Source organism: Anaerococcus senegalensis JC48, from assembly GCF_000321005.1.
In the GTDB taxonomy this organism is placed as follows: domain Bacteria; phylum Bacillota; class Clostridia; order Tissierellales; family Peptoniphilaceae; genus Anaerococcus; species Anaerococcus senegalensis.
In genome coordinates, this window is record NZ_HE578907.1 from 678,146 (window position 1) to 735,816 (window position 57,671).

The following is a 57,671-nucleotide window of genomic DNA, read 5'->3' on the forward strand; positions in this document are numbered from 1 at the left end:
CTTCTTTTTTTTCTACAGTTGCTTCATTTTCTTCAAAAAGACCTTGGTTATTTGCTTCTAGCGGTTTTTCTTCTTCGCTACTGGCAAAGGAAGGCTCGTTAAATAAGAATGAAATAGACAAGGCGGCAATTAATGTCGCCTTAATAATTCTTTTATTATTCATTTATTCCCCATATCCTCTACTAAATATTTTTTTAACATGTTAAATATTAATTCATATGAATATACAAAATATAAAAATGTGATAGCGATTTTCAGTATCACAAAAGCATAGTAACACTTTTATATCAGCTTGTCAATATAATCATTAAATATTTTAACACTTTTTCAAGATTTATCGCACTCGCTAGATTAAGCTTATATAGCCATTTATTTTGTGGTTAGCAAATAATTTAAGCATATATGAATACAAAACTTTAGCTTCAATAGAAATACTCTCAAAAATTTCATCTTTCATTAATACCATAGGTAACCTAATGAAGTAATACATCTCAGATTGCCTATTATAAAAATAATCAAAATTCATCCTTACCTCCTTTCTTTGAAATAAAAAAAGACGACAGAATTATTACTTTCTATCGTCTGAGATTCACATATTAAATTTTCATCATTAGATAACCTTAAAAACTCTTTTTCATCCACTAATATTGTCTTTAATATATATTTTCCCTTTTATAATTTCAGGTATATGTTTTGATGTAATCTCATATTCTATTGATTCTGGAAGGTTTTTAAACATTAAAATAGAAGGAAATGCCATTGAAGAGTTGTGTTTTAAATACTTTATATCGAAAATCAAAATATCAGAATCTGAGTTTTCAAATTGCTTATATGAAAATATGTCATCTAATAAATCTCGATAATCATATTTGTTATCTTCATATTCATCCTTAATGCTTTTTGTTAAAATTGGACTAAGTCTATTAACATGTCTAAAATTTAAATTATCCACTTTTGAATCTTCATATCTATTAACAGTATCACTCTCTTGAATTGAAAATATGAAATCAAAAAGTTTCATTTCAAGTAAGTCTTCTATAATATTCATGCCTGGATCAGGTAAATCTTTATGTTTAAGAATGTATCCTTTTGGTATAATCAATTTAATATCAATATCTTCATCAAATGTATTACCTAAATTTGAAATCATTAATTTAATAACTTTAACATTATCTATATATCCAAAATACTCGTTATATTCATTATATTCTTTTATACTAATATAAAGTTTTTTTAACAACGAATAGCGTTTTTTCTCCTCATCAGTTCCATAATACGAAGGTCCACTACTCCCAAATGGAAGCTGTAGCTGAGAACTATAACTCTTTAAGTTTCCCAAATTCCAAAAATTTTCTTCAATGTTAATTTGATTTTTATTAGCAAAATCATTAATAGCTTTTATCCATTCGTCACTAATTTCTACATAATTATTTATCCCACTAAGTTTACTAATTTGTCCATATGATTTGTTAATATTAGTTAATTCGTTAAAATTATATTTTTCTGAACTTATATCTTTACTACGTTCTGGCAAAATAAAATTATTTAAAGTTTCAATACTCTCTATTATTTTATCTTTTTGATTGTTAATAGATTTTGACTCTAACAACTTATTCATACTTATTGAACAATATTCTTCTGAAAATGTATTTAAATCTCTTATTTTTAATATAGGATTTAATATTTCACTTTTCGAGTTTCCTGAATCCGAAATTAATGATAAAAAATATAATGATAAATGATTGGTAAATTGTCGCTGAAAATCAAATTTATCATCAACTATTGCGTATATTCCTTTATCCTTATATTTTCCTCTAAATTCTAACACTTTTTGATATTGTTCTTGATTGAATTCGGAAGGATTAATAGGAGCATTCAAAAAATACATAAATACTTGCTTATTAGCTAAAAGCATCTCTTCTATTTCCTCTTCTGTACCAGATCCATACTTATCAGTTGGTGTACCAAATCTTGTCCAAAAAACTGCAACTGCAGCATCACAATTTCTAACAAATTGTTTATTTAATAATTCTTGTGGTTTATCACCTGATTCAGGATAACTATTTGTAGACCAGTGTTTAGTAACTACTTCGATATTATTTAAATCACCAAAAGTTCTATTAAAGCTTTCAACACTTTCTTTTATTATTTCTAAAAAATCTGTAACATCGCCTGGACAAGATATTAATAAATCATATATGGTTACCCCTTTTCTTGGCATCTAACTACCTCCTTATGTTGATGTACTCTTTACAATAATTATTATATAATAATTACTCTAAGCAGCACACCAACTATTTATTTTTTGAGTTTTAAAATTTGGTAGAAGTTTTGAACTCCTTATATTTACATAACTATTTGCCTCTATCACTATTATGACACGAAACCCACAAGCAAGTTCAAGCACCTCCATGTCTTTATTCAAATGAGGACGAATGTATTCGCAAACTTTATCATATACTCCTTTATTTTTTTCATGCAAGGAGCATATAGCTTAGCAAATTTATCCCAAAATTTTTTATTGCTTTTATCAATCATTTCAACGCTCCTTTAAATATAAAAATGATCATATCAATCTTTATATTGAGCTTGTTCTCTCACTGATACCTTGTAAGAAAGGAATAATAGCTGTTCCTATACCGAGCATGAATGTCTTAAATGCTGAGAGTCATAGGCAGTCATTCCTTTCTATTCAATCATTTTGAAGTGTCTCAAGGCATCCGTGATGGCTTCTTCTTTTTCAGGTGTACACTGTGGAATATTTTGTTTCTCCTTTTTAGACTTATTGTAATGTTCTCGTAATTCTATTCCACATTTCCTTTTTATCTGTGCAATATATAATGTTGAAACTTTTAATTGAAATTTATTCCAAACATATTCTTTGATTTGAGTATATGTTGCTTTGCTCTCCGCACTTGTCAAATCCATCTCATCCAGCTCAATTTCAACACTTATGTGCTTATCGACATCGAGTTTGGACAAAAGTGCTACCGTCTCCACATGCATAGTTTCTGGAAACATATCGCATCCTTTTATTTTTTCTAATTTATAAACTTTGTTTTGAAATCTATTTATATCTCTTGCTAGTGTTTGTGGGTTACAGGATATGTAGACTATTTTTTTTATTTTTGTTTTTGCTATGGTTTTTATTATTTCTTTATCAAGGCCAGCCCTAGGTGGATCTACTACTATGGCGTCTATTTTTTCTTTTTTTATAAATTTATGGTCTATATAGTTAGCATTTTTTGCTATAAATTTATAATCTGTTAATCCGTTTGAGTCTGCATTTTCTTTTGCATCTTTTATGGCGTTTTTGTTTATTTCTATTCCTACTACATGGTCATCATTTATAGCTATGGAACTTGTCGCAGAGCCACAAAATAAGTCTAGAACTTTTTGATTTTGACCTAAAAATTCTTTGGAAGTTTTATATAATTTTTCTGTCATATAGTCATTTACTTGGTAAAAATCGTTCATAGATATTTTGAATTTTTTTCCCAACAGATTATATATGATATAGTCTTTGCCTGAAATATTTATTATTTCTTTTTTATTTATTAAGTTAATGTTATAAGTTGAATCTTTATATTGATTTTTTATGTATGAGATAATTTTTTCGTCTTTTATTTTTATATTTAAAAGTATTTCTTTTTTATTAGCCCTAATTGTTATTTCCTCTAGGCTATCTGGATATTTTTTTGAAATTTCTTTTGTTATATTTTCAATTTGTCCTAAATTTTCTCTAATTAATTTTTTTGCCAAAAGACAATCTTTTATTTCTACAAGGTCATTAGAATATTTTTTATTATAGGCAAGTTTTCCATCTTTTGTAATTTGTAGTCTTATTTTATTTCTATAGTAAAATTCTTTACTTTGAAGAACTTCTATATCCTCTAATTGTATTTTTGCAAATTTAAGTAGAGCATTTTTTATTAGGTTTTCTTTTAATTTTATTTGACTTTGATAATTTATATCCATAATAGAACAACCACCACATTCATAATAATATGGACATGGTGGTTGTTTATAATGACAGCTTTGTTTTTTTGTTTTTATTTTTTTTGCTTCAATGAAATTTTTCTTTTTATTTATTATTTCTATATCGCAAATTTCACCAAATATTGCTTTTTCTATAAAGTATACTTTAGAATCAGCTTTTCCAACTCCTCTGCCATCTTGTAGGATATCAACTATTTTGATATCTTTTATTTGCATTATAGTACCTTTGCTTCTCCCTTGTAGATTATTCCTCCAAGTGGATCAATTGTAATTATATCTCCATCTGATAATAAATTAGTTACATTTTTAACACCTAAAATTGCAGGAATTCCAAAGTGAATTGATACAACAGCAGTATGACTTGTTAGTCCACCATTTTCAGATATTACTCCTGAAGATCTTTCCATAAATTCATTGATGTCTTTGTCAGTATATTTTGCAACTATTATATCTCCATCTTCAAATTTTTCTTCAAGTTCTTCTTTTGTAGATCCTACTACAACTTTTGCAGAAACTGATTTATTACCTACTCCAGTACCATTTGCAATAATATCACCTATTACATGAACTTTTATTAAGTTTGATGTTCCAGATACTCCAAGTGGTATTCCTGCTGTTAATACTGTTAAATCACCTTCTTGAACATAATTTTCTTTTAGGGCACCAACTATTGCTCTTTCAATTAATTCATCAGTTTCGTGTGCTTTTTCAACTATTATTGGATATACACCCCATGAAACTGAAAGTCTTCTTGCAACTTTTTCATCAATTGTACAAGCTATAATATTTGTTTTTGGTTTAAATTTAGAAACTGCTTTTGCTGTATTTCCTGATGCTGTACAGGTAATAATTGCTTTTGCATTTAATTGACTAGCTATTGTACATGTTGATTTTGAAATAGCATTTGTTGTTGTAATTTTTCTATCAATTTCTGTTTGATATATATTTTCTTCAAAGTCATCAGAAAGTTCTGTTGTTATACAGATATCTCTCATTGTTTTTACAGCTTCTACTGGATATTTTCCTGCTGCGGTTTCTCCTGATAGCATTACACAATCTGTTCCATCTATAATAGCATTTGCTACGTCAGTTGTTTCTGCTCTTGTTGGTCTTGGGTTTCTTTGCATTGAATCAAGCATTTGTGTAGCTGTAATTACTGGTTTTGCAGCTTTGTTACATTTTCTAATAACTTCTTTTTGAACTAATGGAATAAGCTCAGTTCTAATTTCTACACCAAGGTCTCCTCTAGCAACCATGATTCCATCACTTGCTTCAATAATTTCATCAATATTATCAACACCTTCTTGTGATTCAATTTTTGATAAAATTAAAATATCTTCTCCACCGTGATCTTCTAGAACTTTTCTTATATCATATATATCTTCTTTTTTTCTTATAAATGATGCTGCTATCATATCAATACCATTTTCGATACCAAATTTTATATCATCAACATCTTTTGGAGTAATTGCTGGAAGATTTGTTACTCTTCCCGGAAGATTTACACCTTTATTATTTGAAATTACACCATTATTTTGGACTCTACAAACAATATCTGTTCCATCTTTTATTTCCATAACCTCTAATTGAATTAATCCATCATCTATAGAAATAATTGAACCTTTTTCAACATCATTTGGAAGTCCTTCATATGATACTGATACAATATCTTTATTACCTATAACATCTCTGGTTGTTATTGTAAAAATATCATCTGGTTTTAAGAAATATTCTTTTTCTTCAAATCTACCAATTCTAATCTCTGGTCCTTTTGTATCAAGCATTAATCCCAAAGGTACATTTAATTTTCTTCTTAATCTTTTAATAGTTTTTATTTTTTCAAGGTGTTCTTCATGAGACCCATGAGAGAAATTCAATCTTGCTACATTCATTCCATTTCTTACCAATTGTTCCAAAACTTCAGGTGATTCTGATGCTGGTCCAATTGTACATACAATTTTTGTTTTCTTTAAAATATCTGGTTTCATAACTTATCCTCCTCTAAAACTTTATTTTGACAATTTATTAGCTAGTTCATAAAGATCTTCATTAAAGTCGCCTTTTATTGATACTGCCTCATCTAAGCTTACTTGAGTGATTTTACCATCTGTATAACCTAATGCTATATTAGTTTTCTCTTCGTTTAATAATTCTGCAGCTTTAGCTCCCATAATAGATCCTAATAATCTATCAGTTGATGATGGTGATCCGCCTCTTTGAACGTGACCTAAAACTGTAACTTTTGTCTCAACGCCACTTCTTTCTTCTACTTCTTTTGCTACAGTATATGGATTACCAACTCCTTCTGCAAGCACTATAAGGTGATGTAATTTACCTCTTTTTCTTCCATGATTAACTTTTTCAACTATTTCATCAATTGAAAATTTATGTTCAGGTACAATAATTGATTCAGCTCCACCTGCAAGACCAGAAAATAAAGCTAAATCTCCGCAGTTACGTCCCATTACTTCAATTACAACTGCCCTACCATGAGATGAAGATGTATCTCTAAGTTTTCCTATTGCATCAGTTACTGTTTCTATCGCAGTAAAAAATCCTATTGTAAAATCAGTATATCCCATATCATTATCAATAGTACCAGGAATTCCAATAGTATTTATTCCCAAATCACTAAGAGCTTTAGCTCCCTTATATGATCCATCTCCACCAATAACAATAAGGCCTTCAATACCATAATCTCTAAGAATTTGAGCACCTCTTTTTTGACCTTCTAAATTTTTAAATTCAGTTGATCTTGCAGTACCAAGAATTGTTCCTCCCTTATGTATAATGTCTGCTACAGATGATACATTCATTTCATAAATATCACCTTTCATCAAACCATCATAACCATTTCTAATTCCTTTAACTCTCATTCCATTATTTAGAGCTGTTCTTACTGCTGCTCTTATAGCTGAATTCATTCCTGGTGCATCCCCACCACTAGTAAGTATACCTATTGTTTTCATAGTATCTCCTTTAAATTAACTTAACATTATCCTTTCCAATCTTCAACTTTAGATAATCTATTATATCTGAATTCGAATCAATCCACAAGCTTTTATCAAGTTTAACTGTCTTTTTTTTGTCAGTAAAATAAATTATCACTGGCGTTTTACCGTGATTATCTAATAAATCTTTTCGTATCTTATTATACCTTATATAATCCATTTTTATATATAAATTTTTAAAAGAGTTCTCATCAATTTCCTTTATTTTTGATACAATCAATTTCAATTCATCATCACCAGATTGAAGATTGCCCTCTACTATAACAAGTGTATCATTTTCAATAATCTGTCTAAAATCTTTATATACATTTGGAAAAATAATCATTTCAATTGATCCAAACATATCTTCTAATGTAGAAAATGCCATTAGAGTATCTTTTTTAGTCATAGTTTCAGATTTATTTGTTATAATTCCTGCCATTCTAACTTTTTTATTATCATAGTTATCAAGATCAATTGCTCTTAGTTCACTTAGTATTTCTGTTGTAAAATTAGTGTATCTTTTTACATTATCTCCTAATGAATTTAAAGGGTGATCAGAAATATAAAAACCTAAGACTTCTTTTTCAAGTTTTAATTTTTGCTTGTTTTTATATTCATTAATTGGAGGAAATTTTATATCATCAATCTTATCGTTTTTTTCTTGATTAAAATCTAGTAAATTCATTTGACCCTTTAAATTAACTTTTTCATTATCATGGATTGATTGTAGAGCCGATTCATGAACTGCAATTAGCTCTGATCTTTTATATCCTAAAGAATCAAAAGCTCCTGCTTTTATCAAAGATTCCAATGCTTTTTTATTTAAAGCTGTAGGATCATTTGATTCAATTTTTTCTAAAAAGTCTTTAAATGTTTTAAATTTTTCTTTTTTTCTTAGCTTTACAATTAAATCTATAAGTTTTTCACCAACATTTTTTATAGCAGACATTCCAAAAATTATTTTATTTTTCTCTGCAATAAATCTTCTTTCAGATTTATTTATATCTGGTGGAACAATCTCAATTCCCAACCTTTTTGCTTCCGAAATATAAAGATAAACTTTGGAACTATCACCCATAATTGATGTCAATAAATTTGCCATATATTCTTCCGTAAAATAACATTTTAAATATGCAGTTTGAATTGCAACTAATGAATAAGCTGCTGAGTGGGATTTATTAAAAGCGTATTTTGCAAATGAAATCATTTCATCATAAATCTTATTTGCATTTTTTTCAGATATGCCGTTATTTACACAACCTTTAATTTCAAATTTTCCATTTTTATCTTTTTTACCATGAACAAAAACTTCTCTATTTTCCTCCATTACAGACATTTTCTTTTTACTCATAGCACGTCTTAAATTATCAGCCTCTCCAAGTGAAAATCCTGCTAATTGTTGGACTATTTGCATAACTTGCTCCTGATAGACTATTATTCCATAAGTTACTTCAAGAATAGGTTTTAAAGAAGCATCTATATAAGATATATTTTGAGGATTCATCTTATTTTTTATATAATTTGGAATTTGATCCATAGGACCTGGCCTAAATAATGAATTCGCAGCAACTAAATCATCAAACCTTGTAGGTTTTAAATTCTTCAAAAAATTTCTCATTCCTGCAGATTCAAATTGAAATATCCCTATAGTTTCTGCTTTTGTAAATTGATCAATAACTTTTGGATCATTTTCATCAATTTGATCTAAATTTAGGTCTATATTTTTATATTTTTTTACATCCTTTATTGTATCTTGAATTACAGTAAGATTTCTTAGACCCAAAAAATCCATTTTCAATAGGCCCAATTCTTCAATTTCTGTCATGTTAAATTGGGTTACTATTTGATCATTTGATAAAGCAAGAGGAACTATATCTGTTAAAATTTCCTTGCTAATTACAACTCCTGCAGCATGAATTGATGTGTGTCTAGGAAGATTTTCTATATTTCTTGCAGTATCAATCATTCTTTTTGTTTCTACATCATTTTGATATTCATAGGCTAATTTTTCTGTATTTTCTAATGCTTTATCAATTGTCATTCCAATTGCTTGTGGAATTAATTTTGCAATTTTATCTACTTTATTAAAAGAAATGTCCATAACCCTGCCAACATCTCTTATGGCATTTCTTGCCTTCATCCTTCCAAATGTTACAATTTGTGAAACATGGTCTTTTCCATAAAGATCATACACATAGTCTACAACCCTATCCCTATTCTCATAGCAAAAATCTATATCTATATCGGGCATAGACACTCTTTCTGGATTTAAAAATCTTTCGAAAAGTAAATTATATTTTATTGGATCAATTTGTGTAATATCAAGAGCGTAAGAAATTATAGATCCTGCAGCAGAACCTCTACCTGGACCAACCGCAATTTTATTTTCTTTAGCATATCTTACAAAATCCCACACAATTAAGAAATAATCAACGTAGCCCATATTATCGATTACAGATATTTCTTTTTTGGCTCTTTTTTGAATTTTTTCATCAATTTTTTCGTATTTTTTTAAAAGTCCCTCATTTACCAAATATTTTAAATAATCTAAATTTGTCATGTCATTAGGGACTTTTGTAAAATATGGTAGATGGGGATTGTGAAATTCTAAGTTTACATTACACATTTTTGAAATTTTCTGACTATTTTCATAGGCTCTTGGAAAATCTTTGAAAATTTCTTCCATCATATTCTGATCTTTTAAGTAAAATTCATCACAAGGCATTTTCATCCTTTTTTCATCTTCCAAAAGAGAGCCTGTTTGAATACAAGATAAAACATCTTGATAAAATGCGTCTTTTTTTTCTACGTAATGAACATCATTAGTGCAGACCATTTCTATATCCAAGTCTTCATGGATTTTAAGTAAAGTTTCATTTACTATTTTCTGCTCTCTTAATCCATGATTTTGAATTTCTAAATAAAAATTTTCTTTTCCAAATAAATCTAGATATTTTTTAGCAGTAGTGTATGCCTTTTTTATATCATTTTCTAAAATTCTTTGATTTATCTCACCATTCAAACAAGCAGAAAGAGCTATTATGTCATCCTTATATTTCTCAATAACTTCAAAGTCAATTCTTGGTTTATAATAAAAGCCTTCTGTATAAGCTTTTGAAACAATTTTTATAAGATTTCTATAACCATTATTATTTTTGGCTAATAGTATTAAATGATAATATCTTTTATTTTGGGGATTTTTAATATTGTGGTCATTTTCACTTATATAAACTTCACAGCCAATGATTGGTTTTATCCCATTATCTATACACTTTTTATAAAATTCTATAACCCCATACATATTTCCATGGTCTGTGATGGCACAAGAATTCATTCCTAATTCTTTTAACTTTTCTATTAATTTATCAATTTTTGTAAAGCCCTCTAAAAGAGAATATTCAGTATGGAGATGAAGGTGGGTAAAATTATTTGTCATTCATCCTCACTTTCTGCAAGTTTTATAAGTTTTTGTAATCTATAATTTACTTTAGCTTTAGAAAGAGCCGGCGTCATCATTTTTCCTAATTCTTCTAAGGATATATATGGATAATTTAATCTTAATTTTGATATTTCCTGTAAATCTTCTGATAAGTTTTCTAAAATATTTTTATCTTTCAATTTATTAATTGCATCAATTTGTCTAAAAGCTGCCTTTACCGTCCTATCAATATTTGCCTTATCAAAATTTGTTTGTCTATTTATATCATTCCTAATTGATTTCATAGCTCTAACATTTTCAAGATCAAAAAGAGACTTATTTGCTCCAATAATCGCCAAAAAATCAGAAATTTTATCAGAATCTTTTATATAAACGCAATACGCTTCATTTCTTATATTTAATTTAGGATCAATTGAAAAATCTTCCATTATTTTTCCAATCAAAAGCGCTTCTTCTTTTTGTTGAACATTTATTTCAAGGTTATAACCTCTATAAGGATCATTTATTGAACCTTTTAGTAAAAATGCTAGTTTTAAAATTATCTTTTTTTGATCACGATTTTTTAAATTGTCATAAAATTTATCAGTTTCATATAAATTATATCGATTAGCAAGTTTTAATATTTTATCTGAAACAAGACTATCTTCAACCAAAACTACAAATGATCTATCTTTTGAAAATTTTCTTTTATTTTGTATCTCCATTGCTGGAGAATATTTATATTTTTCTTTAATTATTTTATAAATATACCTAGCTTCTATATTTTCACTTGCTTTAAATAAAATTTGATAAGAATTTTTTACAATTCTAATAGAGCCTTGAAAATACAAATATGATAATAATTCCATATCAATTTCTTTGTAATCAGGCTCTTTTTTTAATATTTCTTTTTTACATCTTTTTGAAAAAGACATCAAATCACTCTCTATTCAATCATTTTTTCTTTTAATTTTTTTAAAGTTTTATTGTCTATTCCTACTTTTTCTAAGTAGAATTCTATATTTTTGTATTTACTTATAATATAATCCATAGCTTCTTTTATATTGTATGGACTTGTAATTCTAAAAATTGATTCTGCCTCCTCTGCCTTAAACATATCTATATAGCCTAAGTTTGCAGAAGAGACTTCATAATCAGCCATAATAATTTCTCTTGGTGAATTTGCTATTAAAAGTAAAATCATAGAAATTATTCCGGTCCTATCTTTTCCTTCTTGGCAGTGATACAAAACACTTCCATCAGCAAATGCCAGTATTTCAAGAATTTCTTTGATAGCTGAGAAATTGTCTATCAAGGATATATATGAATTTCCAATAGAAATTTTTCTTTCAATAATTTTTTGTATATCTTCTTGTTTCATAGGCAAAGGCATAAGGGAAATTTGCTTATAGGTAAAATTATTTTTTATAATTTCAATTTTCTCACCATTGTTTTTTGTCTCTTCTTCTCTTCTTAAATCAATTATTGTAGATACATTTAAATCTTTTAGTAAAGCCATATCATTTTCTGTAAGACTATCAAGATTTGCACTTCTTATAAAAGAATCCCATGAAGTAATCTTTCCATCATAAGTTGGGTATCCTCCCAAACTCCTGGCATTTTTTATATTCTCAAAGGGTAAGATTTTTAAATACTTTATTTTTTCCATTTTTCCCTATCCCTATGTTTTTTTACCACAATATAATTGCTACCTTTCAAAAGCTCATATATTTTTTCGCACATATAAACCGATCTATGCTGGCCACCAGTACAACCAAATCCTATAGAAATAGAATTTTTGCCTTCTTTTACAAAATAAGGTATTAATTTAGTCAAATTTTCATAAACTGTGTTTTTAAAATCTTGTGCAATTTCAAATCCATCAAGATAGGCTTGAAGTTTTTTATCACTTCCGTTTAAGTGTTTTAATTCCTTTATATAAAAAGGATTTGGTAAAAATCTCAAATCAAATACAACATCAACATCTAGGCTTAGACCGTTTTTGTAACCGAAAGAAAATAGGTTTATAATGAAATTTTCCTTTTTTTCAGAAACATCTAAAATTACCTTTCTTAGGTCTTTATTATTATAGTTACTAGTATCAATTATTAAATCAGCTAATTTTTCGACGCTCTTTAACTCCTTTTTCTCTTTTTTAAGCCCATCTTCTACATCACCGAAGGATCCTAAAGGATGAGGACGCCTAAGCTCATTATATCTTTTCATTATTATTTCATCTTGGCTTGTAAGATAAATTATTTTAGTATCCTCATTTATCTTTTTAAGATTTTCAAGATTTTTAACTAAATTTTTATCAACTTCCATAGACCTAAAATCAACTACACAAGCAAGCTTATCAATAGGTTTATCTTGAGACATATTTAATTTAATAAAAGATTCAATCAAGCTTGATGGGACATTATCCATAGCATAATAATCAAGGTCTTCAAAAATTCTAAGAGCAGTTGTTTTTCCAGAACCACTAAGCCCTGTTATAATTTTAACCTTCATTATATTTCACCTATAACTTTTACTTCTCTTTCTAGCTTAAAACCTGTTTTTTCAAATACAATACTAGCAACTTCTTCTATAAAATCAATCATCTCTTTATAAGTTGCATCCCCATTATTAATTAAAAATCCACAGTGTTTTTCACTAACTTGACAATCTCCTTTTGCATATCCCTTAAGTCCACAATCATCTATTAATTTAGATGCGAAAGATCCTACAGGCCTTTTAAATGTAGATCCAGCAGATTTTTTTTCTAAAGGTTGTTTTGACACTCTTCTATTTGTAAAATCATTATATTTTTCATAAATTTCTTCTTGATCTCCATTTTTAAGTTCAAATGTTGCTTCAGAAACTATTAAATCATCATCAAAAACTTTTGAATGCCTATATGAAAAATCCATTTGAGAGTTTGATAATTCAATAATATCACCGTCTTTTGAAATCAATTTAACACTTTTTATAATATCTTTCATCTCAACGCCATAAGCACCTGCATTCATTGCAACAGCACCACCAACAGTTCCTGGAATTCCTGAAACTTCTTCCATTCCTGTCAAAGAATATTTAAATGAAAATTTACTAGCTTCAGATAAAAGAGCACCAGCACTAACTTTTAAGAGATTGCCCTCTACAGAAATTCTATCATAATTTTTAGAAATTATTATAACACATCCTCTAATTCCTTTATCAGTTACTAAAATATTAGTCCCATTTCCAATGATTGTAGTTTCTATATTATTTTTTCTATTAAATTTAACCAAATTCATTAATTGGTATTCTTCTTTTACTTCAACTAGCACATCAGCACATCCCCCAATGCCAAAATTTGTGTAGTTTTTTAGTTTTTCATCAAATTTAATAATTCCAAAATCTTTAGTTTCATACAATGATTTATAATCCATAAACACTCCTTCTAACTAACTAAAATCTATTTTTATTATACTCTTGTTTGATTTTTTGTCCGTTTTTCTATATAATAGCAAGTAGCGATTATATTTGTAAATTTTTAATAAATTTGGTATAATAACTAAGATAAAATTAAGACTTGGAGGTGTAAAGTATGGCTAGAGAATGTGATATCTGTGGAAAAGGTACAAAATTTGGTAACAAAGTAACTTTCTCACACAGAAGACTAAACAGAAACTTTAAACCAAACGTTCATAAATTAAGAGCTAAAATTAATGGAAGCGTAAAAACAATCAACGTTTGTACAAAATGTATAAAAAGCGGTAAAGTAGAAAAAGCTTAATAGAAATTTTATAGTGCTATAAGCACTATTTTTTCATTAAAAAAAGAAAGTAGTTAAATGCTACTTTCTTTTTTTTAATTCATTTTTATTCATTGATTATATCATAATATTTATTTACTTGTTCTACTATAGAATTTTTCTTATGGGAGAAAATATCAGATCCACTAACAACGACATCCACTCCTGCATCTATAACTTTTTTTAAATTATGATCTTTAATTCCACCATCAACTTCAATTAAACAAGATAGATTATTTTCATCTATATATGACCTAAGCTTTTGAATTTTTCCAATAGAATCTTCCATGAAACTTTGACCACCAAACCCAGGTTCTACACTCATTACCAGACATAAATCAATTTTTTCTAAATATAGAATTATATTATTAATATCTGTTTTTGGCTTGAAACTTAGACCTACTTTAAGTCCGCAAGATTTTATTTTTTCTATAGTTTTATCTAAATTTGAGCATGCTTCATAATGAATAGTTACAAGATCAGCTCCACTTTTTTTAAATTCATCAATATATCTAATTGGCTCATCAATCATAAGGTGAGTGTCGAATATAAAGTCATTATCTTTTCTAATCGCCTTAATTATTGGAAATCCAAAAGAAATATTTGGAACAAATTTCCCATCCATAATATCAAGATGCAAATATTTGATATTAGTTTTTTTCAATTGATCTAAATCATTTTGTAAATTAGCAAAGTTTGCTGATAAAACTGATGGTGATAATTCTACCATGTTTGTCTCCTTTTTTTATTTCTTCAAATAAAGTTATATAATTTTCGTATCTTGTTTTTTCTATCATATTTTTAGAAAGATCTTCTTTAACTTTACATTTTGGCTCATTAATATGGTTACAGTCCTTAAATTTACACGAATTATTATCAAATTCTCTAAAACAATATTTTAACTCTTTTTCATCATCAATAAAGTCTATATCAAAACTATCAAAACCTGGTGTGTCAAAAATATTAGTATTTTTTTCTAAATTAAAAATTTCAATGTGTCTTGTTGTATTTTTACCTCTTTTAGATTTTTCTGAAATAGATCCAATTTCAATTTCATTTTCAACTAGATTTGATAAAAATGTAGACTTCCCTACACCTGAAGATCCAGAAACTGCGGAAGTTTTTCCTCTTAATATTTCTAAAATTTCCTTTTTTGGGAAATCATTATAATTGTCAATAAAAATCAATTTATAACCAATTTTTTCATACATTCTCAAAAAATCTAATTCTTTTTTATCAGCCAAATCTTTTTTAGATACAATAATAATAACATCTATATTTATGTATTCACACATAGATAGATACTTATCTATATTAAAAAGATTTAGACTAGGATTTTTTATAGTAATAAAATATAAAATTTGGTCTATATTTGCTATATTTGGTCTTTTAATTTGATTTTTTCTCTCTAAAATTTTTGTAATATAACCTTTAGAATCTTCCGTTACATCAAACTCTACATTATCACCAACTAGGGGTTTAATATTTTTATTTCTAAAAACTCCCCTAGCTTTACACATAAATGTTTTTTCTTCAGTTAAAACATAATATATTTCTTTTTGAGATTTTATAATTTTTCCAATCATTGATTTACTTCATATACTCCTTGTGATTTATCATCTATAAGTATATTCACCTTAGTTCCAACAACAGATTTGAAATCTAAATTTAAATTACCACTAGAATCTAATTCATTTTTTGTATGATTTTGATTATATAATAAATCTGAATTTTTATTATTATCCCCAACTTTATATACCTTAACATTGAATGAGTCTTTATCTGTAGGAACATTTATAGTAAATTTAACATTGACTTCTTGAGATTTTTTTTCAGGTTCAGAATCATCTTCATCACTATTATCTGAATCCGGATTTGTTCCACTTGATACAACAAAATTAATTGTAGAATTTTCTGCTACTTGTGTATTAGCAGGGATTGATTGACTCATAACAACATCTTTTTCATATTTGTCAGAATATTTATATGTTATATTGCCAACAGTAAGCTTATTTTCAACTGCAATATTTATTGCATCTTCTTCATAATTTCCTACAAAATTTGGAACTTTTACATTTTCTATATCAGGCTCTTCTTTACCTAAACTCACAGTAACATCTACTTCACTTCCAGCTTGAACTTTTTCATTTTTTCTAGGTTCTTGATCAATTATAGTGTCTTTTTTTACACTTTGACTAAAATCAGTACTTGTTTTACCAAGCTCTAAATCCATTTCTTTTAATTTTTCCTCTGCTTGATCTAAAGTCATTCCAGAAAGATCTGGAACTTTTACTTCCCTACCTTCGCTTATTACTAGATTTATAGTAGAATTCTTTTTAACTTTTGTTTTAGGACCTGGATCTTGTTCCATTACTTTTCCAGGTTCATAATTATTGCTTTGAGCATAACGAGATATATTTGCCTTAAGATTTTTATCTTCCAAAATTTCTACAGCCTCATCTTCACTCAAATTTAAAACTGTAGGAACTTGAACCATATTTGAATTACTAGATTTTACATAGTAAATTCCACTAGCAATAATAGCTAATAAAAGTAAAATAAATGGCCAAATTTTTCTTTTTTTCTTATTTTTATTTTCTTTATTTTCAGAATCTTCTGTCGGTGTTACATAAACAGCTTCATTTTCTTTCTTTTTTTCTTGTACCTTTTCTTTTTTCTTTTTATCTTCAACTGCAGGAATAAAAGTTGTTTCATTAATATCTTCTGGTTTTTCGATTTTTGCTGTATCAGACTTACTTACAAATCCTATATCATAAGAATTATCTTCCAAAGCTCTTATTAATTCATTAGCATTTTTAAATCTTTTTTGAGGATCTTTTTCAAGAAGCTTCATTATTATATCATTTAACCTTGGTGATAAATTTTCATTTAATTTTATAGGACTTTCAGGTTCATCTTGAATATGCATGACAGCAATTCCTACAGAATTATCAGCATCAAATGGCACTTTTCCTGTAGCCATTTCATACATTACAACTCCAAGAGAATACAGATCTGACTTTTCATCAACAAATTTCCCTTTAGCCTGTTCTGGAGAAATATAGTGCACTGTACCTAAAATTGATGATGTGTATGTTATAGTTGCATTTGTTGAAACTCTTGCTATACCAAAATCTGTTACTTTAAGTAAACCATACCTATCCATCAAAATATTTTGTGGTTTTATATCTCTATGAACTATATTTGATGAATGGGCTTGATTAAGAGCCTGAGAAATCTGAATTGAATAGTCAATAATATCATGATTTGATATAATCTTTTTTCTATCAATTAAATCTTTTAAAGTTTCCCCATTTACATACTCCATTACAATATAATGAATTTTTTTTCCTTCTATTAAATCTTCACCAATATCATATACACTCACAATGTTTACATGTGTAAGTCTTGCAGCAGACAATGCCTCATTTGAAAATTTTTTTACAAATTCATCATCTTCTGCATATTGGTCTTTTAAAATTTTAATTGCAACATCTCTTTGTAGAAGTCTATCAGTAGCCTTGTAAACTTTAGCCATACCTCCCACGCCAATAAGATCTTGCAATTGATATCTATTACCTAAAATAATATTGTCCATATTTACCTCAAATCAAAATTGTAGTTACAGTGATATTATCATGACCACCATTTTTTATAGCTAAATCAACTAGGCTAGAAGATATTTTATCAGCCGTTGAATTATTAGCTATAATTGATTCAATTTCAACATCACTAACTTCATTTGTTAACCCATCAGTTACCATAAGTAAAATATCGCTGTCATTCATATCAAGTGATCTTGATTCAGGTTTTATTTTATCAGAAACACCTACAGCTCTTGTTATAGTTGATTTATTTGCAAAATTTTCTGCCTCATCTTCTGTTATTGAACCAGAATCAATCAAATCATTAACCAAAGAATGATCTCTAGTTATTCTTTGTAGCTTTTTATCAGAATATATATAAGCTCTAGAATCACCTATATGAGTAATGTGGTATGATTTTTTTTCATAATCAATACAAACACAAACAGCAGTAGTACCCATATTAGAGTATTGTTCATATGATTTTGCTAAAGAATAAATCTTATTATTGGCACTTCTTAAAGCTTCTTCTTGTAAGTCAATAATTGAAGAAAACTCCTTAATGTCTACATTTTTTATAAAATCTATATAATATTTTGTAGCAAGTTTTGATGCAATCTCGCCACCATTATATCCACCCATACCATCAGCAACAATAAAAAAACAATAATTCTCTAATTCTAAATTACCATAATAATCCTGATTTTCACTTCTTACCTTGCCTATATTTGAAATAGTACTAAATTTCATTTCTACCTCGCATAGTTATTTCTCAACTGACCACATGACGCATCAATGTCAGATCCCATAGATCTTCTTATTGTAGCATTTAGGCCTTTTTGTGTAAGTTTTTGTTGAAATTGACCCATTACATTAGATTTAGTTTTAGAATGATCAAATTCTTCAATTGGATTTAAAGGTATTAAATTAATATGAATATTTTTACCTTTAAAAAGTTTTTCTAATTGATCTATATCTTCGTCTAAATTATTAACCCCATCAATTACAACATATTCATAAGATACTCTTCTTTTGGTCTTTTCTAAATAATAATCACAAGCTTTTATTATATTTTTTATTTTATACCTTTTTGCACTTGGCATATATGTCATTCTTTTTTCATCAAAAGCATAATGTAATGATACTGCAAGATTAATATCATATCCTAAATCTGCAAGATCATAAATTTTATTAACAAGTCCAACAGTAGAAACAGTTATGGAACGATGTGATAAGTTTCTGCCTTTTTCATCTGTTATAATTTCAATAAATCTTTCAATATTTGAAAAATTATCCAGAGGTTCTCCAATTCCCATAACTACTATATTATTTATATCAGAATTTTCTCTTTCCAAAAGATATATTTCTTCAATAATCTCTGATGCTGATAAAGATCTTTCTAGACCATTTTTTGTTGATGCACAGAATTTACAACCCATTCTACAACCTACTTGTGAGGAAATACAAATAGTCTTTCTGTCTTTATATTCCATAAAAACCGCTTCTATAATATTTTTATCATCTAGTTCAAATAAATATTTTTTTGTTTTGTCTACATTAGAATTAAATTCTTTTAATATTTTGATTTTTGGAAAATAAAAGAAATCGTTTAATTCTTCACGCATTTTCTTTGATAAATCTGTCATTTTAGAAAAATCATTAATTTTATTTATATGAATTTGTCTAAAGACTTGTTTTGCTCTAAACTTTTTAAAACCTAAATCCAAAAAAATTTCTTCTAATTGTTCAATTGTTTTATCGTTTATTGTTTGTTTCATAATCATATCTTTTCAAATTTTGTAAGGAAAAATCCGTCTGTCTCATCTTCGAAAGCATTATATTCTAAATAATCTTTCCCATCAATTTTTAAATTTTTAAGCCTTTTTTTCTTGCTTAGATAAATAAAATTATCTTTATTTTCAATATGTCCAATTGTACATGTTGAAAACACTAGTATTCCACCTTTTTTAAGATATAAAAAAGCTTTATCTAATATGTTTTTTTGCAGTTTAGAAAGATTAATAACATCGTCCATACTTCTATTATATCTTATCTCAGGTTTTCTATCTATAACACCTAGTCCTGAACATGGTAAATCACATAGAATATAATCAAATTTTTCTTTAAAATCATCCTTTACAATACTAGCATCAAAATTTGTAATTTCTATATTTTCAAGTCCAAGTCTTTTTATATTTTCATTAATCTTTGAAAGTTTATTAAATGAAATATCATTTGCTATAATTTTAGAAGAATTATCACAAAGTTCTGCTAATAAGGAAGTTTTTGTTCCAGGAGCTGCACATAAATCAAGAATATTAGAATTTTTATTTGGATTTAAAACTTCACAAACTTTAATAGATGCCTCTGATTGTATAGTAAATAAACCATTTTTAAATTCTTCTGTTTTTGCTAAAGAACTTGGATTATCAACTATCAAACTTAATGAAGAAATTTTAGAATTTTCTATTTGAAAATTTTTATCTTCTAATAAACTTTTTAATTTATTTTTTTCTATTTTATTCTTATTTATTCTTATAGATAACTTTCTTTCTTTATTCAAAGAATATAAAAAATCTTGTGTATAATTTTTTCCATAAGATTCATTTAAATATTTGATAATCCATAAAGGAATAGAATATTTTATCGACTGGTATTCTTCTTTATTTTTTATATTTATTTTTGATAAGTTTTCTTCATCTCTGATATAGGATCTTAATATAGCATTTACAAATGATTTAGACTTAAATGAAACTTTTTTTGTCAAATTTACTAGTTCATTTACTATAGCATAATTTTTTCTATCTAAGAAATGAATATTATAGATTCCAATTTCTAAAATTAATAGAACTTTTTTATCTAATTTTTTTAATTTTATTTTAGATAATTTTCCAATAATATATTCAAGATACAATTTATTTTCTAAAATACCATAGATGTTTTTTGTAATATACGATACATCATTAACTTCTTTTGCAAACTCATTTATAATATCTGTGGATTTTTCTTTTTTATAGCAGATCCTATAAAGTCCGTCTAATATTAATTTGAAATCTTCCATATTAATCTAAATAAATATCCTCTTCAAAATCATTACCTAATAAAAAAGACTTTGTGTCCATGGCTTTTTTCCCTGGAAATTGAATTGTATCAATTCTTATCCCGCCATTCTTACAGCCTATTATTATTTTATCATTTTTATTTGCCTTATAGACAAATGATGCTTTTGGATTTTCAATATCAACAGGACTTGCCTTTAAAATTTTTACATTTTCTCCATTATAGGAAAAATAAGCCTTGGGAAATTCTACAAAGGCTCTAATTTTATTAATTATTTCTTCTTTACTTTGTGAAAAATCGATTCTTCCCATTTCTTTTGTAATTTTTTGTGTAAATGTTGCCTTTTGATTATCTTGTTTTATACTTTTTCCAATAAGATCATTGTAATTTAATAAAGAATACAAAATTGCCCTACTTCCAAGTTTTGATAATTTTTCACTTAATGAAGTAAAATCATCATCTTCTTTTATATCCAATTCTTTTTGATACAAAATATTACCAGAATCCATTCCTTTTTCTATTAACATAGCTGATGCATGAGTTTTTTTATCACCATTTAATAGTGTAAATTGAACAGGACTTGGTCCCCTATATTTTGGCAATGAAGATGGGTGTAGATTAATAATTTTATTTTCAAATTCATCTAATAATTTCTCTTTTATAAGCTGTCCAAAAGCTACTACAACAATAAAATCTACATTTTTATCCTTTAAAACATTAATAAATTCATCAGTATTTACACTATCTGGGGTAATAACTTCCAAATTATTATCCAAAGCATATTGTTTAATTACTGTTGGTTTAAATTTATTCCTATTTCTTTTTTTATCTTTTCCACTTACTACTAAACTTACATTTATATTTTCATTTTCATTAAGAATATCCAAAGTTTCTAATGAAAACTTTGGACTTCCCATAAAACATATATTTAATTTTTTAGTCAAATTTAACTTCCTCTTCATAATTATCTATAAATAAAACTCCGTTTAGATGATCTATCTCATGACAAAGAGCTACAGCTTTTAATCCTTCAGCTTCAATTTCTTTTTCATCTCCATTTTCATCTAAATATTTTACAATTACATGGGCAGGTCTTTTTACATTTGCATTAAAATTGGGAACTGAAAGACACCCTTCAACTCCAATTTGCTCTCCATCTTTTTCTATGATTTCTGGATTTACAAGTTTAATTAATCCTTGTTCATCTCTAATATCTACAACTATAACTCTTTTTAAAAGTCCAACTTGTGGAGCTGCAAGTCCAACTCCATCAGCCTTATACATAGTTTCTGCCATATCTTCTAATAAAACTTTAATTCTATCATTTACTTCTTTTACTTCTTTTGAAGTTTTTCTTAAAATTGGATCTCCAACTTGTCTTATATTTCTAATAGCCATTTTCTCTCCTTTAATTTTTTTCTTCAAAATCTATAGAATAAATTTTTGATATCCCACCATCTCCAATTGTCACTCCATGAATTTTTTCTGCAAGTTGCATGGTAGTTTGTCTGTGAGTTATCATTATAAATTGAGTGTTATTTGATAGGGATTTTAGATAATCTATATATCTTTTTATATTAGATTCATCCATTGCTGCATCAATTTCATCTAATAGTGAAAATGGTGCAGGATTTGTTTCAAATATTGCAAACAAAAGTGCTACTGCTGTAAGTGATTTTTCCCCGCCGGATAAAAGTGAAATATTTTTTGTACTTTTCCCTGGAGGGCAAGCTGAAATATCAATTCCAGCATCAAGTAAATCATTTGAATCCAGGCTTAATTTTGCATTTCCACCCATAAATAATTCTTTAAATATCCTTTGAAACTTTTCATCTATTATATTGAAATTTTTGATAAATTCATCTTTCATTTCATCTTCAAGTTTTTTTATCATTTTTTCAATATCTTTTTTTGACTCTTCCAAATCTACTTTTTGCCTATCTAAAAACTCAAATTCATCATTTACTTTTTTGTAATTTTCTTTCGAATTTTCATCAAAAAATCCTACATTTCCAAGTTTTTTTTGAAGATAAAATAAATCTTCCTTTTTTACACTAAAATCTTTATCATTATATTTATTTTCTTTTAATTTTTCTAATGGTTTTGAAATAAATGGTCTTATTTCATCTTCCAAATTTTTCAAATCCTTACTTATAGCCTCAAGTTTATAATTAAACTTAACTATTTTCATAGAATATTCATTTAAGTCATTTTCTATTTTTTTAGATAGGGATAAAAGTTCATGATTTGACTTCTTTTTATCCTCAATTTCTTTACTAACTTCTAATTTATTCTCTTTTAATTTTTGTAAATTATCCTTAGATGATTTTATTTTATTTTTACTAAGATTAATTTCCTCTTCTAAATCTTCTAAAGTTTTTTCTAAACTTGACTTTAATTTTTGATTTATTTTAATATTTTCTTCTAAATTAACAAGACTATTTTGATCTTCATTAATTTTGTTTTCTAAAATATTTAAATCCCTTTTATTTATTTCAATACTATTTTTATTTTTAAATATTTCATTAGACAAATCATTTATTAAATTATTTTTTATATTAATTTCTTCATTTAAATTATTGACTTTGTTTCTAACAACTTCTAAATCTGATTTTATTTTTTCAATATCTTTAAAATCTTCGTCTTCTAAGGATTCATTTAATGATTCTTTTAATTCTAAATATCTCTTACTTAAAGTTTCTATCTGATATTTTTTTCTTTCCACAAGTATATTAATACTTGATAATTTCTCATTCAATTCAAAAGATATTTGTTTATTTTTATTTAATAAATTATTATTTTTTTCAATTTCTGAGTCTATATTATTAAAAGAATCCAATAGATCATTTCTTTCATTTCTAAGGCTTACTATTCTTTTTTTAATTTCATTTATTTTTTTATTTCTGTTTAGAATATTAATATTTGATTTTCTCGATTTATTTACACCCGCAACCATTGAACCCCAAGTATTTATAAGGTCAAGTTGTAGAGAAATAATCCTATAACCCTTTATTTTATTTGAAAGACTGATTGCATCATCAATATTTTTTACTACAACTGTATTAGATAAAAAATGATTTACAATATTTTCAAGCTTATCATCATAGCTTACAAGGTCATAGGCCATTGCTATAACTTCTTTTTCATTAACTCTAGCTTTTTTATTTTGTTTAATTGAATCAAGAGGCAGGAAAGTTATTCTACCAATTTTATTATTATTGACAAAATTTATAATTTCTCTTGTATCTTTTTTTGACCAAGTTACAATATTTTGAAGCCCTGATCCAATAAGATTTTCAATTACTTCTTCATATCCCGATTTTACAGTTATAAGATTTGCAAGTGTATTTATATAATATTTTTCAATTTCTGTATTTTTTGTTTTTTTCAAGAAGTCTGATACTGCATAAAAATATCCATCATTTCTTTCTAATATAGACTTTTGAATCTTATATTTAGATATTTCCTCTTTACATGAAAGATTATTTTGATTAATTGATTTTTCTAGAATATTTTTTTGAGAATTTTTATCTGAAATTTTCTCTTTTACTTGATTAATTTCTTTCTTATTCTCTATAATTTTTTCAGAAATTACTTTTTTTTCTTCTTCATGATTTAATAAATCATTTTTTAATGCAGAAATTTCTTTCTCAAATTCAAGAATTTTCTTTTTGATTTCCTTATTATTCTGATCTCTTTGCTCTTTTAATATTAACCTTGTTTTTTGGTCAATATCATAATCATAGATTAATTTATTTAAGTTCTTTTCAGATTTCTCTAAATTTATAAGATCACTTTTGATTTTCGTTAAAGTGTCATGACTTTCATTTTTTTTATCTGAAAGCTCCTTATTTTTATTTTCTAAATTTTCAATAAGAATTTTTGTTTGTTTTAGTTTATTTTTTTGATCTTCAAGTGATAATTTATATTTTTTTATTTTTTCATCATAAGATTTAAAATCATTTATATTTCTTTCCAAATCTTTTTGGTTGTAGGATAATTTTTGGCCATCTAATTGAATTTTATTGGTGAATTTATCTATGTTTTTTTCATTATTTATAATTTCTTGACAAGTATTATCATATTTTTTTTCAAGTTCTCTTATTGATTCAGCAATAGGAAGTAATGATTCATTAACCTTATCAAATTCTCTTGTTTTTTCATCTTGTAAATTTTGTATATTTTTTATTTTATTTGTTAATTCTATATTATTTTCTTCCAAAGATTTAGATCTACTTATATAAAAATAAAATGATTTTTTATCTAGCAATTCTTCAATTTCATGATATTTGTCAAAGTTTTTAGCTTCTATTTCTAATTTATTTTTATCTTTATCTTTATATTCCCATTCTCTTTGGATTATTTCCAAGTCATCATCGACTTTTGAAAGTTTTTTTAACGACTCTTCTCTTCTATATTTATGAGTTGCAATTCCACTTGCCTCTTCAAAAATATTTCTTCTTTCTTGGTTAGAAGAATTCAATATTTCATCAATTCTACCTTGACCAATTACAGAATAGCCTTCCTTACCAATTCCTGTATCCAAAAATAATTCTTTTACATCTTTAAGCCTTACTCTTTTTCCATTTAATCTATATTCATTATCACCATTTCTAAAAATTCTTCTAGAAATTTTTACCAAGTCATAGTCACTTGATAAAGCTCTATCTTTATTATCAAAAGATAAATTAACTTCTGCCATATTCATAGGTTTTTTTTCATCAGAACCTTGGAAGATAACATCATTCATCTTTTTTCCTCTCAAGGATTTTACTGATTGTTCTCCCAAAACCCATTTTATTGCATCCGCTATATTAGATTTTCCAGACCCATTCGGACCAACTACAGCAGTTATTTGATTATCAAATTTTATTTTTGTTTTTTCAGCAAAGGACTTAAATCCCTTAAGTTCTACACTTTCTAATCTAATATAAATCACCACCGTAAGCTTTTTCTACAAATTTTTTTATAAATTCATCAATATCATAAGGAATTTTTTTATCTTTATATTCAATAAATTCTTCATTATTATTTTCAAAATTTATTTTTAAGCCATAATTTTTATAAAAATAATCTTTATTTGATTTTTTATTCCCAGCAATTATAGAAATTTCTCTATTTGGTACATGGATTTTAATATTTTCTTTAAAGTTAAATTTTTTAATCAATTCTTCCAAATAAATTTTGTGTATATTTGACTCCACTAATTGTCTTATTGATGGATGAAAAGGTCCTGCTACAACATCTTTTTTATCATTTATATTTTCTGTTGGCTGAAGACCTATTCTTATAACTGGTATATTTTTGTAAGAATAAATCATGTAAAGTTTACTAGAAATATCAATAGCCTCATCTAAAGTCAATGGCTTATATAAATTTTCTTTATATAATCTTTCAAGTTTTGTGTCTTTTATAACCAAAGTCGGGTAAATTCTTACCATATCTGGATTCATGTTTATTGATTCTAGTCCTGTTTTTATAGATGAATCATAAGAATCCTTGTAAAGACCAGGCATGATTTGATGTCCTAATTTAAATCCGTAATCTTTTATTAATTTACTTGCCTTTATTGAATCCTCTTTGCTATGACCTCTTTCATTCGCTTTTAAAATTTTATTATCAAGAGATTGAATACCAAGTTCTATTACATCTACCTCATATTTTTTTAAAATATCAAGAATAGAATTATTTATATAATCAGGCCTTGTAGATAATCTGATTCTATCAATAATTCCCTTCTTTTTATAAGTTAAAGCAATTTCAAGATAAGAAATCATTATATTTGTTTCAAGACCTGTAAATGACCCACCAAAAAATGCAATTTCTTTAGGATTATCATTATTTGGAAAATAAGATAAATATTGGTCGATTTGCTTTATTGTATTTTCTTTATTTATACTATCTTTATAATTTGTTATTTTTACTTGATTGCAAAAAGCGCAATCATGTGGACAACCTAAAAATGGTATAAAGATTGGTATTATATATTCTTTTTTACTCATGATTTAACTTCTTATAAGCCTTCATTGCTGCCATTTGTTCGGCTTCTTTTTTATTTTTTCCTTTTCCTGTACTCAATTTTTTGTTTTTAGCATAAACATCCATATAAAATGTCTTGTTATGTTCTGGACCTTCTTCTTTTGCAAGTTTATATTTCAAAATTGTTCTATTTGTCCTATTAAATAATTCTTGTAACTTTGTTTTGTAATCTATAAAAAGTAGGTCATTATCTAAAAGTTCTTTTACAGTTTCATAATAATTTTCCATCAAAAACTTTTTTAAAAAATCATAACCTGCATCAAGATAAATCGCAGCACAAAAAGCCTCAAATGTATCGGCCTTTACTGATTTTTTTTCTCTTCCATTATGACTTATTTCACCTTTTCCAAATAGTAAATAAGATGAAAGATTAAATTTCTCACTAGCCTTTGAAAATGATGATGTACAAACAATTCTTGACCTAATTTTCGTAAGTTTTCCTTCTGGATATGACTTATGATTTTTATATAATTCTTCACTAACCACCAAGTCCAAAATACTATCTCCTAGAAATTCTAGCCTTTCATTTGATGATCTTTTTTTATCTTTACTTTCATTTATATATGAAGAATGAGTAAGGGCTACATCAATCAAATTTTTATTTTTAAAGTTGTAGCCAATACTTTCTTCAAGTTTTTTTAAATCTTCTTGTCTTTCTTTACTTATAGTCATTAATTTTTGCTCTCTATCAAGGATACTACATCTGAAAATTTTTCGATTTCATCTAACTCATCATCAGAAAATTCTATATCGTATTTATCTTCAATAGCCATAATAAAATCTAACATATCAATTGAATCTATATCATAATCTGAAATCGCCTTATCAAAATCTATCTTCTCTACATTAATATCTAAATTTTCCTTAACTAATTCTATTAATTCTTCTCTTATCATTTTAATTCTCCTTTTATTTTTTCTATTGTATCTGTACTTATATAATCTATTAAACCAAGAATTGCTGAGGCAAATGCTTTTTCATTTGAATTACCATGAGCCTTATAAACATATTGGTTTACTCCCAAAAGTGGTGCTCCACCAATACTATCAGAATTATACTTTGATAAATTTTCTTTTAGGCTATCTTTAATTAATGCTCCACCAATTTTTGTTTTAAATGATTTATAAATAGCATCTTTTATTTCTTTACTAAATAGACTTATTACACCTTCTGCCGTTTTTATAGCAATATTACCATCAAATCCATCAGCTATAATTATATTAGTTTTCCCTGTAAATAAATCTCTAGCTTCAATATTTCCAACAAAATTAAGATTAGATTCATTTAATAATTTATAAGTTTCTTTACTTAATTTATTTCCCTTATGCTCTTCGACTCCTACATTTAGTAAAGATACTGAAGGATTTTCAATATTCAATACATTTTTTGCAAAAACATGTCCCATAATAGCAAATTCTTTTAAAAATTCTGCCTTACAATCCATATTTGCACCAGTATCTAATAAAAGAGTTGTATTTTCAAAAGTTGGAAGACTTGTGGCAATACAAGCTCTTTTTATTCCTTCTATTCTTCCAGAAATAAAAAGTCCACTAGCAAGAATTGCTCCAGTAGAACCAGAAGAAACTAGTCCATCATAACCGTCTTCATTTAATTTATTAAATCCTTTAACAAGACTTGATTCTTTTTTCTTTCTAATTGCCCTTACTGGATCTTCATTATTTTCTATTTTTTCATTTGCATCAATTATTTCGTAGGATTTTATTCTACCATCAATTATTTTTTCTATTTTTTCTTTTTCACCAGAAAAGCATGGTATAAATTCTTTAGATTTTAAAGCTTCAATTGCACCTTCTATAGGAATTTTTATACCATCATCAGCTCCAAAAGTATCTATAATTATTTTCATAATTTCCCCTTATTTTAGATAATAAAAAAAGATAGTGTTACCACTATCTTAATTTAACTCAAGAACTTCTTTGCCTTTATGATAACCACAGCTTGGACAAACTCTATGTGGTAACATTGGTTCATGACAATTTGGACACTCTACATAAGATGATTTATTTAATCTGTAAGCTGAAGCTCTTCTTTTATTTTTTCTTGTTTTTGATGTTCTTCTCTTAGGTACTGCCATTCTAACACCTCCTAGTTATGAGTTTTAGCAATCTTAAACATTATATAAGTAAATGTTAAAATTGTCAAGTTAAACTAGTTTTTTAGTGTCTCTTGCAATCATCAATTCTTCGTTAGTTGCTATAACAAATACCTTAACTTTAGAATCATCTGTAGATACTAAATGACATCCACCACGAACATTATTTTTTTCTGGATCAATTTTAATTCCAAATTGTTCGAAGCCACTCATTATATCTTCTCTCATTGTTATAGAGTTTTCTCCAATTCCACCTGTAAATACTATAGCTTCTACATTTCCAACTTCTGCCATGTATCCAGCTATATATCTTTTTGCTCTGTTAGCAAACATTTTAAGTGCAATATCTGCTCTCTCATTTCCGTCTTTTGCAGCATCTTCTAGATCTCTAAAATCTGATGAAACTCCTGAAACTCCCAATACTCCAGACTCTTTATTTAAAATATTATCCATTTTTTTAGTATCATAACCGTATTCATTCATCAAAAATGTAACAACTGTTGGATCTAAATCACCACTTCTTGTACCCATTACAAGTCCTTCAAGTGGAGTAAGTCCCATTGTTGTATCAAATGATTTTCCATTTTTAACAGCACAGATTGATGATCCATTTCCTAAATGGCAAGAAATCATATTTAAATCTTTTTGATCTTTTTCTAAAACTTCTGCAGTTTTTTGTGTTATAAAATCATGGCTTGTTCCGTGGAAACCATATTTTCTTACAGCTTGGTCTTCATAATATTTATAATCAATTCCATAAAGGAAATTTTCTTCTGGCATTGATTGGTGGAAGGCTGTATCAAATACTGCAACATTTTTTACATTTGGAAGTAATTTTTCACAAGCTTCAAGTCCCATCATATTTGCTGGATTGTGTAATGGTGCAAATTTTGAATATTCTTTCACAGCTTCTCTTACCTTATCATCGATTACAACTGATTTTGTAATTTTTTCTCCACCATGAACAAATCTGTGACCTACTGCGTCTATTTCTGATAAATCTGCTATAACACCATTTTCTTTATCAGTTATTGCATCAAAAACATGTTTTACAGCTTCAGTATGGTCTTTCATATCTTCTTCAATTATATATTCGTCGTCGCCTTTTTCTTGTTTAAGCCTTGATCCATCAATTCCTATTCTTTCTACAAGACCTTTTACTAAAACTTCTTCATTATCCATATCAAATAATTGATATTTCAAAGATGAAGATCCACAGTTGATAACTAATATTTTCATTTATTCCTCCATTAAAATACTTTTTTCGATTTAATTTTTATATATTTCGGATTTTCTATATCATTAATATAATTTAGTGATTTGTCCTTATCATAAGAATATTTTACTAAATTAGTATAATCATTTTCTGATATTATTTGCCCATTTATTGTAAGTTTACTATTATTTTTTGAAATAATATCACCTTTTATTATAAGTAAACCATCCAAAATCAAATCATTTTCCAAAATTAAATCATTTCCAATTATTACTATACCACTAATTCTCATCGGTGCTTTACTTTTGTCGGAATAATTTTCATCTTCATTTATTAAATTATTTTCATTTTTTTCTTGAATTTTTTCATCGGATATTTCCTCTGATTTATATTTTTTATTAATTATTTTCAAATCTTTGTCAATTTTCCAAAAAATTTTTTCCTTGTCTTTTTTTGTCTCCTTATTTTCATATTCTTTAAACTTTTTGCTTTTAAAATTTAAACTTTTATAAAATTCGTCAAACTTTTCAGATAAAATAATTTTTTCATCTTTTTTAAGCCAATATTTTTCTTTCAAATATAATAAAACTTTTAATTTAGCATTTGAATCACCTATTTCATTTATACTTTCTATAGAAAAATACGTATCAGATATTTTTTTACACCTATACTCTTCTATTTGTTCAAAATATTTAATTTTATAATAGTGCCATAAGTTATCATTAATTTTATTAACTTCTTCTAAATTTTTTATTAATTCTTTTTCGTCATCTATTATAAGTTCATATATAGATTCTTCTTTGTAGATAGCCTTTTTCCTATTGTATATATCATCATTAGAGTCTTGATTATTTTGTGACTGGTTATAAATAAAATTTAAAGTAATTGACAATAATAACAAGATAAAAAGAACATATATCGATAAAAATCCTCTCTTTTTCATCATAATCTCCTAATATATGTTCTATAATAAGACTTCTTATTTTTTTCGTAGAATTCTATTGCTATAGTGAATGAATCTTCTTTTTTATCATAAGATATTCTAGATGATTTACAAAATCCTATAGGAATTTTTCTTTCTGAATCACTTTCTGAATTTATATTATTTATATATACATAAAGTACGTCTTTATCTTGAGCAAACCTGTATGTTGATATATGATCATCACTTGTTATTTGAAGTTTAAAATTATTTTCATCTTTGATATCAATCACATCATCTGAATTTCTTATAATATTTTCAATGTATAAAAGACAATTAGTAGAGTTTTTGTAGGATAATTCTTCTTCATATGTTTTCTTACTTATATTTAAATTAGTTTTTACAATATTGTTTATTAAAAGTATTAAAATAGAAGAAATTGCCAAAACACATATTAATTCTATGAGTGTAAAACCTTTTTTTCTCATTTTTTGACCACCACTTCTAATTTATATTTTGAATTTTCTACTTCTATGTATTTTAATTTATCATTGTAACTTTTTACATTTGTATAAAAAGTTATCCCATCTATTTCATCCTCATACTCTCCAATTTTTCTAGTTTTAGATTTTTCTAATACTTCTTGTAAGATAAATAAAGTTTTAGAATCATCTTTAATTTTCTTGGAATTTTCATATACACTAAAAATAGAAGGTAATAAATAAAGACTAATTATTCCAATTAAAGCTAAGCTTACTATAATTTCAATTAGAGTAAATCCTTTTTTCTTTTTCACTTCTAATCCTCCCAGCAATAGGTGAAACAACAATTTTATAAGTATTATATTTCGAATTAACAACGATTGTCTTTGCTTTACCAACACTTCCTGTTGGTTTAAATGTCATACTATATTTTTTTAAAGAAGTAAGATATTTTAAATTAACTTCTTTTACTGAAGTATTATCACTCCACTTAATGATTTTATAATTATCACCTTTTAATTGCATTTCAAAATCATTTCCAGTTGCTAAAGATTTTTCTCTACAATAATTAAAATCTGATATAATATTTTCAACTTCTTTTCTCTCCTCAAATTTTGATATTATTCCTGTTTTTATCATAATTACACTTGATATCATTGATATTATAGCAAGTGCAATTAATAATTCAATTAAAGTGAAAGCTCTTTTTTTCATCTCTTCCTCACAAAAGTGCTATCATATAGGCTAAAAATATATAAGGGCAAAAAGGCATTATTATTTTTGTGCTCTTATTTTTTATAGCAAGGTAGATAGCAGGTATTGCCCCTATCCAAACCGATCCTAATAATAGGTATATTATTTTTTCATTTTCTAAAAATAAAAATAAAGATATATAGAAGAAATAATCCCCGTCTCCTATGTTTTTCTTTGATAATAAATATATTAAAAGAAATATAAGGCTAAATATCAAAAATATTTTTATAAGTCCTAAATAATTTTTAATATAAAAAACCCTATAAATAAATCCCAAAATTCCTAAAATATAAAGATAGGTCATATGTATTTCTAATGTTTTAAAATCTATAATAGAAATTATTAGTCCAATTAGTAGGGATAAAAATATAAAAATCCCCTGAATCCAAATATATTCTTTAAATGCAAATATAAATAAAAGACCCCCTACTATTTCACTAATTAGATATGAAATCGGGATCTTTTTGTGGCAAAACCTACATTTTCCTCTTAAAAATAAATAAGAAATTATAGGGATTAAGTCTCTTTTTAATATTTTTTTATCACAATATGTACAATGACTTGGTGGAAAGGCAATATTTTCTCCCTTTATTGACCTTTGACAGACCAGATGGGCAAATGATCCAAAAATACTTCCTATAAAAAAATAAAATAAATTTATCATTCTTTAGGACCTGGACTAATGCTTATTGATGAATCTTTCGGATTTATTGTGACCGTATATTGATTAACCTTTATATCTTTTAATCCTTTAGGAACTTTTGGCCATTTATCTATATAATTTTTGTAATCTTCTTCTTTATCTGGCCATTGTATAGTAGCATCACTAGAACTTGATTCATTTAATTTTAAACTAGCTGCTGTTTTTAGCATTGAAATATTTGCATTATGGGCTGTAATTGCTGCTTTTTCTTTTGAAACTTTGTATTTTGGAATAGCAATTGCAGCAAGTAAAGCTATAATTGCAATTACAATAATTAATTCAATTAGAGTGAAACCCTTTCTTCTTTTTTTTTGCATAGAATGCTCCTTAAATGTTAATATTATTTACTGAATCAAACATAGGAATTGCTACTGAAAAAACGACAAATCCGACAATCAAAGCCATAAACAAAATCAAAAATGGCTCTGCCATACTGGATACTCTTTTTAATCTATAAATGTATTCATTAGCATAATAATCAGATGCTTTTTTTAGAGATCTTGTCATATCTCCACTATCTTCCCCTACTTTAATCATAGCTATAAATAATTTAGTGAAAACTTTTTCATTATTCAAAGAATCTGATAAACAATTCCCCAATTGAAGGCTATGTATAACTTTATTTAATATACTTTTTAAATATAAATTATTGAAAGAATTCTTGATTATTTCTATACTTTCAATTATATCTACATCACCTTTTTTTAAAATAAATAAAAGTGAAGTTATTTGATATTCAACATTTAAAATCCTAAATTTTTTTAAAAAAATACTATTAAAAATAGCTTTATCTATAATAAATTTATATTTTTTCTTTTTTCTTAGGATAGTTATAGATAATATTAGAATAAAAACTAAAATTAGAATATTCAATCCATTTTCATTTATAAATGAAGAAATTAGTAAAAGAATTTTTGTAGGTTTTGGAAGTTTGGCTCCATTATCTTTAAAAACTTCTATAAAGGTTGGTAAAACTTTCGTAAGAATTATTACTACAACAACTATCGTAACAATTAATAAAATTATGGGATAAATAAGTGCTTCCATAATCTTATTTTTATTTTTACTTTCTTCATTTAAATATGTTGATAACTCATCAAGTATTTCAGACATCTTACCACTGGCATCTCCACTTTTTATAAAAGCAGTAATAATCGGACCAAAGGACTTCTCCTCTTTTGAAAAAGCTTCATAAGCTCCATTGCCATTTTTTAAATCTAAAGATATATTGACCAAAGCTTTGTTCAATTTTTTATCAAGCCTTTGGTCAATAATTATCATTATGCTGTCATATATTGATACTGATGAATTAATAAGTAGACTCAATTGTTTTAAAAATAAAGATAAAATATTTGAATTAATTCTTTTAATTCCTATATCTTTATATAAAATAGCCTTTAACTTATTAAGTTCTTTCATATTAAATTAAACTTCAAGTAATTCTTTATTTTTACTATCAGCAATTTTTTCTATATTATCTATATATTTTTTTGTAATTTTTTGAATATCTTCTTCAATTGAAAATAAATCATCTTCTGTTAAATCAGCTGATTTTTCTGATTTTTTAGCAGTATCTAATGCATCTCTTCTGATATTTCTAATTTGAATTTTACTATCTTCAGAATATTCATTAACTTGTTTTGTTAGATCTTTTCTTCTTTCCTCAGTCAAAGCTGGAAATGGAAGTCTAATTACTTCCCCATCATTTTGTGGATTAATACCGATATCAGATTTATTAATAGCCTTTTCAATTTCTTTAATATTTGACTTATCCCAAGGTTTGATAACTAAAAGTCTTGGTTCTGGTGTAGAAATTGTTGCAGCTTGATTAATCGGTGTTTGTGATCCATAATATGAGAATGTCAATCCATCCAATATAGAATCATTAGCTCTTCCTGCTCTAATTTTAGAAATTCTAATCTCAAAAGACTCACAAGCCTTTTTCATTTCATCTTCTGTATCTTTTATAATCTTATCGTACATCAAAACTCTCCTTTACAATTGTTCCTATATCTTTACCTTCAACTATCTTTACCAAATTTTCTGGATTATCTATACCAAAAGCTAAAATTGGCATTTCATTATCCATGCACAAACTTGTAGCTGTAGAATCCATTATTGTTAGTCTTTTTTGTAAAATTTCACTATAGGTTAATTTTTCATATTTGATTGCATCCTCAAATTTATTAGGATCTTTATCATAAATTCCATCTGTACCTTTTTTACCTAATAAAATCATGTCTGCACCAATTTCTAAGGCTCTAAGAGATGCTGTTGTGTCAGTTGAAAAATATGGTAATCCTGTTCCTGCAGAAAAAATAACAATTCTTCCCTTTTCAAGATGTCTTACAGCTCTTCTCCTAATATAAGGCTCTGCAACTTCTTGCATATTAATTGCAGTCATAAGTCTTGTTTCAATTTCCATTTTTTCTAAGGTATCTTGAAGTCTCAAACCATTCATTACAGTTCCTAGCATACCAATAGTATCACTAGTTGCTCTTTCAATATGTTTTCCACTTCTTCCTCTCCAGAAATTTCCACCACCAACAACTATGGCAATTTCCAATCCTTTATCTTTGGCTCTTTTTATATTTTCACAGATAAGATCAATAGTTTCATCATCAAAACCAAATCCCTTATCCTTAGCAAGTGCTTCACCACTTAATTTTAAAACTACTCTTTTAATATCTCGCAAAACTTTTCCTCCTATTAGTAAAATTATATACTATTTTTAAATATTGATAAAGTTCTAGCCAATTAAAATTTGTTAAATAGTTTACTATAAATATAGATACCCATAATAAAAAATTTCTATCTATCTCAAAAATGGAAAATTTTATATTTTTCTTATTTTATAAAATTTTTATTAAATGATGAAAATTTATCTAATAATAAACTTATTAAAGCAAAAATTATTGCAAATCCTACAAGAATATAAATATTATTTAAAAATATTTCTTTTGAAAAACTATTTGCTATCATATTATTGTTTGCTACATAATAGAAACTTGGAAAAATTCTAGCTAATAAAAGGGCATTTTTACTTAAGATTTCTTGAGGTACAAAAACTCCTGTTAAAAATGATGAGCCTAGAGTAAATATATTCATTACAGCCATCATAATATTGCTATTATTTATTAATTTAGATATAAAAATCGCAAGACTAACTGTAGATAAGGCAAAAATCAATGAATTTATCATCATATATATTATTCTGTTAGATAAATTTTCTTTTCCATTTAAAACAAAAAATGCAATCATATAAAGAATCCAAGAAAAAATAGTAAAGCAAATATTACCAAAAAGTATTTGCAAATTTCTTTTTGTTGTACTTAAAGGAGAAATCAAATTTCTTTGACTGATATTTTTATTTTTATAAGTCAGGCTAACCAATGAAACTACCAAAATTATCTGACTTAAAAATACATAAGATAAAAAGTTAAAGAAAAATAAAGTTCTTTCTGGCAAGACTGGTCCTTTATCTTTTTTTAAGGAAATTTTTACTTTCTTTTGAAAATCTTTTTTTGTATTTTTTATTGCATCTTTTGTAGTAAAACCTGCTTTTTCATAAGTTGAAATTTGATCTAAGTATAAATTTATTGATTCTTTTACATATTGATAATATTTTGCACTTTGACTCTTTTTCATCTCAACTTTTCTTTCTTTATCAAAATTTTTCGGAATTTTTATATAAGCTGTCACCATTCCATAAAATAAATTATCATCAACATTTTTTCCTTTAAGGTCAATAATTTTATTTTCTTCTTCCATATAGGTAATAAAAGATTTTGATAAATCGCTTTGGCATAAATCTTCTATATAAATTTTTGCCTTTTCTCTTTTATAAACATTTGTATTGTCATTGCTAGAATTTGAAAATATAAGTAAGGACATAAAAATTATTGTATATAAGGCTATCGCCTTTAAATGACCTCTAATTATTTTAAAATAATTTTTAAATACTATCATATTGCCTACCCCTTGTTAATAGATAAGAAATCAATCCAAAAAGCAAAGTTAAAAATAATAAATATCCTATATCTGTCCAATACCTATCCAAATTATCATAATAGTAAAGACTATAGATTCCATCATTTATTAAAGATGCTGGGTTCAGTTTGTTTATTATAGGATAATTTTCTTGCACCATTATTTTCACATCAGAATTCATCATTCCAGCCAGATATGAAAAAAGCATGCTAACAGCTATTCCTATGCCATTTTTAACTTCTATGCTTGATTTATTTGATAAGCCAATCAAACACCCAAACAAGACTCCAAATAAACTAGCAAGTCCAATAAGAAAAATTAATGGAATAAGCTCATTAGAAAAATCTATTTTATAAATTTTATTAAAAAATAAGATTGTGAATAAAACTATAGAAAAATTTATTATAAAGCCTGCTAAAATTGAAGCTAAAAGGCTTATTGATTTTTTTATAGGAGCTATTGCATTCCTTTTTGCAAGGCTTGATAGGTTTGCTTCATACCTATAAATGATCAAAAGTCCAAAATTAAATCCATACAATGCCTGCATAGCTATAAGTGTATAGAAAAATGTATAAATGATATTAATATTTTTCTTTGAAATATTTTTTATATGATCTACATTTCCGGTCAAAACATCAAGGTTAAAAGCAGGATTTTTCCTTAAAATTTTCTCAACCATCAAAACTTTTCTAAGATAAGCATTAATAATACTTTCAACAATTGATTCATATAGACCTGATTTTTTAAACTCAACTTTATCATAATCTTTTATGTAAGCAATTATTTTTTCATCATCCATATTTTTTTCATCATGTAGTTTAAATATTTTTTCTTTCTCTAATTTATTTAAGAAATCATCGAAATATTTATCATCTCTTAAACCATCTTTTACACTAACATTTATAGGCTCAAATTTCATAGAATTTTCGATATTTCCAAGACCTATATAAAAGAAAAATCCTAGTATAAGAGGAAATATTAAAGACCAAAAAATAAGAGTCTTATCCCTAATTAAAATTTTAAAAGTATTTTTAAAACTATGTAAGAACATACTAATCCCTCAATTCTTTTCCAGTTAATTCTAGAAATACATCATTTAAACTAGGTCTACTTGAACTTAAATGGTCATATTTTGTATTGCATGAATTTAATATATCAACAAGATTTAAAATATTTGAATCTTTAGAAAAACTTAATTTACAATTTCTTCCCTTTATTGAAAAATCTATCAAAGAATCCATAGCTTTTATTTTTTCAATCAAGTCATCTGATAAATCATCAGATTCAAAAGAAATTTTTTCCTTTAAATTTATAGTATCCTTTAAGCTTTCTGCATCGCCTTTTGCTATTATTTTTCCATTATCTAAAATAACTATGTAATCACAAAAACTTTCAACCTCTTCCATATAATGAGAAGTATAGATAATGCTAGCACCTTCCTTATTTAATTTTTTTATTCCTTCCAAAATATTGTTTCTAGATTGAGGGTCAACTGCAACTGTAGGCTCATCAAAAATAATTAAGTCGGGCTTGTGAGCTATTCCACAAGCAATATTTAACCTTCTTAGAAGTCCACCAGATAATTGCTTAGGTTTAAATTTAACAAAATCACCAAGACCAACAAGATCTATTGTATTTTTCACGAGAATTTTTCTTTTATTTTTATCTTTTACGTATAGACCGCAAAAATAATCTATATTTTCATAAACATTAAGCTCATCATAAACACCAACATCTTGAAAAACTACACCAATCTTTTCCTTGATTTTAAAAGAATCAGGAGTCATTTCTTCTCCAAAAATTTTAATAGATCCCCCATTATTGTTAAGTAAAGAAAGAATACAAGAAATAGTAGTAGATTTTCCAGAGCCATTAGGACCTAAAAGTCCTAAAATCTCTCCTTCATATAAATCCAAATTCAAATTATCAACTGCAATAAAATCTTTGTATTTTTTAATCAAAGACCTAACTTCAATAACTTTATAAACCATAATCTTCTCCTTTTAAAAATTCTATCATAGGATAAGTAATAAACTCGTTATAAAAAAGTAAAAATTTTGTAAAAATGAGCACAAAAAAAGACGTTGTTTCCAACGTCTAAAATTTTTGGTGCGGGATAAAGGATAAATAGCTTATTTACATACTCACAAAGCTTTTTTACAACTACATGCAACTACATTTTATTTTATAAAACACCATGTACGTTGGTAACCTGTTGGTAACCAAATAATTATTTTTAAATAATATGTTGTTGGTGTTTTTTATATATATTTTTAGAATTTATATAAATTGGTTTATTTTAAATGTTTACGTTTATTATATTGACAACGTAAATATAAAGTGGTAATATATAATTAACAAAAGGAAATAAAAAAGATAGCCGATGCGGGAACATCAACTATCTAACAATTATAAAGTAGTTTGCGACCCACTTTATAGGAGTATTAAAAGATTAAATCTTTTAAAATACCCTTATTTAATATCTTACTACTTTATATAAAAAAAACAATTATAAAGGAGTAGGAAATGAGAATTTACGATAATTACAATAATTACACATACGCAAATGGAAAAACAGAAAATGAATTAATAAAAAATTGGAACGAGAATGCAAATGAAAACTTTAGTTGGATTTTAGACGACTTAGGAAATTTAAATGAAAAAGAAGATGAAAATATAAAATATTTTTTTGAAGAATGCACAGAAAAACAAGAAAGTTTGATAGGAATAGAATTTATAATAAACCAAATAAACAAAATAGAAATAAACAATATTAAAATTTATAAATAAAGGAGTAAAACAATGACATTTGAAGAATTAAAAAACAAATTTGCAGGCAAAGAAGTTACAGAAGAAGAATTTGAAGAAATAGAAGAAAATGAATTTGTAAGGGAAGTTGAAAACAACGGTAACAGTGGACAACATTACAATTTAACATGGTATACAGTTTATGGCGAAGATGATGAATTTGATATATATGGTTAAAATATAAAAATAAAAATCTTATGAATAAAGAAAAAATAGAAAAATTAATAAAAATGGGAGCTAAAAGGTGGACGATGTTAGATATGGATAGATTGTATCTAAATAATGCAGGTATAAAATTATCCAATATCTATTGCAAATATCGACATACAGGCTCGATAGAAGAAGCCTTTGTAAATGGAGTATCAGTATCCAATAACAAAGCAAGAAAAATGAAAAATAAAGTAGGTGATGCTTATATAGATTTGAAAACAGATGAGTTGATTATGGAAACAAAATACGAAGAAGATGAAGATTTAAAAAGAATTGTAGAAGAAAATTTAAAAACAATATAAAAATGAGGGGATATTAAATACCCCCTCTTGTATCAGAAACTGAAACACTAATAAAAACATATTTCAATCCGCAAGGCTTTTCACCTTGATGAGCTTTTTGCTTGATTAAATTATAGCACAAATAAAAATATATTAAAAGGAGAAAATAATGAAAAAAATAATTAATGGAAAAAGGTACGATACAGAAACAGCAGAATTTATAGGAAAATGGGAAAATCTCGACAATTCAGCCGATTTACAATACGAGTGTGAAGAAATTTACAGAAAGAAAACAGGAGAGTTTTTTATGTATGGAGAAGGTGGACCAGCTTCAAGTTATGCAATCCAAACAGGTACAACTAGTTGGTCTGGCAGCTGTAAAATAACTCCTATAACGGAAGATGAAGCGAAAAAATGGATTGAAGAAAATTTAGATGGCGATGTATATGAAAGCTTGTTTGAAATAGAAGAAGAAGGTAATATTGCATTTAGTTTATTGATTCCTGAAAACTTACATAATAAATTAAAAAATGAAAGCGAGAAAACAGGAAAAACTATGAAAGATATAATAGTAGAGGCTTTGGAAAACGAATTGAAATAATCATAATCATGCAATAAAGGGACTGTTAATTCAGTCCTTTTTTATATGACTTAGTTCAAACCTAGTAAATAAGCCAATCCTTTATAATTTAACGTATAATCCGATTAAATGATTAAGTATACCAATAGTATCACTTGCAAAATAACTTTAAGTTTTTATAAGCATAAAAAAAGACACCCCAGGAGCATAGATAATTAATCTAGCTTAATTCCTTCCCAAGTGTCTTTTTGTCTTAGTCTGTCGTAACAAAACTAATTGATCAATACTATTATACTTTACAAAACAAAAAATCCTACCACATTTAAGGTAGGAAATTTCGCAGTCGGCTTTAGCACGACCAGTTCACTATATCTACAATAATTATACCACACAAAAAAAAGACCACCAGCAAAAGCCAGTGGTCATTGTAGAAAATTTCGTAAACACCATATGCTGCTTACCTATCAATAATATTATACTATTTTCATTTATCAACTTCATCTTCTATGCCGTTTGAGATATATTCATCTAAATCGCCTAACGCTTCATTTAAAAGTTGTTTTCCCTCATCTCCTAATACCTTCAAAATTGATTCAAACACTTCATCTCTTACTTCTTTGCCAAATGAAGGTGTAAAAGTCCCATCATCTTTCGCATTATCAACTATTACTTGTTTTGCTGCTCCCACGGCTTTTCCTATAATCTTATTTAACCTGTCTAGGGTATAATTTACCCTTTCATTTTTTATTTCTTTTGTATATTCTTTACTATAATTTAAAAAAGTAATTATGCTATATACAATAGCAACAGCTAACATTCCAATTATAAACATTTTTAAATTATTATCCATATTATCTCCTTTTTATCCACTAAAAAAGCGACTACAAATGTAATCGCTTAAAACTTATATACTTAATTTATAAACTGCTAATTGATTTAATGATATACCTTCATCTTCTGCTTCTTCTGATAATTTTTTATGAAGAGATTTAGGTATTCTTACATTAAATTTTCCAGAATAATTTTTATCAACTGGTTCTGGTATTTTGTCCCCATCTTCAATCATTAGTTCTAAATTTGTTTCTAATATTTCCATCACAAGATCATAACATTCATCTAAAGTATCTCCATGACCTCTTACCTCTGGTATTTCTTGAATACAGCCTAGATAATAACTTCCACTCTCATCATTCACCTTTTTAACTTTAAAATTCCATGGTAAAGATAAATAATATTTTAAATCTTTCATTTTTTTAAAAGTATTTGACTTCCAAAGGGGAAATTATTCCCCTTCTTCAATTATTTTAAGTATATCATCAACTTGATATTTTTTAACTGGGTTATTTGTTAAAACCAAGTTAAAAACTTTTCCGTCAGATTTCCTTTTGAAAATTTGATGACTACCTGCATTGTTCTTCCTTTTATCAAAATTTAACCAGCCTAGCATTTTTTCAATTTCATCCGGACTAATATTTCTAGGACTTGCTTTCATTTTCTTGATAAGCTTATCTTTTTTAGTCAAATACTTTTCACCTCCCTTGTGATATTATAGTACCATATATGATACTATAAGTCAATCAAAACTTAATCCAAGGTGTCGTATCTCCACTTAATCTCCTACAAGCAACATATCTTCTTTCTCCAGAACTTGCTCCAATGTAGGAAATCCATCTGTAACCATCACCCTCCCAGACTTGGTCGTAATGTATTGGTTTATTTTTTTGATATTGTGCAACAATAGGAGCATTAGTATTAGGAGCTGACCTAACGTTACATACGTCTAGAGTTATACCCGTCCAGTTTTCATACTTGATAAATTTCGGACTTGCATTTGAACTTGTACTTGCTTTCTTTATTTCTGGATATACTTGTTTTCCGCTACTATCATAAACCTTAAATCCGTTCTTTTTCGCCAAATCTATGGCACTATTTAAGTTTTTAAAAGCCCCCTTTTGACTTTTACTATCTCCCCAAGATTTTCTTACACGATAAATATTATTAGATGTACTTTTACCACTTCCACCCCTCAATCTTTTGTTTACCTCGTTAGCAATATAGGTAAATTTGCTACCAAGATAAGGGCCAGGGCAAGAAGTTTGTGCATACCATCTATGCATTTGCAATACTCCGTCTGTGCCTCCAGTATAGGTACAATTTTTAATACCGTTACGCCTACAAATATCCGTAACTAAATCTATTAGAGTATTTAAAACTCTATCACTTACAAGCCAATTTCCACCATATTGAGAATTTGAAACCTCTATTGTTACAGCCCTGTTATCACACCAAGCAGAAGATGTCGTCCATGCCCTGTTACATTCGTCTACCACTAAAACTATCCTATTATCATTACCTATCCCATAGTTGCAAGACGCTTGTCTTGATGTAGACTTAAAAACACTACCAATACCAGCAGCTGTCAAAACTCCAGCTGTATGATGGATAGCTATTTTTGTAATTGGATGTGTACGCCTACCACTATGATTAGGACTATAATCTGGAAAACTAACTAAACTACTATTACTCATAATTCCTCCTTATACTTAAAAAGGACTAGCATAATACTAGTCCCCTATTTTTTTAAATTTCTTACTTCTTCCTTAATTTCTTCCGCCATTTCCTTGGTTGCCAATTCCTTGGTAGTGGAATGTAATAAGTCAATCTTATCATCAATCCTATCCACCTTAGAATTTAAATCATCAAAACTTTGTTTACTATCGCAAGAATGCTTATTTAAGCTCGTTTTGTACAAATCCAGCCCTGATGTATTTTTAGCAATGATTTCCGTTAGTTTATCATTAATTTCATTACTTCTTTCAAATTGCTTATCTTGATTTTTTTGCCAAACTCTTCTGTCTGAAATATAAAAATACAAAAATAAACCTGCTATAACTATCAAGATTCCATATTCACTTATTGCCTTTGCTAACTCTAACACAATTTTCTCACTTCCTTTCTAATATATAAAAAAGAGAGCTTACACTCCCTTAATTATTCAGCTACTTCTTCCCAACCATCAGCAAATTGTTCTGGACTAAAGGTATTTGCGTCTATCTTAGATTTATAAACTTTTCCATTAAATAAAACTTTATCCCCTTTATTATAGGCGTCATGGGCTCCTGTTGGTTGCTTAAACTCTGCTACTACCTCTGTTGTACTTCCATCTTCATTCTTGATTTCTACGCTTAAATATTCTTTATATAAGGCTGGGGTTGATTCTGGTAGCCATGTTGTTTGACTTCTATGTGCTTGTATTACTTCATATACCTTGTCCTTATAAGTAAATTTCTCGTTTTCTTCATATTCTTTTCCCACTTGATAAGGCTTATATTGATTAAGGATATTTTCTTGTTGCTCTTTGCTTAAATCCTTAGATAAAACAAGGGTCTCAAAGGCTGTTTTTATTTCCTTTTTAAGTTCTGCTACAATATTATCTAACTTATTAATAGCTATATTTGGATTTACTTCTTTTGCTATTTCATTAAGTCCAAGCTCAATCAAAAGGCTGTCGCCCTCATTTCTTTTATCCCCTTTTAAAAAGATAATAAAATCCCTCCAAGGATTCTCTTGTTGGATTCTTACTTGTGTTTCATTTTTTCCCTCATAGTATTCTTTTGCTTTTAATTCGTACATAATCGCTCCTTTTTTGTATTAAAATAGAGAGGTTTATCCTCTCTTTATTTTTATAGATTTATCTTTATTATCTGCTTCTTTATCTGTTTCTTTGTCCTTTCCAAGTTTATTTTCCAATTCTTCTATTTTTCTTTTTAAACTTCTGTTTTCCACTTCCAACATAACAGAAGTGTGATTGGCTTCTGCTAATTTATCAATGTAAATTTGTGTTAAATCTTCCATAATTTATCTCCTATTTTAATCTATTTTTGTTTTAACATCTTTACCACCAGATGCATAATATCTATATAGACCACCTCTTTGAAAAATATAGCCTGCTTTTGTATCGTGTGGTTTTATTTTTAAAGTATCACCATCTGGAACTAACTCCCAATTACCTATTCTAATAGAATTTCTTAAACAATTTACATTTTCGTGGAAAATTATAGGTGTAATTCCTCCATTTCCTGTATAGTTCCATTTATCGCAAGTAATATATGAATGGAATAATTTATCTTCATTTTTCCAGTACATTATTCCAGTATAACCAGTTTGATAGTGGAATAAATTTACAGCTATTACTTTATCTTCATTAAGGATTTTAGTTGTCCTTAAACCACCAAAAGTTTTGTCTTGCCATCTATTATCTCTAAAAGTAACTTGGTTGTAATCTATTTTTACACCAACATCATCACTATTATTAAGAGTTTGAAAACTTCCTTTTACATTTACATAAGATCCATTAAAATCTATCTTGTTAGCTTGTATTTTGTAGCTATCAAATTCTTGTTTTACTAGGGAAGCAAAGCCGTCTTTGGAAACTTTAGTTTCTATTTTTTTGTCTGTTTGTTCAATGCTAGTTTTTGTACGAGTTATTTCTTGTTTTATATCACCTATACTAGTCTTAACACTCCCAACTTCTTTACTTATCTTTTGGTCTGTTTGGGTTTTAGTAGAGTAGTTGTTAATGACATAATTTTTAATTCCAGTTTCTATCTTCGTATCGGCATCTGCCATATCTTTTTTAAGGTTTACAAAACTTCTTTCTGTGGTTTCACTTAAAGAGCTTACACTTGCTTTTATGTTGTTATTTTCAACTTTAAAATCACTCTCGACTTTAATTAATTTCCTGCTTATTTCTTCGCTTTCTTCCTTGCCTGCTTTTATTGCATCATCAACATCTGCATAACATGGCGTCCACTCTATGGATGGTATATCTCCTCTAGTTAGAGTTGCCCATTCTATGGATGTCGTTATTTTATCTTGGCTTTGATTAGAAGTCATATTATATAAATATATACTTGGTGGATTTGTTTGTTCGTAATGTTTTTGCCCCCAAGATACATTTATAAATGTTTTCCAAGGAAATGTATAAGATATTAATTTATAATCATCTTCTTTAATTACCTCTTTGTAATTAAGGTTTATTGCACTCCCACTGTTATATATCCATAGACTTGACTTTCTATCAACTTTAACTTTCATAGTAAATGTTACTATTTCATTATCTTTTAAAGTTTCACAAACATCCCAAATTATAGTCGGATAATCTTTATTAGATACAGGAACATTGGAATTTCTCAAAAGATTTTGTCCGATTTTACCAGTTTTTCCATCTTTACCGTCAATTCCATCTTTACCCGGTATACCTTGTTTACCAGTATCTCCTTTGTCGCCTTTTTCTCCATCTTTAATATTATCTAACCTTGTATAGGCTTCTGCTTTTAGTCCTTTATAACTAACAACAACTTTACTCGCTATATATTCGTATCGCCTATCTATATTACCCCAAGAATCATATATTGTAGACTTTTGCCATTCTCCATCGCCAAAGCAATTATATACTTCGGTATTAGAACTATCTAATTCTATATCTTCTCCATCATATTTAGCTTGTATTATCCTTTTAACATCTTTTGTCTTATAATTTCTAAATTCACCTTCGAGCCATACCTCTACTGTCAAGGTGTGTCCGTCTTTTCCATCAAGACCAGGCACTCCTCGTTTTCCAGGCTCACCCTTATCACCCTTGTTACCCTTGACAAGTTGCCAAGTATATTTTTTAGGGTAGCTAGAATCTTCCTTGATGTAGTCTGTATAAGTTCCTATATATAACTTTTCCCCAGCTTGACTTGTGGAAAAATCTTTGCTTCCGTCTGATGAGTTTGCCCAAGCTGTATGAAAATATGGTGTTTTACCATCTTTTCCAGCCTTTCCTGGTATTCCATTTACTCCATCTTTGCCTATTTTACTCACAGAATATCCAGTTTCTGAAGTATTATCAGTATAATTCCACACTGTTTTTGTCCACAAATAAACACCAGGACTTGTATTTGGTATGCTACTAGACCAACCATTAGTAGGTGCAGAAGTACCATTTGTAGAATTAGCATAAGTTATAGTTGTAGATTTTATTCCTACACCATCTTTTCCCGCAATACCATCTTTACCATTGTTACCATCTTTAGCAATATAAGTCTTCGTATATCCAGTTTCAGAAGTATTATCAGTGTATCCCCACACAGTCTTTGTCCATAAATACTTACCTTTTACCAAACTAGGTACTGTTTTAGTCCAGCTAGTAGGCTCATTCGTTTCAGAATTAGACAAGCCGTAGGAAATATCTGTGGATTTTAATCCAACACCATTTTTGCCTGCAACTCCATCTTTTCCATCATCACCTTTAAATAACGACCATTCATATTTTTTTGGATCTTTAGAATCTTCCTTCACAAAATCTGTATAAAAACCAATATATTTTTTACCACTTGTTGCTGTTTGAGTAAATCCAACAACTCCATCTTTACTGTCCGCATAGGCAAAGTGCATATAAGATGTTTTACCATCAGCTCCAGGTTTTCCTGGCATTCCGTCTTTTCCGTCTTTACCAGGCACGCCATTTACACCGTCTTTACCTTTTAAAGCTTCTTGGATTTCTTTGTCTTCTAGAATGTCATCTTTAGATATTTTTTTGTCTAAACCATCTTTTATTTCGCTAAAATCTTTACTATTTTTAAGGTCTATATCTACATTTCTAAAATGTAAAGTTCCACCATCCCAATACATACTGTAATTATCGGCATTTTTACCAATGAGAAATGTACCATCTTCCAAATTCCAGCGTACATTTCCACCAAGTATAGTTCCAGCTACTAATAAATCAGCAACAAATCCTTTACCAGTTCCAAAGGTTCTAAAGTTCCAATCTCCATTAGATTTTTTACTATCGGCAATAGCTAAAGTTCCTGCTCCAACATATATCACCCTTTGTGGATTATTATCTATTTCCCTATCAAAGCTGTAATATCCTGCTGGTAGTCCGTACTTATTACCTTTTTTTAGCTCATAGTTATATCCATCTCGATTAAAAGTTGCTTGGGTAATACCGTCGGTTACCTTATCTACAAAAGAGCTTTTAAGGTCAGTTTCAGTTTCTTTTAGCCTATTTTCTAAAGCATTTAGATTATCACTAACAATCTTTTCTCTGTCGGCGGGACTTTGGACTAATTTATCCCCAAATTCAACTTCTAAAGTTTCATTCAATAAGTTTCTATGTGCCTTATATATCCTTGTTCTGTAATAAAAATCTAAATCTTTTCGTATTATTCTTACAATATCGCCAACATTTGTTCTCGATCTTTTAGATATTTTTGTCTTAAATTGTACAAGAGGGCGTGAAACTTTTACTAAAAAATTATATCCAGCCTTTATCAATTCCTTTGGGTCTTCAATATCTTCAAAAATCTGTACCCTTGTTCTTGCTTCGCCATCAGAAAATCCAAACTTATTTGTCATTTCTTTAAGTTCAAGGTATTCTTGTCCCTTTGGTTTATCTATTGGGTCGCCCTTGGCTTTTTCCCATACTGCATCATCAATTTTTATTCTTCTTCCATATCCATCTGTCGGTTTTCCTTCTTCATCTACCTTTTCTTCACCTTTTCCCCTTGGGATAACTCTTGTATAAACCTCAGATACATCAACTTCTTTTACAACTTCAAGGGCATTAGATCCATAGACAAATCTTTCTCCTGTATCTTCTCCCCTAAAACCTAATAAATCTATATATCTTCCAGTTATTTTATTTCCATCAAAAGTTAGGTAAAAATGTAAATCTAAATTCCAAGTTTTAATAATTTTTGATAAAGCTTCAAGCCTTGTGCAATCGTAAAAATTTGTAGATAATAGTTCACTATCATCTACCCTACCAACTTTCCATCTTGACCCTGCTAGTGCTATATCTAAGGCTGTACTCGCCTTTACCCTGTCTGGTCTTTTGTCCCTTATATATCCATAAGATTTTAATTCATCATAGATTATATGGACTGCTTGGTAATTAACCGTATTGTCGTCCGATCCAGAATTAATAAGCCTATACATTTGTATTTTTTGATAATCTTCCATATCCTTATGGGCAACATACTCTATATCTTCCATCTTATCGTTAGAATCAATAAATACTGCAAATTCCAAGGTCATCAGCTTATTTAATTCTTCATGTTGGATTGAAGATTCAATTTCATCAGAAGCTAACTCATCTATTAAATTTTCGTTTTTATCAAATAAATATAACATCAATAGCTCCTTAATTTGTACTTAATCTCATAATCACAAGCACTAGATAAGAGGATTGTGTCTTTTGGATTTACAAAAAAGTCTTCAAAATCGCTCATCAAGTCCATAGCTGGCATTAAATTCCTGCCATTTAATAGGCACTTTTGCTCTTCTAATAAAATATTAATCCTATTATTGGATTTAAAAAGATAAGAAAAAATAGTTTTTCCATTTCCATTCATATTTTCAAAAGTAAATTTATTAGAATCGGAATTCAAAACAAATTTCATTTCTAAAATATCAATTTCTTCTTTAAAATCTGGCATTTCAATTTCTTTTCCATTTCCTTTTAAAACATAAGTTTCAATACTTGTTTTCATTGGATCTACACAAAGAATTTTAAAAGTAGAAATCACAGAATTTCTATTCTCTTTAAAACTTCCGATTTCTGTTATTGTTCCTGTGTAATAAAAAGTAGGGTCATCAGTCCAAGTCCATTTCGCTTCTTCTTGGTGCAAAATAGTTGTAAATTTAGATAAAAGCTCCCTAAATAATTCATTTGTCTTAGCTTCCAACAAAAACTCAACTTCTATAACTACACTTTGAATGTCAGAACTAAAAAACTTATTATTTCCAGCCTTATTAGATTTGCTTTTAGTAGATTTAGATCCAGCATTTCTCCTTGCAGAAAACTTTAAAGTTTCAATATCTCTACCAAATACAGACCTACCAGATACATTTAAAGTTCTGTATCCATCTAGTTCTGTATCTAAATTAAATCCATTAATAATAGTTTGGATAGAGGCATAACTTTTAAGGTTAGCCTCGTTTGTATCAATAAACTTATATCCCAAAGTTTGCCTCCAATCTTAAATCTTTTCCTTGTTCTTGGGTTATATCCCTAGATATAGCCCTAAATTCATTATTTCCAAGCCTTAAATTAATAACTAATGGCATTGCTTTGCTATTAGTATTAAAATCGCTAAAAGAAGAATTTAAACCAGTATCTACACCCTTAATAGTGTTAGATAATCCATCGACTGCATTGTTAACATATCTTTTAGATTTTTCTAATCCTACTGCAAGACCTTCACCTGCATAAGAACCTAGATTCATCAAAACCCTGGAAGGAGAATGGATTCTTAATGCTGATCTAATTCTTGCAGAAACAGAAGCCGCAATTGATGAAGCAAGCCCCATTATTGAGCCTCTTGTGCTTGCAAGTCCGCTATAAAATCCCATTCCAGCATTATATCCAGCACTTCTCATTCCACCTACAGATGAGTTCATAATCGATATAAGCCTATTTCTCATACTACTAGCAAGGCTTGTTGTCCTATTACAAGCGGAAGAATATGCACTTGCCATAGAATTTCCAGCTTGTCTTGTTTTACTTACTACAGCATTCCACATAGAAGTATTTAAGGATTTTAACCTACTAGAATAAGATGTAAATTTGCTTTGTAGCTTACTTATATTGCTAGAAAAGGCAGAATAATTTCTATTTAAAGCTGATTTAGATTGAGAATTAAACCTATTCCACATATTGGAGTTAGTAGATATAAACCTACTAGCAAAACGTGAAAATGAAGAATTAACACGATTATTCATATTTGAAATACTAACAACAATTTTATTAGTTCCTGATGTAACAGTTGAACTAATTCTATTAAATGCAGAAGAAAATCTACTAGCTAAATTACTAAGTCCAGACGTAGAAACACTATTAATTCTAGAAATAGAAGATGTAAAAGATGTTACTATTTTTTGTAAATTGCTATCAACTCCCTTGCCTAGTGCATTAAAAGCATTTGTAAAAGAATTAGATACATTCATCAAAATAGTATCTGTCTTAGCTGGCAAAGTTCCTAGCCTCATTTCAAAATTAGCATTGATAGTTTCCATTCCACTTGTTACAGCAGTATTTGCTTGTTGCGTAGATGATGTAATTCTATTTGCCAAATCTTCATATTGCCCTGATGTCGCCTCGTTTGTATTAGTAGCATCCGCAGGTAACTTTGTATTTAAACCATCAAATTTACTATTAGCTCCATCAACACCACGACTGATAGAATTAAGCATATTATTAGCCATTTGGTCTGTTTGACCTGATACATTAGTATTCATTTCAGAAGCTTTTATCGTCAAGTTTCCCTTTGTTAGCTCGCCTTTTTCTTGGACTGTTCTAACAATCTGATCCATGCTCATTCCAGTAGCATTAGCCATTTCTTGTAGTTTTATTTGAGTTTCTTGACTCATCATTGCCATTTCTGATGTAAATCCGATTTTTGCTTGATTTGCGTTTTGTTGGAATTTAGGTCCAAGACTCTGTGTCATTATATCAAGCGTACTGCTTAAACTATTCATTTCTGTTTCTACATCAGTTTTTGTATTTGTCGCTTCTTCTTTTCCTGGACTAAATATATTTTTGAAAAATCCTTTAACACCAGATACAAGACTTCCAGCAATATTTCCTAAAGCTCCTAGGATTGACTTACCTAGAGCCATAACTATTTCAACTCCAGCTAAAACAATTTGTGGAATAGCTTGTACAATTCCTTTTATTAGTTCAAAAATTATTTTTATACCTGATCCTAATAATTGAGGTGCTGATTGTCCTATACCATCAATAAAACCTGCTATTATTCTTCCAGCAGTTGCAATTATCATAGGTATGTTTTGCACAATTCCTACTATCAATTGACCTATTAAAGTTACACCAGCAACTATTAATCTAGGTAAATTTTGCATAACCCCTTGTAAAAATGATCCAACTACCAATAAAGCAGATTGAATAAGCTTACCTGCATTATTTCCTACACTTTGTACTAAAGCAATTACTATATTTGTTCCAGCAGTTAAAATAGCAGGTAAATTTGCCGCCAATGCTTGGGCAAAGTGATTAACAAGAGTTGCCCCTTGATTTACAAAATCAGGAATTTTACTTGCAATTCCATTTCCTAAATTAGTTATTATTTCAGGGCCTTTTGTTTTTGCAACTTCTAATAATTTATCAATTTGTGTACCAAATTTAGAATACAAAAGTCCAAGCCCAGCTAATGCTATACCAATTACAGCAGCAGGAAATAATGCTTGCATACCTATATTTGCTAAAGATACGGCTTTTCCTACCATAGGACTTAATTTTGCTAACTTAGCACCCACAGTTAAAACTGATAATTCTGTTTTCTTTGCTAAAGAGCTTAAAGCTCCCCCAGTAAAACTATTTAAAGCACTACTAGCACTACCAGAAAACATCTTAAAGGCATTGCCGACTTGACTTAAAACACCAATAACAGGAGATAAAGTTTTTGTTATCTTGCCACCTATCAATAAAACTGGTCCAATAGCAGCCAAAAGACCACCGATTTTTAATACCATCTCTCCTATAGCTTTTTTTGAAGAATCTGATAAATCAAACCATTTTGAAGCAAGATCATTAACCTTATCAACCATATCTTTAAGAGCTGGTGCAACAATGGAAAATATATCCTTCGCTATATTTCCAAGAGTATTTTTAAAGGTCGTTAATTTAGCGTGTAAAGTTTTCCAAGCTTCTGCCGCTTCTTTTGCCAAATCATTTCCATGATTATAAGCGTCATTTGATTGTTTTATAGCCTCTGATAATAATTCATGGTTTTGAGCTAAAGATTTAACAGCATTAGATTCTCTTACGCCTTTAATTCCCAACATATCCAAAATTTGGTTCATGTTCCCACCGGATTTTGAAGCACTATCAAGACCTTTCATCAAATCTTCTAAAGCCTCTGTAGGTTTTGATTTCCATTTAGCAGCAAAATCTTCTGCACTCATTCCTGCAACCTTTGCAAAGTTTTGTAATTTTTCACCACCACTTGCTACAGCCTTATCAACTTTTGTCATTACTGTAGACATGGCAGTTCCACCTGCTTCTGCTTCAATTCCAACAGCAGACATCGCAGTAGCAAGGCCCAATACATTTGGCGTTGTTATCCCTACAAGCCTTGATGAGGCAGCAAGTCTAGAAGACATATTCATTATTTCAGCTTCGCTTGTAGCAAAGTTATTTCCCAGCCTAACTACAGAGTTTCCGACTTGTCTTATATTTTTACCAACATCAATTCCCATTACATTGGCAAATCTTGCCATTTGTTTGGCACCTTCTTCTCCTGCAAGGTTGGTTGCAGAACCCATTTCAGCCATAACTCTTGTAAATTCTAACAAGTCTTTTTTGCCATGGATTCCTAATTGCCCAGCAGTTTCTGATAAGCCTAAAAGATCTTTTGTCGATACAGGGATAACAGATGACATTTTTGCAATATCATCTCCAAAACCTTTTAAATCATCACCAGTCATACCTGTTGTTTTACCAACTCCTACAAGTCCAGTTTCAAACTCTGAAAATTGCTTACCTGCATAAGTAAAAGCAGCACCTAATGGTAAAGTTAGTTTTGTAGTCAAACTTTTCCCAATACTTTCAGTTGCACTTCCAATCTTAGAAGCAACTCCACTTACTTTTCCAGCTTGTGTTTGCAATTTCTCGACTGCCTTAGTAGCTTGATTAAATTTAGAGGTAAATCCTGAATCAACCGCCGAAAGAATGGCTTCAACTCTATAACTCATATTATTTACCACCTTTCTTTTCGTAATTTCTTACATTAATAGCGATATTTCTTAATCTATCAAAGGTATCATCATCTTCCGTTTCTTCTCCAAGAACCTTTCTTTCAGCCTTTTCATAATCAAAGACATCTTTAATATCTTTAACCACGTAATAAGTCTTTTTGCCCTTAGTTTCAGTTTCCTCTAGCTTTCTTTTTAAAAGTTCATTCTCAATAAAATCTCTCTTTTTATCAATTTCTCTTAATCTAAAAGCAGTAAAAATTGTGTAAAAATCAACCAAGGTCATTTTTTCAAGTTCTTTTATGCTCTCGGCAAAATATCTCAAACCTTCAATAATTAAGTCCTTATAGAGTAAAGGCTCTATTTGTTTTTCTTTTCCTCTTCCTTTTCCGCTTTCTTCATGCTCTCCACTACTTGTAAGGCTTTCTTCTTGGTCGCTGATTGAGTTTTCAATTGCTCTAAAAAATCATCACACAACTTTCCTAAATCTTCGTGATTATCTAAATATTCTTCAATATCCTTATCACTTGGCTTTTTATCTAAAGTTGCAGTCGCTGCCTTTATAAGCTCTGGCAAGATTAAAACATCACCTGTATATAAAGCAGTTGTAGCATTTTCAATTCCTAATCTAATATCAATGCCGTTTGTATTTTTTGATCTATTCTTTGATATCTCTCTACAAAATTTAAGACCAAAATTTAATTCATAATCATTTCCATTTATTGTTAAATTCATATAATCTCCTTAAAATTTATAAAATAAAAAGGACACTTTTTTAGTGTCCTTCTCTTCCAGTTGTTTCTGCCTTGTCATCAAAGATAGTTACATCTCTAAAAGCATAAAGAATTGCTTTTTCTTGGTCTTTGCTTATAGTTGCAAATCCATCTTGTGGTATTCCATCTATTTTCATTGTTGTAGAGATTTCAGCCAAATCTTCAACATTTGCTGGCATTTCCCAAGATTCAAGTTTTCCTTGCATATATTTAGCTGGGTATTTTCCTTCTTTAGCTTCTCCTGCCAAGTCGATTTCCCAACATTCCAATACTTTTTGTTCAACCACTGATTTTTTTAACATCTCATTTACTTCGTCGTGGCTTGCGATAGCGTTTATTTCCAAAGACACTTCAATTCCACCGTTTGATGTAATTGCTCCGTCTTTTGTTTGTGTTGTATCAACGTTGTTTTCGTATGATAAAGTATGTTCAGTTTGCAAAGCTAATTTTGTAGCTTTTTCTTTTTTAGCATTTTCTAAAAGTCTAAACATCAAGATCTTATCTTTTCCATAAATTGCTTTTATCATCTTTTCACTCCTTAATAAAATTTATAAGTTAGGTTCAAAACTCCATGCCAAAGAGTGTCATTCGTTGAATTATCAGCTAAAACTCTTGTAGAGCCATCAAGCAAAATCCAGACGTGTGGGTCTGTAAACTTGTGGCAAGCAAGACTGATTTTTTGGCACATTGTTTCGCATTCTTTTCTCGATTCTTTTCTCGTCCATATGTGTATAAAAATAGAGGCCTGACCCAAAGAAAAAGACTTAGTGGCTTTCGGTTTAAGGTCGACCTCTCCTAATACAACAAAAGGGTATGCAGTTCCCTCTTTTGGTAAAAAGGGGTAACAGTCATACCCTAGCTCTTGTATTCTTTTAAAAATTAGATCGTATATTTCTTGATTCATCACTTGTCCATTTTTCCCAAATCCTCTATAAATCCACTTTCTACACTATCTAAAGCAGGCTTCACAAAAGGTTCTGCCTCCATGTATCTTGTTCCATATTCAACATAGGCTGCATACTCAGTATTAGGAGCTACAACAACAGTCAATCCACTATCGATTGTTTCTAATCCTATAGATCTTTTAGTATCTCCGTGAGAATATCCTTTAACGAATATCTTTCCTGGCTCTGCGTTGTCTTTCATTGCCTTTTGCAATTTTGCCCCGTGCTTTTTAACAGTTTTTCTTGCAAATTCAAGGTCTTTTATTTGGGATAAGTGCTTAGTCAATAAATCAGTACCTTTTATAGATATCTTCATATTTCCCCCACTATATATCCTGTCTTTTGCCTAAAATCTTCCTTGGCTAAAACCTTGTATTTTTTATCCTTTAAAATCACATAATCATAGTCAGGACTTTTTCCCTTAACTACCAAACTAATTGCACCAACATCAACCTTAGAAAATAATTCGTTTTGTTCTTTGAGGCTCACCGACCTATAAGAGCAATATTTTATTTCCCTTGTTTCTGTAGCTTCCATGCCGCCAATTTGAGGGTTATATTTTTCTTCGCCCTTTTTGATAAAAATAACTTTTGTATCAAATCTCATAAGAGCTTCACTCCCCATTTGGCTTGTAGGCCACTAGAATTTTTTGCATAGTCAATGCACTTGTTGAGTAATTTATCTTCATAATTTGGATCATAGGATTCAGTTCCTGCTGTCTTAGATTCACTCGTCATTCCCTCAGAACCTATTTTGTTGAATCTAAAGATGGTGAGTTCTACAAGAATATAATTAAGCTCGTCAGGTATTTCTTTTAGGACTAAAAAAGGACTCATTACATCAATCATTTTTGCTTTTTGCAAATCTTCGATTGACTGTATCAAGTCCCTATCAATATCGCCTATTAAATTTTCATACATTTTTAAATTATTCATACTCACCACCTATTTTCCTATGCTGCTGGACTAGCTTCTTTTGGTGCTTCTTTAATATTAAATTTAAAAACTCCGTCAGTTCTTTCAGCAAATAATTTAATTGCATACATAGCGTAAGTTGATACAGACATTCTGTCTTTTTCAACTTCTCTTGTAATTCCTATAATTCCTGTTGTATCAGTTGTAAAGCCAAATCCAGCCTTGCCGATTTCTCCACCAGATACATTTGCATAAGCAAGATTTAAGTTTTCAGGTGCTGTCGCATACATTGTGCCTTTTGGTATTTGGCTTGTAACAATAGTTACTGTTGTATTCATAAAGTTTGTTAAATAAGTCAATCCAAATGCGGTTTGAACTGATATATTTTGCTTAGATAAATAATCAGATACATCTAAAGGATTTACAAAAACAATAGTTCCTGCTCCTTCTCCTGCAAATGCTGTATTAACATTTCCCCAAGCCTTGGCAAATCCATCTTGAACCCCAAAGGCGTCTGCTGTTTTCTTTGTAGATTTAACTTGGGTAAATAAATCATTTCTGATATTTTCTTGAATTTGTCTTGTCATAAGATCATCAGTATCAGCAACAGCAACTGCAAATCCTCTTTTTTGGATTTCTTCTGCTGGTACTAATTTTCTATACTTGTTATATTCCAATGTGTAAGTTTTGTCTGGTTCTCTTTTAGTTGTAGAAAGAGGGATAACATCTCCTGGTGCTACTTTTCCATCAGCAAGTGTTACAGAAGATTTGTAGGTTTTAATAGTATCCCCTATATTCATTTTTGTAGCTCTTTGAATCCCTAACATCTCTTTTAAAGATTCGATTTGATTTCCAAAAACATTGACAAAATCTTGGTCTGCAACTTGTAAATAGTTGCTTGCATTCATAGTATTTTCTAATGCTGCCATAATTTCCTCCTAATTAAATAATTCTGGGTGATTAAGCATGGCCTCGCGTCTTTTGACAGCGTCTTTAATACCTAAAATTTCACTTCTTTGACCTTGGCTTGACTTAACACCTGTTTTTTTAACTTCTGGACTTTTGCCCTTTAGTCTTTCATTCACTTCTTTTTCCACCAAGTCTTTTAACATGTCAGAAAAATCTTTCACATTTTCTTTTGTAGATTCTGCCTCATCTGTTATTAAGTTATTGACTAAATCATCTGAAATATTAAATCCTTCCTCAACCAACATATTTTTAGCAACCTTTGCCATAGCTGATTGATTTTCTTTTTTTCTGTATGCTGCAATTTCCTCTTCGTACTTTTTGAGCTTATATTGCAACTTTTCATCTTCATTCATCTTTTCAAGCCTTCTGGCTTCTTC

60 protein-coding genes and 1 pseudogene (1 of these 61 cut by a window edge) are annotated in these 57,671 nt (G+C 28.2%); 5 read left to right on the forward strand and 56 right to left on the reverse strand.

Translation table 11 applies throughout. From position 1 onward, the window contains the following. Positions 1-358: 358 nt before the first annotated feature. From ASHG_RS03355 to murB, 10 genes and pseudogenes are all read right to left on the reverse strand, one after another. A pseudogene (locus ASHG_RS03355) lies at positions 359-526 on the reverse strand (replication initiator protein A); the annotation flags it as partial. 108 nt (positions 527-634) lie between these two features. Beyond that, positions 635-2,221, reverse strand: coding sequence for a hypothetical protein (locus ASHG_RS03360; protein WP_040397518.1), 1,587 nt, complete (start codon positions 2,219-2,221; stop codon positions 635-637). A gap of 467 nt (positions 2,222-2,688) precedes the next feature. Continuing rightward, positions 2,689-4,215, reverse strand: coding sequence for a 23S rRNA (uracil(1939)-C(5))-methyltransferase RlmD (gene rlmD, locus ASHG_RS03370; RefSeq protein ID WP_040397521.1), 1,527 nt, complete (start codon positions 4,213-4,215; stop codon positions 2,689-2,691). Continuing rightward, entirely contained in the window at positions 4,215-5,987 is a 1,773-nt protein-coding gene (gene pyk, locus ASHG_RS03375) for a pyruvate kinase (RefSeq protein WP_040397522.1), read from the reverse strand. The genes rlmD and pyk overlap by 1 nt, the downstream gene beginning before the upstream one ends. 21 nt (positions 5,988-6,008) lie before the next feature. Continuing rightward, the gene (gene pfkA / locus ASHG_RS03380; protein ID WP_040397523.1) at positions 6,009-6,968 is read right to left on the reverse strand and encodes a 6-phosphofructokinase; all 960 of its coding nucleotides are present in this window, start codon (positions 6,966-6,968) and stop codon (positions 6,009-6,011) included. A 10-nt stretch (positions 6,969-6,978) separates the two neighbouring features. Next, the gene (locus ASHG_RS03385; protein WP_040397524.1) at positions 6,979-10,428 is read right to left on the reverse strand and encodes a DNA polymerase III subunit alpha; all 3,450 of its coding nucleotides are present in this window, start codon (positions 10,426-10,428) and stop codon (positions 6,979-6,981) included. Continuing rightward, a complete protein-coding gene (gene whiA / locus ASHG_RS03390; protein ID WP_040397525.1) occupies positions 10,425-11,345 on the reverse strand; it encodes a DNA-binding protein WhiA in 921 nt (306 codons plus the stop codon). The genes ASHG_RS03385 and whiA overlap by 4 nt, the downstream gene beginning before the upstream one ends. 11 nt (positions 11,346-11,356) lie before the next feature. After that, a complete protein-coding gene (locus ASHG_RS03395; protein ID WP_040397526.1) occupies positions 11,357-12,079 on the reverse strand; it encodes a tyrosine-protein phosphatase in 723 nt (240 codons plus the stop codon). Further along, a complete protein-coding gene (rapZ, locus tag ASHG_RS03400) occupies positions 12,067-12,921 on the reverse strand; it encodes an RNase adapter RapZ (protein WP_040397527.1) in 855 nt (284 codons plus the stop codon). Before rapZ ends, ASHG_RS03395 begins: the two co-directional genes overlap by 13 nt. After that, positions 12,921-13,823: a UDP-N-acetylmuramate dehydrogenase gene (gene murB / locus ASHG_RS03405; protein ID WP_040397528.1), complete on the reverse strand. Its 903-nt coding sequence runs from the start codon at positions 13,821-13,823 to the stop codon at positions 12,921-12,923. Before murB ends, rapZ begins: the two co-directional genes overlap by 1 nt. 158 nt (positions 13,824-13,981) lie before the next feature. Here murB and rpmB point away from each other — a divergent pair, with 158 nt between their 5' ends. Continuing rightward, a complete protein-coding gene (gene rpmB, locus ASHG_RS03410; RefSeq protein WP_004812430.1) occupies positions 13,982-14,170 on the forward strand; it encodes a 50S ribosomal protein L28 in 189 nt (62 codons plus the stop codon). A gap of 85 nt (positions 14,171-14,255) precedes the next feature. On the opposite strand, the gene rpe is transcribed toward rpmB, so the two are convergent. The 27 genes from rpe to ASHG_RS03545 form a co-directional block, all read right to left on the reverse strand. Beyond that, a complete protein-coding gene (gene rpe, locus ASHG_RS03415; RefSeq protein WP_040397529.1) occupies positions 14,256-14,918 on the reverse strand; it encodes a ribulose-phosphate 3-epimerase in 663 nt (220 codons plus the stop codon). Continuing rightward, the gene (rsgA, locus tag ASHG_RS03420; RefSeq protein ID WP_051145873.1) at positions 14,875-15,774 is read right to left on the reverse strand and encodes a ribosome small subunit-dependent GTPase A; all 900 of its coding nucleotides are present in this window, start codon (positions 15,772-15,774) and stop codon (positions 14,875-14,877) included. The genes rpe and rsgA overlap by 44 nt, the downstream gene beginning before the upstream one ends. Further along, positions 15,771-17,786 carry a Stk1 family PASTA domain-containing Ser/Thr kinase gene (gene pknB, locus ASHG_RS03425; protein ID WP_040397531.1) on the reverse strand — a complete coding sequence of 672 codons (2,016 nt, stop codon included), beginning with the start codon at positions 17,784-17,786 and terminating at the stop codon, positions 15,771-15,773. The genes rsgA and pknB overlap by 4 nt, the downstream gene beginning before the upstream one ends. Before the next feature lie 7 nt (positions 17,787-17,793). After that, positions 17,794-18,522: a Stp1/IreP family PP2C-type Ser/Thr phosphatase gene (locus tag ASHG_RS03430; RefSeq protein WP_040397532.1), complete on the reverse strand. Its 729-nt coding sequence runs from the start codon at positions 18,520-18,522 to the stop codon at positions 17,794-17,796. Between the two features lie 2 nt (positions 18,523-18,524). Further along, complete coding sequence (rlmN, locus tag ASHG_RS03435; protein WP_040397534.1) at positions 18,525-19,556, reverse strand: dual-specificity RNA methyltransferase RlmN; 1,032 nt, start codon at positions 19,554-19,556, stop codon at positions 18,525-18,527. Next, positions 19,553-20,833: a 16S rRNA (cytosine(967)-C(5))-methyltransferase RsmB gene (gene rsmB, locus ASHG_RS03440; RefSeq protein WP_040397536.1), complete on the reverse strand. Its 1,281-nt coding sequence runs from the start codon at positions 20,831-20,833 to the stop codon at positions 19,553-19,555. Before rsmB ends, rlmN begins: the two co-directional genes overlap by 4 nt. A 1-nt stretch (position 20,834) precedes the next feature. Then, positions 20,835-21,794: a methionyl-tRNA formyltransferase gene (fmt, locus tag ASHG_RS03445; RefSeq protein WP_040397537.1), complete on the reverse strand. Its 960-nt coding sequence runs from the start codon at positions 21,792-21,794 to the stop codon at positions 20,835-20,837. Continuing rightward, a complete protein-coding gene (gene def, locus ASHG_RS03450; protein WP_040398377.1) occupies positions 21,769-22,230 on the reverse strand; it encodes a peptide deformylase in 462 nt (153 codons plus the stop codon). Before def ends, fmt begins: the two co-directional genes overlap by 26 nt. Before the next feature lie 10 nt (positions 22,231-22,240). Further along, positions 22,241-25,771: a chromosome segregation protein SMC gene (gene smc, locus ASHG_RS08865; RefSeq protein ID WP_084689276.1), complete on the reverse strand. Its 3,531-nt coding sequence runs from the start codon at positions 25,769-25,771 to the stop codon at positions 22,241-22,243. Then, on the reverse strand, positions 25,758-26,834 hold the full coding sequence (locus tag ASHG_RS03460) for an elongator complex protein 3 (RefSeq protein ID WP_040397538.1): 1,077 nt from the start codon (positions 26,832-26,834) through the stop codon (positions 25,758-25,760). The genes smc and ASHG_RS03460 overlap by 14 nt, the downstream gene beginning before the upstream one ends. Continuing rightward, positions 26,827-27,543: a ribonuclease III gene (gene rnc, locus ASHG_RS03465; protein WP_051145874.1), complete on the reverse strand. Its 717-nt coding sequence runs from the start codon at positions 27,541-27,543 to the stop codon at positions 26,827-26,829. The genes ASHG_RS03460 and rnc overlap by 8 nt, the downstream gene beginning before the upstream one ends. Continuing rightward, the gene (locus tag ASHG_RS03470; protein ID WP_040397539.1) at positions 27,543-27,767 is read right to left on the reverse strand and encodes an acyl carrier protein; all 225 of its coding nucleotides are present in this window, start codon (positions 27,765-27,767) and stop codon (positions 27,543-27,545) included. The genes rnc and ASHG_RS03470 overlap by 1 nt, the downstream gene beginning before the upstream one ends. Further along, a complete protein-coding gene (gene plsX / locus ASHG_RS03475; RefSeq protein WP_040397541.1) occupies positions 27,764-28,738 on the reverse strand; it encodes a phosphate acyltransferase PlsX in 975 nt (324 codons plus the stop codon). Before plsX ends, ASHG_RS03470 begins: the two co-directional genes overlap by 4 nt. A gap of 48 nt (positions 28,739-28,786) precedes the next feature. Next, a complete protein-coding gene (gene rpmF, locus ASHG_RS03480) occupies positions 28,787-28,966 on the reverse strand; it encodes a 50S ribosomal protein L32 (RefSeq protein WP_004812473.1) in 180 nt (59 codons plus the stop codon). 69 nt (positions 28,967-29,035) lie between these two features. Next, the gene (locus ASHG_RS03485; RefSeq protein ID WP_040397543.1) at positions 29,036-30,223 is read right to left on the reverse strand and encodes an acetate/propionate family kinase; all 1,188 of its coding nucleotides are present in this window, start codon (positions 30,221-30,223) and stop codon (positions 29,036-29,038) included. 11 nt (positions 30,224-30,234) lie between these two features. After that, positions 30,235-31,143 carry a hypothetical protein gene (locus ASHG_RS03490; RefSeq protein ID WP_040397544.1) on the reverse strand — a complete coding sequence of 303 codons (909 nt, stop codon included), beginning with the start codon at positions 31,141-31,143 and terminating at the stop codon, positions 30,235-30,237. Next, positions 31,143-31,610 (reverse strand): prepilin-type N-terminal cleavage/methylation domain-containing protein, encoded by a 468-nt coding sequence (locus ASHG_RS03495; RefSeq protein WP_040397546.1) that lies wholly within the window; start codon positions 31,608-31,610, stop codon positions 31,143-31,145. The genes ASHG_RS03490 and ASHG_RS03495 overlap by 1 nt, the downstream gene beginning before the upstream one ends. Beyond that, positions 31,607-31,918 carry a competence type IV pilus minor pilin ComGE gene (comGE, locus tag ASHG_RS03500; RefSeq protein ID WP_040397548.1) on the reverse strand — a complete coding sequence of 104 codons (312 nt, stop codon included), beginning with the start codon at positions 31,916-31,918 and terminating at the stop codon, positions 31,607-31,609. Before comGE ends, ASHG_RS03495 begins: the two co-directional genes overlap by 4 nt. Then, positions 31,887-32,318, reverse strand: coding sequence for a type II secretion system protein (locus tag ASHG_RS03505; protein WP_040397549.1), 432 nt, complete (start codon positions 32,316-32,318; stop codon positions 31,887-31,889). Before ASHG_RS03505 ends, comGE begins: the two co-directional genes overlap by 32 nt. A gap of 7 nt (positions 32,319-32,325) precedes the next feature. Then, positions 32,326-33,021, reverse strand: a complete 696-nt coding sequence (locus tag ASHG_RS03510; RefSeq protein ID WP_040397550.1) for a prepilin peptidase — start codon at positions 33,019-33,021, stop codon at positions 32,326-32,328. Beyond that, a complete protein-coding gene (locus ASHG_RS03515; RefSeq protein ID WP_040397551.1) occupies positions 33,018-33,377 on the reverse strand; it encodes a prepilin-type N-terminal cleavage/methylation domain-containing protein in 360 nt (119 codons plus the stop codon). Before ASHG_RS03515 ends, ASHG_RS03510 begins: the two co-directional genes overlap by 4 nt. 10 nt (positions 33,378-33,387) lie before the next feature. Next, positions 33,388-34,479 carry a type II secretion system F family protein gene (locus ASHG_RS03520; RefSeq protein ID WP_040397553.1) on the reverse strand — a complete coding sequence of 364 codons (1,092 nt, stop codon included), beginning with the start codon at positions 34,477-34,479 and terminating at the stop codon, positions 33,388-33,390. Between the two features lie 6 nt (positions 34,480-34,485). Further along, on the reverse strand, positions 34,486-35,043 hold the full coding sequence (frr, locus tag ASHG_RS03525; RefSeq protein ID WP_040397554.1) for a ribosome recycling factor: 558 nt from the start codon (positions 35,041-35,043) through the stop codon (positions 34,486-34,488). Further along, entirely contained in the window at positions 35,033-35,755 is a 723-nt protein-coding gene (pyrH, locus tag ASHG_RS03530) for a UMP kinase (RefSeq protein WP_040397556.1), read from the reverse strand. The genes frr and pyrH overlap by 11 nt, the downstream gene beginning before the upstream one ends. 152 nt (positions 35,756-35,907) lie before the next feature. Beyond that, positions 35,908-37,029: an ABC transporter permease gene (locus tag ASHG_RS03535; protein WP_040397558.1), complete on the reverse strand. Its 1,122-nt coding sequence runs from the start codon at positions 37,027-37,029 to the stop codon at positions 35,908-35,910. After that, complete coding sequence (locus ASHG_RS03540) at positions 37,016-38,101, reverse strand: ABC transporter permease (RefSeq protein WP_040397560.1); 1,086 nt, start codon at positions 38,099-38,101, stop codon at positions 37,016-37,018. Before ASHG_RS03540 ends, ASHG_RS03535 begins: the two co-directional genes overlap by 14 nt. A 1-nt stretch (position 38,102) precedes the next feature. Beyond that, on the reverse strand, positions 38,103-39,041 hold the full coding sequence (locus tag ASHG_RS03545) for an ABC transporter ATP-binding protein (RefSeq protein ID WP_040397562.1): 939 nt from the start codon (positions 39,039-39,041) through the stop codon (positions 38,103-38,105). A 535-nt stretch (positions 39,042-39,576) separates the two neighbouring features. Between ASHG_RS03545 and ASHG_RS03550 the strand changes: the two genes are divergently transcribed. From ASHG_RS03550 to ASHG_RS03565, 4 genes are all read left to right on the forward strand, one after another. Next, positions 39,577-39,840: a hypothetical protein gene (locus tag ASHG_RS03550; RefSeq protein WP_040397563.1), complete on the forward strand. Its 264-nt coding sequence runs from the start codon at positions 39,577-39,579 to the stop codon at positions 39,838-39,840. A gap of 12 nt (positions 39,841-39,852) precedes the next feature. Beyond that, positions 39,853-40,035, forward strand: coding sequence for a hypothetical protein (locus ASHG_RS03555; RefSeq protein WP_040397564.1), 183 nt, complete (start codon positions 39,853-39,855; stop codon positions 40,033-40,035). Positions 40,036-40,055: 20 nt separating this feature from the next. Beyond that, a complete protein-coding gene (locus ASHG_RS03560) occupies positions 40,056-40,370 on the forward strand; it encodes a hypothetical protein (RefSeq protein ID WP_148334113.1) in 315 nt (104 codons plus the stop codon). Between the two features lie 148 nt (positions 40,371-40,518). Further along, positions 40,519-40,950 (forward strand): hypothetical protein, encoded by a 432-nt coding sequence (locus ASHG_RS03565; protein WP_040397567.1) that lies wholly within the window; start codon positions 40,519-40,521, stop codon positions 40,948-40,950. 463 nt (positions 40,951-41,413) lie between these two features. Here ASHG_RS03565 and ASHG_RS03570 read toward each other — a convergent pair whose 3' ends face one another. The 19 genes in view from ASHG_RS03570 to ASHG_RS03660 are tightly spaced (at most 55 nt apart) and all read right to left on the reverse strand, a layout consistent with a single transcriptional unit that may run on beyond the window. Continuing rightward, complete coding sequence (locus ASHG_RS03570) at positions 41,414-41,779, reverse strand: hypothetical protein (protein ID WP_040397568.1); 366 nt, start codon at positions 41,777-41,779, stop codon at positions 41,414-41,416. 54 nt (positions 41,780-41,833) lie between these two features. Further along, positions 41,834-42,178, reverse strand: coding sequence for a type II toxin-antitoxin system HicB family antitoxin (locus ASHG_RS03575; RefSeq protein ID WP_040397570.1), 345 nt, complete (start codon positions 42,176-42,178; stop codon positions 41,834-41,836). 33 nt (positions 42,179-42,211) lie between these two features. Further along, positions 42,212-42,451 carry a hypothetical protein gene (locus ASHG_RS03580; RefSeq protein ID WP_040397571.1) on the reverse strand — a complete coding sequence of 80 codons (240 nt, stop codon included), beginning with the start codon at positions 42,449-42,451 and terminating at the stop codon, positions 42,212-42,214. A gap of 55 nt (positions 42,452-42,506) precedes the next feature. Continuing rightward, positions 42,507-43,457, reverse strand: a complete 951-nt coding sequence (locus ASHG_RS03585) for an N-acetylmuramoyl-L-alanine amidase (protein WP_040397572.1) — start codon at positions 43,455-43,457, stop codon at positions 42,507-42,509. Positions 43,458-43,501: 44 nt separating this feature from the next. Then, positions 43,502-43,867 carry a hypothetical protein gene (locus ASHG_RS03590; RefSeq protein WP_040397573.1) on the reverse strand — a complete coding sequence of 122 codons (366 nt, stop codon included), beginning with the start codon at positions 43,865-43,867 and terminating at the stop codon, positions 43,502-43,504. A 53-nt stretch (positions 43,868-43,920) separates the two neighbouring features. Then, positions 43,921-44,562, reverse strand: a complete 642-nt coding sequence (locus ASHG_RS03595) for a carbohydrate-binding protein (protein WP_040397574.1) — start codon at positions 44,560-44,562, stop codon at positions 43,921-43,923. 33 nt (positions 44,563-44,595) lie between these two features. After that, complete coding sequence (locus ASHG_RS03600) at positions 44,596-44,784, reverse strand: hypothetical protein (protein ID WP_040397576.1); 189 nt, start codon at positions 44,782-44,784, stop codon at positions 44,596-44,598. Positions 44,785-44,799: 15 nt separating this feature from the next. Continuing rightward, entirely contained in the window at positions 44,800-49,113 is a 4,314-nt protein-coding gene (locus tag ASHG_RS08730) for a phage tail spike protein (RefSeq protein ID WP_051145875.1), read from the reverse strand. Beyond that, positions 49,113-49,946 (reverse strand): distal tail protein Dit, encoded by an 834-nt coding sequence (locus tag ASHG_RS03610; RefSeq protein ID WP_040397578.1) that lies wholly within the window; start codon positions 49,944-49,946, stop codon positions 49,113-49,115. The genes ASHG_RS08730 and ASHG_RS03610 overlap by 1 nt, the downstream gene beginning before the upstream one ends. Next, entirely contained in the window at positions 49,936-53,694 is a 3,759-nt protein-coding gene (locus ASHG_RS03615) for a phage tail tape measure protein (protein WP_040397579.1), read from the reverse strand. Before ASHG_RS03615 ends, ASHG_RS03610 begins: the two co-directional genes overlap by 11 nt. A gap of 1 nt (position 53,695) precedes the next feature. After that, positions 53,696-54,019, reverse strand: a complete 324-nt coding sequence (locus tag ASHG_RS03620) for a hypothetical protein (RefSeq protein ID WP_040397580.1) — start codon at positions 54,017-54,019, stop codon at positions 53,696-53,698. Positions 54,020-54,054: 35 nt separating this feature from the next. Beyond that, complete coding sequence (locus tag ASHG_RS03625) at positions 54,055-54,429, reverse strand: tail assembly chaperone (RefSeq protein ID WP_040397581.1); 375 nt, start codon at positions 54,427-54,429, stop codon at positions 54,055-54,057. 40 nt (positions 54,430-54,469) lie between these two features. Further along, a complete protein-coding gene (locus ASHG_RS03630) occupies positions 54,470-54,994 on the reverse strand; it encodes a phage major tail protein, TP901-1 family (protein WP_040397582.1) in 525 nt (174 codons plus the stop codon). An 11-nt stretch (positions 54,995-55,005) separates the two neighbouring features. Then, positions 55,006-55,371, reverse strand: a complete 366-nt coding sequence (gp17, locus tag ASHG_RS03635) for a tail completion protein gp17 (protein ID WP_040397583.1) — start codon at positions 55,369-55,371, stop codon at positions 55,006-55,008. Beyond that, on the reverse strand, positions 55,371-55,727 hold the full coding sequence (locus ASHG_RS03640; protein ID WP_040397584.1) for an HK97-gp10 family putative phage morphogenesis protein: 357 nt from the start codon (positions 55,725-55,727) through the stop codon (positions 55,371-55,373). The genes gp17 and ASHG_RS03640 overlap by 1 nt, the downstream gene beginning before the upstream one ends. Continuing rightward, the gene (locus tag ASHG_RS03645) at positions 55,724-56,017 is read right to left on the reverse strand and encodes a hypothetical protein (RefSeq protein ID WP_040397585.1); all 294 of its coding nucleotides are present in this window, start codon (positions 56,015-56,017) and stop codon (positions 55,724-55,726) included. The genes ASHG_RS03640 and ASHG_RS03645 overlap by 4 nt, the downstream gene beginning before the upstream one ends. Next, positions 56,014-56,346 carry a phage head-tail connector protein gene (locus ASHG_RS03650; RefSeq protein WP_040397586.1) on the reverse strand — a complete coding sequence of 111 codons (333 nt, stop codon included), beginning with the start codon at positions 56,344-56,346 and terminating at the stop codon, positions 56,014-56,016. The genes ASHG_RS03645 and ASHG_RS03650 overlap by 4 nt, the downstream gene beginning before the upstream one ends. Before the next feature lie 17 nt (positions 56,347-56,363). Then, positions 56,364-57,254 carry a hypothetical protein gene (locus ASHG_RS03655; protein WP_040397587.1) on the reverse strand — a complete coding sequence of 297 codons (891 nt, stop codon included), beginning with the start codon at positions 57,252-57,254 and terminating at the stop codon, positions 56,364-56,366. A gap of 9 nt (positions 57,255-57,263) precedes the next feature. After that, on the reverse strand, positions 57,264-57,671 hold the 3' portion of the coding sequence (locus ASHG_RS03660; protein ID WP_040397588.1) for a DUF4355 domain-containing protein. It continues 180 nt past the right edge of the window; the window shows 408 of its 588 coding nt (coding positions 181-588); the start codon falls outside the window, past its right edge — the gene reads right to left on this strand; the stop codon is at positions 57,264-57,266.

Excerpts from the sequence above, each read along its gene's own strand:
- rpe (WP_040397529.1), bottom strand. The coding sequence starts at position 14,918 with ATGGTAGAATTATCACCATCAGTTTTATCAGCAAACTTTGCTAATTTA.
- rnc (WP_051145874.1), bottom strand. The coding sequence starts at position 27,543 with ATGACTATAAGTAAAGAAAGACAAGAAGATTTAAAAAAACTTGAAGAA.
- pfkA (WP_040397523.1), bottom strand. The coding sequence starts at position 6,968 with ATGAAAACAATAGGTATACTTACTAGTGGTGGGGATGCACCAGGAATG.
- ASHG_RS03600 (WP_040397576.1), bottom strand. The coding sequence starts at position 44,784 with ATGGAAGATTTAACACAAATTTACATTGATAAATTAGCAGAAGCCAAT.
- rsmB (WP_040397536.1), bottom strand. The coding sequence starts at position 20,833 with ATGGAAGATTTCAAATTAATATTAGACGGACTTTATAGGATCTGCTAT.
- ASHG_RS03615 (WP_040397579.1), bottom strand. The coding sequence starts at position 53,694 with ATGAGTTATAGAGTTGAAGCCATTCTTTCGGCGGTTGATTCAGGATTT.
- ASHG_RS03395 (WP_040397526.1), bottom strand. The coding sequence starts at position 12,079 with ATGGAAAAAATAAAGTATTTAAAAATCTTACCCTTTGAGAATATAAAA.
- ASHG_RS03505 (WP_040397549.1), bottom strand. The coding sequence starts at position 32,318 with ATGAAAAAAAGAGCTTTCACTTTAATTGAATTATTAATTGCACTTGCT.
- ASHG_RS03625 (WP_040397581.1), bottom strand. The coding sequence starts at position 54,429 with ATGAATTTAACAATAAATGGAAATGATTATGAATTAAATTTTGGTCTT.
- ASHG_RS03360 (WP_040397518.1), bottom strand. The coding sequence starts at position 2,221 with ATGCCAAGAAAAGGGGTAACCATATATGATTTATTAATATCTTGTCCA.
- pyk (WP_040397522.1), bottom strand. The coding sequence starts at position 5,987 with ATGAAACCAGATATTTTAAAGAAAACAAAAATTGTATGTACAATTGGA.
- ASHG_RS03585 (WP_040397572.1), bottom strand. The coding sequence starts at position 43,457 with ATGAGTAATAGTAGTTTAGTTAGTTTTCCAGATTATAGTCCTAATCAT.
- rapZ (WP_040397527.1), bottom strand. The coding sequence starts at position 12,921 with ATGAAGGTTAAAATTATAACAGGGCTTAGTGGTTCTGGAAAAACAACT.
- rpmB (WP_004812430.1), top strand. The coding sequence starts at position 13,982 with ATGGCTAGAGAATGTGATATCTGTGGAAAAGGTACAAAATTTGGTAAC.
- ASHG_RS03430 (WP_040397532.1), bottom strand. The coding sequence starts at position 18,522 with ATGAAATTTAGTACTATTTCAAATATAGGCAAGGTAAGAAGTGAAAAT.
- gp17 (WP_040397583.1), bottom strand. The coding sequence starts at position 55,371 with ATGAATCAAGAAATATACGATCTAATTTTTAAAAGAATACAAGAGCTA.
- ASHG_RS03595 (WP_040397574.1), bottom strand. The coding sequence starts at position 44,562 with ATGTACGAATTAAAAGCAAAAGAATACTATGAGGGAAAAAATGAAACA.
- ASHG_RS03520 (WP_040397553.1), bottom strand. The coding sequence starts at position 34,479 with ATGAAAGAACTTAATAAGTTAAAGGCTATTTTATATAAAGATATAGGA.
- ASHG_RS03495 (WP_040397546.1), bottom strand. The coding sequence starts at position 31,610 with ATGAGAAAAAAAGGTTTTACACTCATAGAATTAATATGTGTTTTGGCA.
- rsgA (WP_051145873.1), bottom strand. The coding sequence starts at position 15,774 with ATGATTGGAAAAATTATAAAATCTCAAAAAGAAATATATTATGTTTTA.
- ASHG_RS03510 (WP_040397550.1), bottom strand. The coding sequence starts at position 33,021 with ATGATAAATTTATTTTATTTTTTTATAGGAAGTATTTTTGGATCATTT.
- fmt (WP_040397537.1), bottom strand. The coding sequence starts at position 21,794 with ATGAAGAGGAAGTTAAATTTGACTAAAAAATTAAATATATGTTTTATG.
- ASHG_RS03460 (WP_040397538.1), bottom strand. The coding sequence starts at position 26,834 with ATGAGTAAAAAAGAATATATAATACCAATCTTTATACCATTTTTAGGT.
- murB (WP_040397528.1), bottom strand. The coding sequence starts at position 13,823 with ATGGATTATAAATCATTGTATGAAACTAAAGATTTTGGAATTATTAAA.
- rlmD (WP_040397521.1), bottom strand. The coding sequence starts at position 4,215 with ATGCAAATAAAAGATATCAAAATAGTTGATATCCTACAAGATGGCAGA.
- rlmN (WP_040397534.1), bottom strand. The coding sequence starts at position 19,556 with ATGATTATGAAACAAACAATAAACGATAAAACAATTGAACAATTAGAA.
- ASHG_RS03485 (WP_040397543.1), bottom strand. The coding sequence starts at position 30,223 with ATGAAAATATTAGTTATCAACTGTGGATCTTCATCTTTGAAATATCAA.
- ASHG_RS03640 (WP_040397584.1), bottom strand. The coding sequence starts at position 55,727 with ATGAAGATATCTATAAAAGGTACTGATTTATTGACTAAGCACTTATCC.
- ASHG_RS03545 (WP_040397562.1), bottom strand. The coding sequence starts at position 39,041 with ATGGTTTATAAAGTTATTGAAGTTAGGTCTTTGATTAAAAAATACAAA.
- pknB (WP_040397531.1), bottom strand. The coding sequence starts at position 17,786 with ATGGACAATATTATTTTAGGTAATAGATATCAATTGCAAGATCTTATT.
- ASHG_RS03570 (WP_040397568.1), bottom strand. The coding sequence starts at position 41,779 with ATGGATAATAATTTAAAAATGTTTATAATTGGAATGTTAGCTGTTGCT.
- ASHG_RS03575 (WP_040397570.1), bottom strand. The coding sequence starts at position 42,178 with ATGAAAGATTTAAAATATTATTTATCTTTACCATGGAATTTTAAAGTT.
- ASHG_RS03470 (WP_040397539.1), bottom strand. The coding sequence starts at position 27,767 with ATGATAAGAGAAGAATTAATAGAATTAGTTAAGGAAAATTTAGATATT.
- ASHG_RS03515 (WP_040397551.1), bottom strand. The coding sequence starts at position 33,377 with ATGCAAAAAAAAAGAAGAAAGGGTTTCACTCTAATTGAATTAATTATT.
- whiA (WP_040397525.1), bottom strand. The coding sequence starts at position 11,345 with ATGTCTTTTTCAAAAAGATGTAAAAAAGAAATATTAAAAAAAGAGCCT.
- ASHG_RS03565 (WP_040397567.1), top strand. The coding sequence starts at position 40,519 with ATGAAAAAAATAATTAATGGAAAAAGGTACGATACAGAAACAGCAGAA.
- ASHG_RS03540 (WP_040397560.1), bottom strand. The coding sequence starts at position 38,101 with ATGTTCTTACATAGTTTTAAAAATACTTTTAAAATTTTAATTAGGGAT.
- ASHG_RS03560 (WP_148334113.1), top strand. The coding sequence starts at position 40,056 with ATGAATAAAGAAAAAATAGAAAAATTAATAAAAATGGGAGCTAAAAGG.
- ASHG_RS03385 (WP_040397524.1), bottom strand. The coding sequence starts at position 10,428 with ATGACAAATAATTTTACCCACCTTCATCTCCATACTGAATATTCTCTT.
- ASHG_RS08730 (WP_051145875.1), bottom strand. The coding sequence starts at position 49,113 with ATGTTATATTTATTTGATAAAAACGAAAATTTAATAGATGAGTTAGCT.
- ASHG_RS03490 (WP_040397544.1), bottom strand. The coding sequence starts at position 31,143 with ATGAAAAAGAGAGGATTTTTATCGATATATGTTCTTTTTATCTTGTTA.
- ASHG_RS03555 (WP_040397564.1), top strand. The coding sequence starts at position 39,853 with ATGACATTTGAAGAATTAAAAAACAAATTTGCAGGCAAAGAAGTTACA.
- ASHG_RS03550 (WP_040397563.1), top strand. The coding sequence starts at position 39,577 with ATGAGAATTTACGATAATTACAATAATTACACATACGCAAATGGAAAA.
- def (WP_040398377.1), bottom strand. The coding sequence starts at position 22,230 with ATGGCTATTAGAAATATAAGACAAGTTGGAGATCCAATTTTAAGAAAA.
- ASHG_RS03630 (WP_040397582.1), bottom strand. The coding sequence starts at position 54,994 with ATGATAAAAGCAATTTATGGAAAAGATAAGATCTTGATGTTTAGACTT.
- ASHG_RS03650 (WP_040397586.1), bottom strand. The coding sequence starts at position 56,346 with ATGAATAATTTAAAAATGTATGAAAATTTAATAGGCGATATTGATAGG.
- plsX (WP_040397541.1), bottom strand. The coding sequence starts at position 28,738 with ATGAAAATAATTATAGATACTTTTGGAGCTGATGATGGTATAAAAATT.
- ASHG_RS03655 (WP_040397587.1), bottom strand. The coding sequence starts at position 57,254 with ATGGCAGCATTAGAAAATACTATGAATGCAAGCAACTATTTACAAGTT.
- ASHG_RS03535 (WP_040397558.1), bottom strand. The coding sequence starts at position 37,029 with ATGATAGTATTTAAAAATTATTTTAAAATAATTAGAGGTCATTTAAAG.
- ASHG_RS03645 (WP_040397585.1), bottom strand. The coding sequence starts at position 56,017 with ATGAGATTTGATACAAAAGTTATTTTTATCAAAAAGGGCGAAGAAAAA.
- frr (WP_040397554.1), bottom strand. The coding sequence starts at position 35,043 with ATGTACGATAAGATTATAAAAGATACAGAAGATGAAATGAAAAAGGCT.
- rpmF (WP_004812473.1), bottom strand. The coding sequence starts at position 28,966 with ATGGCAGTACCTAAGAGAAGAACATCAAAAACAAGAAAAAATAAAAGA.